This is a genomic window from Halobacillus sp. A1 (genome assembly GCF_024189295.1).
GTDB lineage: Bacteria > Bacillota > Bacilli > Bacillales > Halobacillaceae > Halobacillus_A.
In genome coordinates, this window is the sequence record NZ_JAIZEN010000013.1 from 57672 (window position 1) to 106039 (window position 48368).

At 40.5% G+C, this 48368-nt stretch carries 49 protein-coding genes and 1 pseudogene (1 of these 50 only partly in view); 32 read left to right on the forward strand and 18 right to left on the reverse strand.

All coding sequences use genetic code 11. The features are described 5' to 3' along the window. Positions 1-1022, forward strand: partial view of an ABC transporter ATP-binding protein gene (locus LF817_RS13900; RefSeq protein WP_253936454.1) — the 3' portion only. 1009 nt of this gene lie to the left of the window's left edge; only the last 1022 of its 2031 coding nucleotides appear in the window; the start codon falls outside the window, past its left edge; the stop codon is at positions 1020-1022. 36 nt (positions 1023-1058) lie between these two features. Then, the gene (locus LF817_RS13905) at positions 1059-1883 is read left to right on the forward strand and encodes a S1C family serine protease (protein WP_253936406.1); all 825 of its coding nucleotides are present in this window, start codon (positions 1059-1061) and stop codon (positions 1881-1883) included. Positions 1884-1945: 62 nt separating this feature from the next. Here LF817_RS13905 and LF817_RS13910 read toward each other — a convergent pair whose 3' ends face one another. Beyond that, positions 1946-2542 (reverse strand): flavodoxin family protein, encoded by a 597-nt coding sequence (locus LF817_RS13910; protein WP_253936407.1) that lies wholly within the window; start codon positions 2540-2542, stop codon positions 1946-1948. Positions 2543-2939: 397 nt separating this feature from the next. Here LF817_RS13910 and sigI point away from each other — a divergent pair, with 397 nt between their 5' ends. The 5 genes from sigI to LF817_RS13935 all read left to right on the forward strand — a co-directional run bounded on the left by sigI (position 2940) and on the right by LF817_RS13935 (position 8686). Continuing rightward, positions 2940-3677: an RNA polymerase sigma-I factor gene (sigI, locus tag LF817_RS13915; protein ID WP_253936408.1), complete on the forward strand. Its 738-nt coding sequence runs from the start codon at positions 2940-2942 to the stop codon at positions 3675-3677. Further along, positions 3674-5119, forward strand: coding sequence for an anti-sigma factor domain-containing protein (locus LF817_RS13920; protein ID WP_253936409.1), 1446 nt, complete (start codon positions 3674-3676; stop codon positions 5117-5119). Before sigI ends, LF817_RS13920 begins: the two co-directional genes overlap by 4 nt. A 99-nt stretch (positions 5120-5218) precedes the next feature. After that, positions 5219-5617 (forward strand): DUF1499 domain-containing protein, encoded by a 399-nt coding sequence (locus LF817_RS13925; protein ID WP_253936410.1) that lies wholly within the window; start codon positions 5219-5221, stop codon positions 5615-5617. Continuing rightward, entirely contained in the window at positions 5617-7038 is a 1422-nt protein-coding gene (locus LF817_RS13930; protein ID WP_253936411.1) for a dihydrolipoyl dehydrogenase family protein, read from the forward strand. The genes LF817_RS13925 and LF817_RS13930 overlap by 1 nt, the downstream gene beginning before the upstream one ends. Positions 7039-7123: 85 nt before the next feature. Then, positions 7124-8686: a bifunctional GNAT family N-acetyltransferase/carbon-nitrogen hydrolase family protein gene (locus LF817_RS13935; RefSeq protein WP_253936412.1), complete on the forward strand. Its 1563-nt coding sequence runs from the start codon at positions 7124-7126 to the stop codon at positions 8684-8686. 41 nt (positions 8687-8727) lie between these two features. Here the strand turns inward: LF817_RS13935 and LF817_RS13940 are convergent, their stop codons facing one another. Further along, the gene (locus LF817_RS13940) at positions 8728-8961 is read right to left on the reverse strand and encodes a YhdB family protein (RefSeq protein WP_253936413.1); all 234 of its coding nucleotides are present in this window, start codon (positions 8959-8961) and stop codon (positions 8728-8730) included. A gap of 160 nt (positions 8962-9121) precedes the next feature. On the opposite strand from LF817_RS13940, the gene LF817_RS13945 reads away from it, so the two are divergent. The 5 genes from LF817_RS13945 to LF817_RS13965 all read left to right on the forward strand — a co-directional run bounded on the left by LF817_RS13945 (position 9122) and on the right by LF817_RS13965 (position 13915). Beyond that, positions 9122-9577 (forward strand): hypothetical protein, encoded by a 456-nt coding sequence (locus LF817_RS13945; RefSeq protein ID WP_253936414.1) that lies wholly within the window; start codon positions 9122-9124, stop codon positions 9575-9577. 738 nt (positions 9578-10315) lie between these two features. Beyond that, the gene (locus LF817_RS13950; RefSeq protein ID WP_253936415.1) at positions 10316-10867 is read left to right on the forward strand and encodes a YhcN/YlaJ family sporulation lipoprotein; all 552 of its coding nucleotides are present in this window, start codon (positions 10316-10318) and stop codon (positions 10865-10867) included. A 130-nt stretch (positions 10868-10997) separates the two neighbouring features. Further along, complete coding sequence (locus LF817_RS13955) at positions 10998-12401, forward strand: SpoVR family protein (RefSeq protein ID WP_253936416.1); 1404 nt, start codon at positions 10998-11000, stop codon at positions 12399-12401. Positions 12402-12545: 144 nt separating this feature from the next. Continuing rightward, positions 12546-13421: a D-amino-acid transaminase gene (gene dat / locus LF817_RS13960; RefSeq protein WP_253936417.1), complete on the forward strand. Its 876-nt coding sequence runs from the start codon at positions 12546-12548 to the stop codon at positions 13419-13421. A 59-nt stretch (positions 13422-13480) separates the two neighbouring features. Beyond that, positions 13481-13915 (forward strand): hypothetical protein, encoded by a 435-nt coding sequence (locus LF817_RS13965; protein ID WP_253936418.1) that lies wholly within the window; start codon positions 13481-13483, stop codon positions 13913-13915. Positions 13916-14149: 234 nt separating this feature from the next. Here the strand turns inward: LF817_RS13965 and LF817_RS13970 are convergent. Then, positions 14150-14612: pseudogene (locus LF817_RS13970) on the reverse strand (transposase); the annotation flags it as partial. 313 nt (positions 14613-14925) lie between these two features. On the opposite strand from LF817_RS13970, the gene LF817_RS13975 reads away from it, so the two are divergent. The 3 genes from LF817_RS13975 (at position 14926) to LF817_RS13985 (ending at position 18716) form a co-directional block, all read left to right on the forward strand. Beyond that, a complete protein-coding gene (locus LF817_RS13975; RefSeq protein WP_253936419.1) occupies positions 14926-15939 on the forward strand; it encodes a TAXI family TRAP transporter solute-binding subunit in 1014 nt (337 codons plus the stop codon). 145 nt (positions 15940-16084) lie between these two features. Further along, complete coding sequence (locus LF817_RS13980) at positions 16085-16603, forward strand: DUF1850 domain-containing protein (protein ID WP_253936420.1); 519 nt, start codon at positions 16085-16087, stop codon at positions 16601-16603. Further along, entirely contained in the window at positions 16596-18716 is a 2121-nt protein-coding gene (locus tag LF817_RS13985; RefSeq protein ID WP_371925066.1) for a TRAP transporter permease, read from the forward strand. Before LF817_RS13980 ends, LF817_RS13985 begins: the two co-directional genes overlap by 8 nt. 375 nt (positions 18717-19091) lie before the next feature. On the opposite strand, the gene LF817_RS13990 is transcribed toward LF817_RS13985, so the two are convergent. Continuing rightward, positions 19092-19715, reverse strand: a complete 624-nt coding sequence (locus tag LF817_RS13990) for a YczE/YyaS/YitT family protein (protein ID WP_253936421.1) — start codon at positions 19713-19715, stop codon at positions 19092-19094. A gap of 136 nt (positions 19716-19851) precedes the next feature. On the opposite strand from LF817_RS13990, the gene LF817_RS13995 reads away from it, so the two are divergent. Further along, the gene (locus LF817_RS13995) at positions 19852-20613 is read left to right on the forward strand and encodes a (S)-benzoin forming benzil reductase (protein ID WP_253936422.1); all 762 of its coding nucleotides are present in this window, start codon (positions 19852-19854) and stop codon (positions 20611-20613) included. Positions 20614-21563: 950 nt separating this feature from the next. Next, positions 21564-22622: a dipeptidase gene (locus LF817_RS14000; RefSeq protein ID WP_253936423.1), complete on the forward strand. Its 1059-nt coding sequence runs from the start codon at positions 21564-21566 to the stop codon at positions 22620-22622. 71 nt (positions 22623-22693) lie between these two features. On the opposite strand, the gene LF817_RS14005 is transcribed toward LF817_RS14000, so the two are convergent. Continuing rightward, on the reverse strand, positions 22694-23554 hold the full coding sequence (locus LF817_RS14005; RefSeq protein WP_253936424.1) for a DMT family transporter: 861 nt from the start codon (positions 23552-23554) through the stop codon (positions 22694-22696). A 144-nt stretch (positions 23555-23698) separates the two neighbouring features. Here LF817_RS14005 and LF817_RS14010 point away from each other — a divergent pair, with 144 nt between their 5' ends. Next, positions 23699-23977 carry a hypothetical protein gene (locus LF817_RS14010; protein ID WP_253936425.1) on the forward strand — a complete coding sequence of 93 codons (279 nt, stop codon included), beginning with the start codon at positions 23699-23701 and terminating at the stop codon, positions 23975-23977. Positions 23978-24024: 47 nt separating this feature from the next. Here the strand turns inward: LF817_RS14010 and LF817_RS14015 are convergent, their stop codons facing one another. Genes LF817_RS14015 through LF817_RS14025 form a run of 3 tightly spaced genes read right to left on the reverse strand, consistent with a single transcriptional unit; the run spans position 24025 to position 26965 of the window. Further along, a complete protein-coding gene (locus tag LF817_RS14015) occupies positions 24025-25686 on the reverse strand; it encodes a putative ABC transporter permease subunit (RefSeq protein ID WP_253936426.1) in 1662 nt (553 codons plus the stop codon). Beyond that, positions 25679-26401 carry an ABC transporter ATP-binding protein gene (locus LF817_RS14020; RefSeq protein ID WP_253936427.1) on the reverse strand — a complete coding sequence of 241 codons (723 nt, stop codon included), beginning with the start codon at positions 26399-26401 and terminating at the stop codon, positions 25679-25681. The genes LF817_RS14015 and LF817_RS14020 overlap by 8 nt, the downstream gene beginning before the upstream one ends. 57 nt (positions 26402-26458) lie before the next feature. Beyond that, a complete protein-coding gene (locus LF817_RS14025) occupies positions 26459-26965 on the reverse strand; it encodes a GNAT family N-acetyltransferase (protein ID WP_253936428.1) in 507 nt (168 codons plus the stop codon). 93 nt (positions 26966-27058) lie between these two features. Here LF817_RS14025 and LF817_RS14030 point away from each other — a divergent pair, with 93 nt between their 5' ends. Together LF817_RS14030 and map are read left to right on the forward strand one after the other, a co-directional pair. Further along, a complete protein-coding gene (locus LF817_RS14030; protein ID WP_253936429.1) occupies positions 27059-27610 on the forward strand; it encodes a sugar O-acetyltransferase in 552 nt (183 codons plus the stop codon). An 86-nt stretch (positions 27611-27696) separates the two neighbouring features. After that, the gene (map, locus tag LF817_RS14035; protein ID WP_253936430.1) at positions 27697-28452 is read left to right on the forward strand and encodes a type I methionyl aminopeptidase; all 756 of its coding nucleotides are present in this window, start codon (positions 27697-27699) and stop codon (positions 28450-28452) included. Between the two features lie 40 nt (positions 28453-28492). On the opposite strand, the gene LF817_RS14040 is transcribed toward map, so the two are convergent. The 4 genes from LF817_RS14040 to LF817_RS14055 all read right to left on the reverse strand — a co-directional run bounded on the left by LF817_RS14040 (position 28493) and on the right by LF817_RS14055 (position 31015). Then, on the reverse strand, positions 28493-28693 hold the full coding sequence (locus LF817_RS14040; protein ID WP_079529279.1) for a cold-shock protein: 201 nt from the start codon (positions 28691-28693) through the stop codon (positions 28493-28495). Positions 28694-28940: 247 nt separating this feature from the next. After that, on the reverse strand, positions 28941-29141 hold the full coding sequence (locus LF817_RS14045; RefSeq protein WP_253936431.1) for a cold-shock protein: 201 nt from the start codon (positions 29139-29141) through the stop codon (positions 28941-28943). A 175-nt stretch (positions 29142-29316) separates the two neighbouring features. Then, positions 29317-30174, reverse strand: coding sequence for a hypothetical protein (locus LF817_RS14050; protein WP_253936432.1), 858 nt, complete (start codon positions 30172-30174; stop codon positions 29317-29319). Positions 30175-30190: 16 nt separating this feature from the next. After that, complete coding sequence (locus LF817_RS14055) at positions 30191-31015, reverse strand: alpha/beta fold hydrolase (protein WP_253936433.1); 825 nt, start codon at positions 31013-31015, stop codon at positions 30191-30193. Between the two features lie 95 nt (positions 31016-31110). Here LF817_RS14055 and LF817_RS14060 point away from each other — a divergent pair, with 95 nt between their 5' ends. After that, positions 31111-31884: a cobalamin-binding protein gene (locus LF817_RS14060; RefSeq protein WP_253936456.1), complete on the forward strand. Its 774-nt coding sequence runs from the start codon at positions 31111-31113 to the stop codon at positions 31882-31884. A gap of 21 nt (positions 31885-31905) precedes the next feature. Here LF817_RS14060 and LF817_RS14065 read toward each other — a convergent pair whose 3' ends face one another. Then, positions 31906-32739, reverse strand: coding sequence for an MBL fold metallo-hydrolase (locus LF817_RS14065; protein ID WP_253936434.1), 834 nt, complete (start codon positions 32737-32739; stop codon positions 31906-31908). A gap of 107 nt (positions 32740-32846) precedes the next feature. Here LF817_RS14065 and LF817_RS14070 point away from each other — a divergent pair, with 107 nt between their 5' ends. Beyond that, positions 32847-33371, forward strand: a complete 525-nt coding sequence (locus LF817_RS14070) for a GNAT family N-acetyltransferase (RefSeq protein WP_253936435.1) — start codon at positions 32847-32849, stop codon at positions 33369-33371. 679 nt (positions 33372-34050) lie between these two features. On the opposite strand, the gene nhaC is transcribed toward LF817_RS14070, so the two are convergent. After that, complete coding sequence (nhaC, locus tag LF817_RS14075; RefSeq protein WP_253936436.1) at positions 34051-35430, reverse strand: Na+/H+ antiporter NhaC; 1380 nt, start codon at positions 35428-35430, stop codon at positions 34051-34053. Between the two features lie 404 nt (positions 35431-35834). Between nhaC and LF817_RS14080 the strand changes: the two genes are divergently transcribed. The 4 genes from LF817_RS14080 (at position 35835) to LF817_RS14095 (ending at position 37979) form a co-directional block, all read left to right on the forward strand. After that, positions 35835-36524: an AzlC family ABC transporter permease gene (locus tag LF817_RS14080; protein WP_253936457.1), complete on the forward strand. Its 690-nt coding sequence runs from the start codon at positions 35835-35837 to the stop codon at positions 36522-36524. Beyond that, on the forward strand, positions 36521-36814 hold the full coding sequence (locus LF817_RS14085) for an AzlD domain-containing protein (protein ID WP_253936437.1): 294 nt from the start codon (positions 36521-36523) through the stop codon (positions 36812-36814). The genes LF817_RS14080 and LF817_RS14085 overlap by 4 nt, the downstream gene beginning before the upstream one ends. Before the next feature lie 59 nt (positions 36815-36873). After that, positions 36874-37350 (forward strand): hypothetical protein, encoded by a 477-nt coding sequence (locus LF817_RS14090; protein WP_253936438.1) that lies wholly within the window; start codon positions 36874-36876, stop codon positions 37348-37350. 98 nt (positions 37351-37448) lie between these two features. After that, the gene (locus tag LF817_RS14095) at positions 37449-37979 is read left to right on the forward strand and encodes a GNAT family N-acetyltransferase (RefSeq protein ID WP_253936439.1); all 531 of its coding nucleotides are present in this window, start codon (positions 37449-37451) and stop codon (positions 37977-37979) included. 65 nt (positions 37980-38044) lie between these two features. Here LF817_RS14095 and LF817_RS14100 read toward each other — a convergent pair whose 3' ends face one another. Beyond that, on the reverse strand, positions 38045-38923 hold the full coding sequence (locus LF817_RS14100) for a cation diffusion facilitator family transporter (protein ID WP_253936440.1): 879 nt from the start codon (positions 38921-38923) through the stop codon (positions 38045-38047). A gap of 450 nt (positions 38924-39373) precedes the next feature. On the opposite strand from LF817_RS14100, the gene wrbA reads away from it, so the two are divergent. The 3 genes from wrbA to LF817_RS14115 all read left to right on the forward strand — a co-directional run bounded on the left by wrbA (position 39374) and on the right by LF817_RS14115 (position 41641). Then, the gene (gene wrbA, locus LF817_RS14105; RefSeq protein ID WP_253936441.1) at positions 39374-39982 is read left to right on the forward strand and encodes an NAD(P)H:quinone oxidoreductase; all 609 of its coding nucleotides are present in this window, start codon (positions 39374-39376) and stop codon (positions 39980-39982) included. 334 nt (positions 39983-40316) lie between these two features. Next, positions 40317-40559 carry an IDEAL domain-containing protein gene (locus tag LF817_RS14110; protein ID WP_253936442.1) on the forward strand — a complete coding sequence of 81 codons (243 nt, stop codon included), beginning with the start codon at positions 40317-40319 and terminating at the stop codon, positions 40557-40559. Positions 40560-40807: 248 nt separating this feature from the next. Next, complete coding sequence (locus LF817_RS14115; RefSeq protein ID WP_253936443.1) at positions 40808-41641, forward strand: M15 family metallopeptidase; 834 nt, start codon at positions 40808-40810, stop codon at positions 41639-41641. A gap of 325 nt (positions 41642-41966) precedes the next feature. On the opposite strand, the gene LF817_RS14120 is transcribed toward LF817_RS14115, so the two are convergent. Continuing rightward, complete coding sequence (locus LF817_RS14120; RefSeq protein WP_253936444.1) at positions 41967-42587, reverse strand: NAD(P)-dependent oxidoreductase; 621 nt, start codon at positions 42585-42587, stop codon at positions 41967-41969. A 93-nt stretch (positions 42588-42680) separates the two neighbouring features. On the opposite strand from LF817_RS14120, the gene LF817_RS14125 reads away from it, so the two are divergent. Next, positions 42681-43976, forward strand: coding sequence for an MFS transporter (locus LF817_RS14125; protein WP_253936445.1), 1296 nt, complete (start codon positions 42681-42683; stop codon positions 43974-43976). A gap of 22 nt (positions 43977-43998) precedes the next feature. Here LF817_RS14125 and LF817_RS14130 read toward each other — a convergent pair whose 3' ends face one another. After that, complete coding sequence (locus LF817_RS14130; protein ID WP_253936446.1) at positions 43999-44907, reverse strand: zinc dependent phospholipase C family protein; 909 nt, start codon at positions 44905-44907, stop codon at positions 43999-44001. Positions 44908-45220: 313 nt separating this feature from the next. On the opposite strand from LF817_RS14130, the gene fumC reads away from it, so the two are divergent. Together fumC and LF817_RS14140 are read left to right on the forward strand one after the other, a co-directional pair. Next, the gene (gene fumC, locus LF817_RS14135) at positions 45221-46609 is read left to right on the forward strand and encodes a class II fumarate hydratase (protein ID WP_253936447.1); all 1389 of its coding nucleotides are present in this window, start codon (positions 45221-45223) and stop codon (positions 46607-46609) included. 119 nt (positions 46610-46728) lie between these two features. Next, positions 46729-46929, forward strand: a complete 201-nt coding sequence (locus LF817_RS14140; RefSeq protein ID WP_253936448.1) for an alpha/beta-type small acid-soluble spore protein — start codon at positions 46729-46731, stop codon at positions 46927-46929. Between the two features lie 67 nt (positions 46930-46996). Here the strand turns inward: LF817_RS14140 and LF817_RS14145 are convergent, their stop codons facing one another. Continuing rightward, a complete protein-coding gene (locus LF817_RS14145) occupies positions 46997-48094 on the reverse strand; it encodes an ABC transporter ATP-binding protein (RefSeq protein WP_253936449.1) in 1098 nt (365 codons plus the stop codon). Positions 48095-48368: the final 274 nt, after the last annotated feature.

Here is a 48368-nt window from a genome sequence, read left to right on the forward strand (position 1 = left end):
CTTTAACCTCTTTTAATTTAGTGAATGTCATAAGAAATTTAGCATTTGTATTATTTATTTGGTACTTCGGGTCAGGAGCGCTTGGAGCTGAAGGGCTTGTAACAGTAGGCGTGTTATATGCCTTTGTTGATTATTTAAACCGTTTATTCCAGCCCGTTACTGACCTTGTCAACCAACTGCCGCTATTAGAACAGGCGCGTGTAGCTGCCGGCAGAGTATTTGAATTGATGAGTGAGAATGGAGAAGATGTGAAAACTGAACCTCTTTCACGATATAAGGGCCTCATTAAATTTGAAGGCGTGTCATTCGCTTATAAGAAAGGAGAGTATGTGTTAAAAGATATTAATTTTGAAGTGCAGCCGGGAGAAACTGCTGCATTTGTAGGCCATACAGGTTCAGGTAAAAGCTCCATCATGAACTTGTTATTTCGTTTCTATGATCACGAAAAGGGAACGATCAAGATTGATGAGCGGCCAATCATCGAATGGTCAAGACAGCAGTTGAGAAGTCACATGGGAATTGTATTGCAAGATCCCTTTATCTTTTCTGGCAGCATTCTGTCGAATGTGACAATGAACGATGAAATGATTTCCCGGGAAATGGCGATAAAGGCTTTACAAGCAGTAGGTGCCGACCGCTTTATTGAAAAACTGCCCGATCAATATGACACGGTTTTGAAGGAAAATGGCGCATCCTTATCTATGGGAGAGAGACAGTTGATATCATTTGCCCGTGCTTTGGCTTTTGACCCTGCTATACTTATTTTGGATGAAGCGACGGCAAATATTGATACGGAAACTGAACAATTAATTCAGAATGCTTTAGACGTATTAAAAAAGGGGAGAACCACGCTTATTATTGCTCATAGACTATCAACAATCCAACAAGCCGATCAAATATTTGTACTTGAGCATGGTACAATTATTGAACAAGGAACACATACTTCACTTATCGAATCAGGCGGCAGATATCATCAGATGTATAAAATGCAGCAAGGCGCTATGAAACAGCCAGCGATATAGTGGTTTCTTGATTTACAGAATTTTAGAGGTGTAAACATGAGCAAGTATGATGATGAACGAAAAGATATCATTGATGATGATTTGTATGAAGAAATTGATGAGGAAGAAATGTATGAGCTCGTTCAGGCTGAAAGAAGAGAAGCGTTAGAAAAAGCAAGAAGAGAAAAACAAAGCCCGAAAGAAAAAAGGCCTTTTCCTAAGTGGATATTTTACCTTATCGCCTTTATGATGGTCATGAACATCGTAGCAGTTCTGCCTAACACTTTTTCCATTCCGGCGGTTGATTTTCTCATAACCTCTGCTAAACTTTCGACAGATGACGATATAAAAGAATTTAAGAGATCTATCGTAGTCGTTGATGCGGGAGAGAGTAAAGGAACGGGCTTTTCGATAAGCGATGACGGGACAATACTTACTAATCACCATGTAATTGAAGGAGAAAGAAGAATTTCAGTAGGCTTTCAGGAAGAAGGTTTATATCAAGCTGAAGTTGTAGAATCTTTCCCGGATATTGACCTGGCCATCCTGCAGGTTGAGGGAGGTGGATTTCCTTCACTAGATTTGGCGGATGAAACATCTTTTGAGGAATCCGAACCTTTTTCATTCATAGGGAACCCCTTGAGTTTTACAGGGGTGGCTAACGAGGGGACGATTATAGATTATATTGAATTGAAAAATTGGGAAGAGCCGGTTCTTATGCTTGATGCTCCAGTTTACAGAGGGAACTCAGGCAGTCCGGTAATTAATGAAGAAGGAGAAGTCATCGCTGTTGTGTTCGCAACATTACGTGAGGATGAACATGGAAGAGTGGGCTTAGCTGTCCCGATTGATTACTATTATGAAAAGCTGGAGGCCTCCTGATGTAACCAGGTGGCCTCCAGCTTCTTAATGACTGGTATAAAGGAATGGAGAAGGGTCAGGGTTTAAACTTGTGAGGTATCTTCGATCAAAGGGATGGGGCTGAAGTCAAAAATCTCCGCGAAGTTAATTAAATTTGAACACATGCGAAACACCTTTTGTCCTGTTTGTGCGGTTGAGTCTGTATCATAAGGATCGCTGCATATCGTGCTGGAATGAGGTGGAATGGTAAACCCGAGCATTGATAAACTGTAAATGATTGATTGTACAGCTAACCTGGCTCCGCCTTCACCTTGTTCGACAGCAATGACTCCTCCTACTTTGTTGTAGAATAACTGCTGTCCTTTCTTATTTTTCATGTCATGATAACCTTGTAATCGTTCAATGATTAAAGTTGCTATGCTGCTTTTCTCACCAAGTGTGATCGGTGTCGCGAACAAGATGATATCTGCTTCGCATATTTTTTTGAAAATAAATGGCCAGTCATCATTGCCGTCCAGATTACTGGTAATGCCAAAAGTAATTTGGAAATCACGTAAATGGACCCTTTCGATATCTACTTGTTCTTTTTGGAAGACCAATGCTGATTTATTCAACAGTGTTTCAGTTTCAGTTTCGTTATGACCTTTTTCAAGACTGCAGTTCAACAATAAAGCTTTCATAATTTTCACCTCCTGGAAATTGATTAATCAATGGAGGTTTAACCTAAATAGTCATGAAATAAACTTTATCGCCTTTTATGAGTACAAAGAACTAGTTATAATTGGTTAGTTAAGGATAAAACGCCTATTAGGAAATATGTAGGTTATAAGTCCTGTGTTTTGAAATGATTATTTAACAAAATGTAAATAGAGTGTGGTGGAATTATTGGTGGTTATTAAGTAAAATTGGTTTGCTTGATAAATTACCAATACTCACTCTCCTTATACAATTAGATAAGAGTACTTCAGTTGCATCGGTTGATACACAATTGTAACTAAAATGAAACTTTTTTGAAAAAAACGCCCATAGAATAAAAGAGAAACCCGAAAATATATGAGTGGCCGGAGGTGATAAAGGTTGATTAAACGCCTGTTAAGAAGTGATGATGCCTCCCTTGATGATAGAGTTACTGCGGCTAAAGAGGGAGACGAAGAAGCAAAAAATGAAATTCTGATACAGTATCAACCTTTTATCGCCAAAAGTGTATCTGAAGTATGTAAACGATATATAGACCCTGATAGAGATGATGAATTCAGTATCGGCTTATCCGCCTTTAATGAGGCGATCCATGCATATTCTTGTGAGAAAGGATGTTCTTTTTTATCTTTTGCCAAGTTGGTGATCAAGCGCAAAGTCATCGACTATATCCGTAACGAGCAGAAGAAACCAAAAGTCGTATCCTTGGATGAAGAATATATAGATGATGAACAAATGGAGAATCCATCTGAAATCCAAGCAGCCAAAGATCGCTATGTGCTGGAAACTGAATCGTGGTACAGGAGAGAGGAAATTAAGGAATTTCAGTCTCAGCTTCAAAAGTATAATTTGACGTTTGAAGAATTGACCATATCCTCTCCAAAACATGTGGACGCTAGGGAATCTGCGATTCAAGTCGCCCGCATCGTTTTCAATGATGAAAATTTAAAGGAAACCGTGCTTTTGAAAGGGCGTCTGCCTATGAAGGAATTGATTCAGAAGGTAGAGGTCAGTAAAAAGACGCTGGAACGTAATCGTAAATTCATTATCGCCATGGTACTCATCCTAGACGGGGACTACATTTATCTAAAAGAATATTTGAAGGGGGTGGGTATGTGAGAAAAGGTATTGTCATGGAGCAAAGCAAGAAATACACCATCATTATGACTCACGATGGTTTATTTCATAAAGCAAAACGTTTGAAACGCGCAGAAGTTGGAATGGAAGTTCATTTTCAGCCACTTCATGCGTCTAAAATCAAGCAAACCTTTTTTCTCCATAGAACAAGATTTGCTGCTGTCACTATGGCTTTCCTTCTTACGTTATTCCCTACATTCTATTGGTTTGAGGATAATAAAGCGTTCGCTTATGTCAGCGTTGATATCAACCCAAGCGTGGAACTGGAAGTCAACAGTGACATGGAAGTGTTAGACATTCAGTCGTTAAACGATGATGCAGAAAAATTAGTCTCGAAACTTGATGGATGGAAAAATAAACCAGTAGCTGAAATAGCACTCGAGATGATTTCTATTAGTCAGAATGAGGGATATATGAAGCTTGGCCGAGAAGTATTGATAGGGGTAAGTTACATAAAGGAAGGCGACTTTGATTTATCTAATGAAATTGAAGTTTTCTTGAACAATGAGTTAGAGGGATTGATGCTAGCCTCTTATAATGTGCCTAATACCGTTCATCAAAGGGCTGAACAGGAAAATACTTCAGTTAATAAATTAATGGCAGAATCCCTCGACGGGGAGAACGACAAATTTCACCTCGATTCAGGGGTCATTGAAAATGAGGATCGCGCAATAATTCAAGCTTTTTACAATGATGGTGAGTCACTACATCCTGAAAAAGAAAAAGGCTCAGACGATAGTCAAAAACTAGAATCGGACGAATCATCACAAATTCCAGTTAACGATTCTGAAGGTGCTCCTGATCAACATCCACATTCAGTTCCCCAGCCTTCCGCTCAGGTGAAATACTCTGAAACGAATCCCCCAGATAAGCCAGATAAAGATCAGGTAACTCCAGGGACGGCAGGGAAAGAAAAAACCCCCAATAATGATAAGCAGTCAAAAAAGCGTCCTTTGTCCAATAGTAATAGTGAAGAGAAGGGTAACCACAAACTTGAAAAGAAAGCAAAAAGCCGAACGGATACGGTAGATAAACAATCTGAAAAGAAAAATAATCTCCCTTCAAAGAAGGATGAAAATAAAACAGACAAGTCATATTCAAAGAACAATGAAAAAGGCAAAGCTGATAAAGACCAAGACAAGAAAAAAGATAAAAGCAAAACTGATAAAGATCAAGATAAGGACAAAGATAAAATTAAAGCTGGTAAAGATAAAGACAAGAAAAAAGATAAAAGCAAAGCTGGTAAAGACCAAGACAGGGACAAAGATAAAAATAAAAGCAAAGTTAAGGATAAAGGTAAAACCAAAGAGAAAGACAAAAACGAAGGCAACGACAAAAGAGATAAAAGTCCAACAAATGAAAAGCAGAAGAAAGATAAAAACAACAACAATGGTAATAATAACGGCAACGAAAAAAAGAAATAATGGACTTTATTCAAAGAATGACACTTCCAAACCTATGGAAGTGTTTTTTAATGAAGGAAATAGTGAATATACTAGGGAAGGATGAAGGAGGAACTGATTATGAATAAGAATTACTTAGGAGTAAAAGACGGGGAATTAGCCCCGTGTCCAAAGTCCCCTAATTGTGTATCTACAAATACAGATCAACGGGATAAATTAATGGAACCACTGCCTTTTGTTCAATCAAAAGATACGACCAAGACGGCCATTAAATCAATTATAGCCAAGATGGGAAGATCAACGATAAAAGATGAAACAGATGACTATATTCATGTAGTTTTTACTTCTAAATTGTTGAAATTTAAAGATGATGTGGAGTTCTATTTAGATGATTCCTCCGGCTTGATTCATTTTCGATCGGCTTCAAGAACAGGTTATTCAGACCTCGGTGTTAATCGCAAAAGGATGGAAGAGTTTTCTGAGCACTACTACAATTGGATTGAAGAGGAGAAGAATTAATGAAATATGATTACCAAATAGCCGTTATAGGCGGGGGATCCGGCGGACTTACTGTGGCAGCAGGTGCGGCAAGTTTCGGCGCTTCAGTTGCTCTGATTGAGCGAAAGGATGAGCTCGGCGGGGACTGTCTTCACTATGGCTGTATGCCGTCTAAGGCATTAATACAAGCTGCATCCGAAGTGCAGGTAGCTTCTGAACAGACTGAACTTACTTCAAACCAATACGATCTCCTTTTTAAAAAAGCTATGAATAAAGTTAGCGAGGCTGTTGCCGACGTTCAGTCCCATGATTCAAAACAACGATTTATAGATATGGGAGTCGACATTTATGAAGCGTCCGCACAATTTGCAGACAATCATACCCTGAAAATTGGCGATCGTACAATTACTGCGAAACGTATTGTAATTGCTACTGGTTCTTCACCAGCGGTCCCTTCTATTGAAGGAATTGAAGATGTGGAATATTTGACCAATGAATCCATTTTCTCATTAAAGGAAAGGCCAGGGCATCTTATGGTTATCGGAGGAGGAATTATTGGTTTAGAGTTAGCCAATGCGATGGCACATTTAGGGGTGAAAGTGACGGTCGTCGAGAACTCTGAGTATCTACTTTCAAAAGAAGATATTGAAATTGCACAATCAGCCCAACAGATACTTTCGGAGCATATTGAATTTGTAACTGAAGCGAAGGTAAACAAAGTAGAAAAATCAGGAGGGCAAATTCATGTGCAGTACCAACAAGGTAATCGAATAGAACAAGTGGAAGGTTCTCACTTACTTGTTGCTGTAGGCAGAAAACCGAATGTGGGAACGCTTGAATTGAATAAAGCAGGAGTTCAGGCAAAAAGTGGAGCTATTGAGGTCGATGAAACGTTAAGAACTCATCAATCACATATTTATGCTGTCGGTGACTGCAACGGTTCGATGCCTTTTACACATGTAGCTGGAATGGAAGGGAAAATCGCTGTATCGAATGCTGTGCTAGGGTTATCACGAAAAGTATCATACAATAAAATTCCCTGGGTCGTTTATACATCTCCTGAAATTTATCATCTAGGTCTAACTGAAGAGGAGGCCAATGAAAAGTACGGTGATCAGCTGTTAACCTTTAAAACGAAGCTTAAGGACGCTGACCGTTTTATGGCTGAGAGGAATAAGAATGGACTCGTAAAAGTGATGACTACGGAAAAAGGAAAAATAGTAGGTGCCCATGCCATAGGTGCTGGAGCCGGGGAATGGATGCAGGAAATAGGCACTTTGCAAGCTTTGAACAAGAAGTTTCAGACTTTATCCAATGTCATCCACCCGTATCCTGCCAGAAACAACGTTGTATCTCAGACAGCGGACTTGTATTGGCGGGAAAAGCTGTTCAACAGCAAATGGAACGACGCCATAAAATGGTATGTGAAGAAATTCCGATGAACTCTTATAGAGAGCTAGACAATAGCTAAGTGGATTAAGTAGGATAGAGAAGAGTGAACACTTTGATTTAGAAAGGAAATCCGTGATGTCTAAGATTGATTTATCTCAATTTGAGAAAAAAATGATCGTACGTAATACGCAGGATGGAGATATTGATCAATTATTTGAGTTGCAGAAAAAATGTTTTCCTAATATGGAACCTTGGAAAAGAAAGCATATTGAAAGCCATTTGCGTCTTTTCCCTGAAGGACAGTTTGTCGTGGAGTATGATGGGGATATTATAGGCAGTTGTTCAAGTTTAATCGTCAACTTTGATGAATATGATGATAAGCATACATGGGATGATATTACGGATGAAGGTTATATTACGAATCATGATCCTGACGGGTATAATCTTTATGGGATTGAAGTAATGGTTCATCCTGATTTTCGCGGCATGAAAATTGGGAGAAGATTGTATGAAGCGCGTAAGGATTTAGCTAGAGAATACAATTTGAAAAGTGTAATCATCGGAGGGAGAATTCCCAATTACCACAAGCATGAGAATGAATTATCACCAAGAGAATACGTTGAAGAAGTTCGCAATCAGAATATTTATGACCCTGTCCTGACTTTTCAAATTATGAATGGGTTTACGGTAATGAGAATCAATCCAAATTATTTACCCGATGACAAACTTTCTTCTAAATATGCTACGTTAATGGAATGGAACAATATAGACTATAGGGCACGTACGAAACGTCATTTTAAGACAAGTCATCCTGTCCGCATCATGGTGATTCAATATATGATGAAAAATATTGATACCTTTGAAGAATTCAGCCGTCAGTGTGAATATTATGTGGATGTTGCGGCGGATTATGGCTCTGACTTTGCTGTATTTCCGGAAATTTTTACGACTCAGCTTATGTCCTTTTTAGAAGAGAAAGTTCCTTCGAAATCCGTGAGGAGACTATCTGAATATACAGAAGAGTACATTGAAATGTTTACTCATTTAGCTGTGAAATATAATGTTAATATTATCGGTGGCTCTCATTTCGTCGAAGAGAATGATCAGATTTACAATATATCCTATCTGTTTCGACGGGACGGCACTATTGAAAAACAATATAAAATTCATATCACGCCAAATGAGCGGACTTGGTGGGGGATTCAGCCAGGAGATGCTGTGAAGGTTTTTGATACGGATTGTGGAAAAATAGCCATTCAAATTTGTTATGATATTCAATTTCCGGAACTTGCACGATATGCCGTAGACCAAGGCGCAAATATAATTTTCGTACCTTTCTGTACAGATGACAGGCAGGGATATTTACGGGTGAGATATTGTGCGCAGGCTCGTGCAATAGAAAACCAGGTCTATACAGTAATTGCTGGTACCGTAGGTAATATGACGCAAGTCGAAAACATGGATATTCAGTATGCTCAGTCCGGCATATTTACGCCCTCTGACTTTGAATTCGCAAGAGATGGTATTGTGGGAGAGTGCAATGCTAACGTCGAATCTGTTGTTGTTGGAGACGTTGATTTAGAAATATTAAGGAGACAAAGAAAGTCTGGAACTGTAAGGCAGCTCCATGACCGCCGCAGAGATTTGTTCGACCTTTCATTTAACGTCAACACAGAATTCAAACCAGAAAGAACGTAAGAAAAGCCACCGCGCCAGTTCATTTAGGCGGGGTGGCGTATTTATACATAAAGAGTCGGTTGTGTCGCAGCTTGTGCATGGTCTATATAATGTAATAAATTTTCATGTGTTACATATAGAGACGCTTCAGAGTCGGGGTAATGGTAAGCGTGCAAAAAAGATTCGATCTTTTTGGCTAAAAAATGATCATTGGTCCTTACCATGAGGACGAGTAAGTCGTCCCATTGACCCCAGATCATAAAGTTCAAAGCTTTTTCATAGTCGTCTTGGTACATTAGGTCACTTCCTTAAAGTAAGGAGTGTTTTTATTATCTCCATGGAGGGTACCAAGAAAACAGAGAGTTCCTCACATTAATGGAAATATCGACAATTAGGAAAAAGGAATAAATAACGTCTGATTAGATTCTTCAGGAAAATGGAAGGAGTCGTAGGTTCATGAGTGCAAGGCAGTGGGTTTGGATTAATTTAGGTGGTGTTTTTGCATTTGGGCTATTTTTTGTCTTAAGCTTAATCACTAGAGGTCACACAGCTTTTGTAGTTTTAACGGAAATCATCGGTTTAGCAGCACTTGGCTTTGCAATAGCCGCAATCATTTACAGAAAAAAAGATTTAAGGTGGTTAGCTATATCTATTATCAGCTATATGACGCCTTGGCTTGTTTTCGCGATCGGGCATGAAGCGGGAGTAAATGCATCGAGTACTTTGAAAGGGCTTTGGTTTTTCCCTTTCTATATAACCATTATTGCTGGAATGTTTTTTATAAAACGCAGTTATCATTATTTAGAAGGACTATTTAAGTTACTACCGGCTTTTTTCTTATTTTTTCATTCGATTCTGCTTTTATACATGATTGCTCTACATATATGGTGGGTTCTACCCTTTCAATCGTAAAGCCTTCTTCGGGAGGCTTTTTTATTACTTTGTTTCGTGGCCCTTAAATAAAAATTAATTTGATGTGGATACTATAGTTTGAAAATGGAGAAAGTTTAGTGTTAGTAAAAGATTGTTCTTTAACTAACTGGCAGGATACTTTAAGACTCAGTTTCGAGATAGCCAGGGTTCGTGGCTGTAATGAGAGTCTGGTGTGGTTGGGAAGCTACTCGCTTTCCTGTAGGGTATCTGCTGTTCCGTCAACATGATAAGTGGAAGGTGGTTTTAGGAATGGACTCGCTTTCCGTGGGAGTGCGGTGAGCTTCCTCAGGCTGTCGCCTTCCTTGATCTCACCATTCACTCTCATCCCACAGGAGTCTCGCCCATTCCTAAAACCACCTAACTTATATTAAGAGACGGAACTAAGAAAAGAGAAGCAAAAAAATCTCTTGTACCAACGTTTCCGCCGCCCTTCACTATAGATGTGCTTTCTCGAAATCGCCTGGATAAGAACTTTCATAGGAGCGTTAAACTAAAATGCTCTGGTTATAGCATTTTAGTTTTAAAACTTCCTGAATATCTCGAACCTGAGCCTTCCACTAAAGGGAGCTTTAGATTAACAAGTAACTAAAAACAATCCTATACTTTTATCAGAATTTTTTTACCGATTTTAAAAGAAAGTTACTGCCGTAAATTCCTTTTCGAATAAATCATTTCTCCTTACACATACTACCGTTAAGAACGGAAGGAGGGATGAACATGAAAACGAAAATAAAAGCAGTAATGTTTGGATTACTGGCAGCTTTTACGTTAACAGCTTGTCAAGCTGAACAAGAATCAAGCCCCAATGATGGCAATTATGATGGAGTAGAAAATACAAGATTTGAAAGAACAGCTGACCAGGATAACAGTGAAAGCACTAACAACAATCAATATGATAACGACAGAGGTATGCGACATAACACCAACTATCATGTAGCAGAAAAAGCAGCTGACCGTATTGCAAAAGACGTAGACGGAGTGAAAGACGCATATGTTTTGAAAACTCGTGATAATGCTTATGTTGCGGCAGTTTTGAATAATCAAAATGGAGACTCTGAAGAAGTTTCTGATGAAGCTGAAAAACAAATCACAAAAATTGTTAAAGACTCAGATCAAGATATTGAGAATGTTTATATTACAACCAATCCTGATTTTGTCGACCTCTCTAATCAATATGCAGAGGACGTGGAAGAAGGAGAACCTGTGGAAGGATTTTTCCGTGAATTTGGAGAAATGGTTGATCGGGTATTCCCAAACGAAAATAGCTGAGCAGCAGTCAGGATTCTCTAAATTAGAGGACCCTGACTTTTTGTATACTTATCGAAAATTGCCTCCATGTAGTTCATTTATATAGCATTTCGTCATATAGATAACTATGTATATTAAAGGAGGGGGCACTTTGAGAGCGGAAGAACAACTGAATTTAGAACGGGCTATTCAAGAGATTACGGAAATCGCCATCGGGTTTGGTCTCGATTTCTATCCTATGCATTATGAAATTTGTCCTGATGACATTATCTATACATTTGGTGCTTACGGAATGCCTACGCGTTTTTCCCATTGGAGCTTTGGAAAGCAGTATTACAAGATGAAACTCCAGTACGACTTGGGTTTAAGTAAGATTTATGAGCTCGTGATCAACTCTAATCCTTGTTACGCATTTTTATTGAATTCCAACAGTTTGATCCAGAACAAGCTGATTGTAGCTCATGTGCTGGCTCATTGTGATTTCTTTAAAAATAATGCTCGTTTCCAAAATACGAAGCGTGATATGGTGGAGAGCATGGCAGCTACAGCTGAGAGAATTGCCGCTTATGAAAAGAAGCATGGAAAACAAGAAGTGGAATCATTTTTGGATGCTGTTTTAGCTATTCAGGAGCATATAGACCCGTCTCTCGTCCGTCCTAAGCTTTCGTGGCAGCCTGATCAACCAGAGGAACAAATAAAGAAGAAGCGTACACCATACGATGATATTTGGACAATAGGCGAATCCCCTGATGAGCCTACGTTTAAGAAAAGTAAAAAATTCCCTCCTCAACCTGAAAAAGATATTCTTTTATTCATCGAACAATTCAGTCGAGAGCTCGATGACTGGCAATGCGATATTCTTACGATGATGAGAGAGGAAATGCTTTATTTCTGGCCGCAATTGGAAACGAAAATTATGAACGAAGGCTGGGCCTCATTCTGGCATGCAAGAATCATCAGAGAAATGGATTTGACGAGTGGGGAGTCGATTGATTTTGCTAAGCTGAACGCGAGTGTCGTCCAGCCATCCAAAACCCAATTGAACCCCTATTACCTAGGTTTGAAAATATTTGAGGATATAGAAAAACGCTATGATCATCCAACAGAGGAGATGATACGCCACGGTATAAAACCTGGGTCTGGCCGAGAGAAAATGTTTGAAGTCCGGGAAGTAGAGTCCGATCAGAGCTTCATAAGAAACTATTTGACGAAAGAACTTGTTCGCGAAGAAGATATGTACTTATTCCAAAAACAAGGACAAAAATATAAAATAACAGATAAAGATCACGAAGCTGTTCGTGATCAGCTTGTGACGATGAGAGTGAATGGAGGCTTTCCATATATCACAGTGGAAGACGGAGATTACATGAAGAGTGGTGAGCTTTATTTAAAACACCATTACGAGGATGTAGAACTGGACTTGACTTATTTGGAAAAAACGCTTCCTTATCTATACCAGCTGTGGGGACGTCCAGTACACATGGAAACGAGAGTAGAAGATAGAGATGTAGCGTTTAGTTACGGAGGAAAAAGGGTTCAGAAAAAGTATTTATAAGTATTACAGTAAAGGCTATCCACATAATGGATGGCCTTTTCTAGGTATATGGTATGATATTGATTTGATTTAACTAATTCATCCATTAAAATTAGATTTTTTGGTAAACTAGTCGTTAAACAGAAAAGCTTAGGAGGCCGTGCGATGAGTGTATATGAATATGTGCTGACCCAGAAAGATTTTGTTCATAAGAACGATTTGAATTATCCGTTTGAAGAGAGAGGATTACAATTCGGTGATGGAATTTATGAAGTCATCCGTGTATATAAAGGACGGTATTATTTAATTGAAGAGCATGTGGAAAGGTTATTTCGATCAGCGGAAGCTGTAAAAATCAAAATGCCTTTCACAAAGCAGGATTTTTATCACCAGTTAGATGAACTTCTTCAAAAAAATAAAATTAATACAGACGCCAAAGTATACCTGCAGATTACAAGAGGATCAGCTCCTCGTGATCATGCTTTCCCTATAAGTACAGACGCGAACTTATATGCCTATGTCCAGGACTTACCTAGAAAAGAAGACCTTATGCGAGAGGGTGTATCAACCATTACTCAGCCAGATGTTCGCTGGGACTGGTGCTATATCAAAAGTTTGAACCTGCTGCCCAATGTGATAGCGAAACAGGAAGCCAGTGAAGCCGGCTGTTTTGAAGCGATCTTGCATAAAGATGGGGAAGTGACAGAGTGCAGTTCGTCCAATGCCTATTTTGTAAAAGATGGGAAGGTCTACACCCATCCCGCAAAGAAAAATATACTTCACGGATGTGTAAGGATGAAAGTGGAACAGTTTTGCAAAGAGGAAGGCATTCCATTCATAGAGGAATCTTTCCGGATCGAGGATATTCAATTTGCTGATGAACTTTTCTTATCAAGCAGTACAGCTGAAGTGATGCCGATCATTGAAGTTGATGGGAAAAAAGTGAAAGAAGGCAGACCGGGTCCAGTGACGAGAAAAATCCAGGAAAAATATGAGAAGGACGCAAAGATTGGGGAAGAAGCTTCAATTTTCGCAAAATAGACGTTTTATTCTAAATATGCTATTATGACCCTGCTTACATTATGCGCAGGAGGGTTATCATGAAAAAGATACACCTTGAATTGAACGAAAATCAATATAAGAAGCTGGTCGAATCTGTATTTCTCGGAACTTGGATGGTGAATTCCACTAAAATGGAATTAGATGAAGATTTTGAAGAGGTTCGGGAACTTGTATTATCAAAATATAAGGAAGCTGAATTAGAAGATAAAATTAATTATCAAGAAGCTTTTGGAATACATGATCTCCAAATGGATTATGAGAAAGAGTTATTTACAAAGTATGTAGATGAGTATGAAGAATTTAGTTTCTGGGATATGTTAATCGAAAAATTATCTGAGAAACGATTGAAGGAAGAGTATGGGGAGCTTACTTCTCCGTTAACAGAAGAAATGATAGAGCGTCGTCTTCAGCTTGAGGAAGAGATCGGGGAAAAGTTAGAAGAACAGGGTATAACAAATCTAGACTTTAAATAAATAGCGCCTGGTAGGACGTATGAACTAGTTTATACGTCCTCAGCTTGTAGAGAAACCCCGTGTTTTCCTACAAGCTTTTTTTGTGCGCCTGTGCGGTCAAATACCACTCGCTTTACGCGGACGAACGCCCGAGCCTCCTCGTGAAAACCCCACTGCGGGGTCTCGGATCGCCCGTTTTTCCGCAGGAGTCTCCTGGTATTTGACCGCCCTTCACCTAAAAAGACTCTCCTTCACCTAACTCACCTTGGTTAGGTGAAGGGCAATCTTTTTCATGTTCTGGCAGGCAGCCGTCATCAGCGCCTGTTCCTTCACTTTCTCCGGCAATAGCGCAGCCCATGCAATTCTTTTGAATCTGCGAAGCTACGCTCGACTTTCTCTTTTCTTATGCAGTATATCCACTTTCCTTCATTGGAAAGCCGGTTCAAGCGAACCTGCTCTTTGTCATCCTCCCAAACATGACGCGTGATCGTTTTCTGCTGCTCTTGATTTTGGGTGCACTGAGCGAGAAGAGGACATTCCTTACATCGTGCGGGCTCTGATTTGTAATGGTGATATCCACCACGATCTGTGGTGACATATGTCAGTTCTTCCCTCGTGGGCAGACGTAAGTATTGCGATCTTTATCATATTTGTATTTCCATTTTGCTAGAAATCCTTTCCTGGTTTGAAATCGACGGTAGGCAATCACTCCAAATACTGAAATCAGAAAAAAATCAGGCTGTCGAGAAAGTCTCGACAGCCTGAGGACGTATGAAACTAGTTCATACGTCCTTTTTGGATCCTTGACCATTATCTTGGTATCGCTAATGTTACAATACAGTAAAGAGAGTGGGTTTAAAGTGATATTTGTAAAGCTATTTTAATTTTTGAAAAATTCATGTAAAATAAGAGTGTCGCTAATGTAAACTTTCATTACATTAAAGGGCGCACATCTGATTGTTAAACTGTACATACTCTAGAACGGTTTACTGGTCAGGTGTTGTCATAAAAACTAATAGGGAGGAATTTACATGTTTAGTAAGAAAGGCTTATTAACAGTTGCAATGTTGTTAGCGCTGTCTTTAGTTTTGATCGCATGCGGCGGCGGAACTTCCGACGGCGGCGGTGACGAAGGTGGAGACGGCGGTGACGAAGGTGGCGGCGGAGAAGAGCAGTTCTTGCAAATTCTCACCGGCGGTACTGAAGGCACATACTACCCATTAGGCGGTACATTTGCTCAAGTTATTAACGATAACCTTGATAACGTGGAAGCGAATGCAACTTCAACCGGTGCTTCTGTTGAGAACATGAACGCTATAAGCGGTGGTGATGGAGAGATTGCATTTACTCAAACCGATATTGCCTCTTATGCTGCTGAAGGAGAGGTAATGTTTGAAGAAGCAAATGAAGATTTCGGTGCTATTGGAACTCTTTACCCGGAAACGATTCAAATTGTCACAACTATGGACAGTGGAATAGAAACAGTGGAGGACTTGGAAGGGAAAACCGTTTCTGTTGGAGCTCCTGGTTCAGGCACGAATGCTAATGCGGACAACATTCTAGATGTACATGGGCTGAACATAGATGAAGATATCGAAGCTCGTGACCTTGATTTCGGTGACTCCACCACTGGTATTCAGGATGGGACAATTGATGCAGCATTTATCACCTCAGGTACACCAACTGGTGCAGTCGAAAGCTTAGCAGCTTCAGTAGATGTCAACATCGTGAGTATTTCTGCGGAGAAAGCTCAAGAATTGATGGATGAGTTCAGCTACTATTCTGAAGATGAAGTACCAGACGGCACTTACGGTCTTGAGGAGGCTGTTCCGACAGTAGCTGTACAAGCTATGCTTGTAGCGCACAGTGACCTTAGTGAAGATATGGTATATGAAATGACGAAAGCTATCTTTGAAAATACAGATCAGATTTCTCACGATAAAGGAGAAGAAATCGACGCTGAAAGTGCACTGGAAGGGGTTGGAGTAGACCTTCATCCGGGTGCACAGAAGTATTTTGATGAAGAAGGCATTAGTGAAGAGTAAAAAAGCATATTCATAGGACCAAGGGGCTGTCCCGGGTTTTTCACTTACGTGATGGAAGCCTGGAACAGTCCTTAATCTTGTATGTGAATTATTATAGACAGCATGTCAGTTCTAATTAAACATTTTTGCCTAGGTGTGGATGAACATGAAACGTCGCGGAGTATACACCACTATAGCAAGCTTGATCATAGGGGTATTCATTATAGGTTTGATATTTTATCCTTACCGATCTGTTGTTTCCTTTGAAAAAATGGATCGGCAAGGACCAAATATTTATCTGCCACTCACTGAAGGAAAACATTTTCAAGTGAAGTATACACATTCAGTCCATTTATCGGATGTTATTGAAGAATATGAAGTGAAGAAAGAGCGGTTGTATCCTATTCAACTTATTTATGAAGATACTGGCATAGGCATGCCCTCAGGTGCAGGCGAAGGAGAAACTTTTGAAATGAAAGATGGAAAGTATTACATTTCTAATATTCAAGGGTACCATGATTCCATCAGCTTGTCGGTCGGTGCAGTGCGTGCAGACCACACGATACGCTATGAAAACCGTTCCTATTTGTTAAAAGACTACATTGGGGCAGGCTCAGTGATTACTATCAAGCCGTCCCATGTTTCAAATTGGAATTTGATGAGAGGAGAGACGCTAAGTGAGTGAAGAAAATAATAAAGTATCAGTAGAAAAACAAAAAGAGATCATGGAAAAATACGACCCTGAAGGAGGAGTAAGAGAATTAACCGGGTGGTTAGCGAAAGTAGCATTCATCGGATTGCTTTCCTTCTCCTTATTCCAGCTATATAGTTCTACGATACACCCTTTACCTGCACAGATACTGAGATCTGTACACGTAGGTTTCGGTTTAGTATTAATCTTCTTACTTTATCCAGCTACTAAAAAGAATCGTAAAAAAGGTAAAATAGCCTGGTATGATATTGTACTCGCCCTTTTAAGTATAGTAGTAGGAACTTATTGGCTGTTCTTTTATGAAGAAATTGTTTCAAGTGCCGGTGCATTAACGACGCTCGACTTTTATGTAGGGGTACTCGCAGTGCTTCTTGTTCTTGAGGCTACTCGCCGGGCAGTGGGAATTCCGATTACAGTGATTGCCATCGCCTTTCTTGTCTATGCCTACTGGGGTCGACAGATGCCAGGGTTTCTCGTGCATAGAGGTGTGGACGTAGATAACCTTGTTCAATCGATGTTCTTTACGACCGAAGGGATCCTCGGTACCCCCATAGCCGTATCCTCCACCTTCATTTTCTTATTTCTACTTTTTGGGGCTTTCCTCGTGAAGACAGGAGTCGGACAATATTTTAACGATTTAGCTGTGACACTTGCTGGTAAACGCACAGGAGGGCCAGCTAAAGTAGCTATATTTTCCAGTGCGCTTCAAGGAACGATCAGCGGGAGTTCTGTAGCGAACGTGGTAACCTCGGGTGCTTTTACGATTCCGATGATGAAAAAGCTGGGTTATCGAAAGGAATTTGCCGGCGGCGTAGAAGCGGCCGCTTCTACTGGCGGGCAGCTTATGCCGCCGATTATGGGTGCTGCTGCATTCCTTATGATTGAATTCATAGGCGTGGATTACTGGACGATTGCTAAAGCTGCCTTGATACCTGCTATTTTATATTTTACAGGAATCTGGATCATGACTCACTTTGAAGCTAAACGAACAGGGCTCAGCGGGTTAGGTGAGGAAGAAATGCCTGATCGTAAAGAGGTTTTCAAGAAGCTTTACCTGCTGCTTCCCATAGTAGCGATCATCCTTTTTCTGAGTAGTGGAATGAGTGTGATGCGTGCGGCCTTATATGGAATTTTAACCACTATTCTTGTCGGCCTGCTGCGAAAAGAGAAATTCCGCAAGATTTATATTGCCGCTTTTGGAGCAGGTTTTGCCGGCTACACAATATACAGCTTCACTGCCGGCGGATTTGATTTGGTGACAGCAGTAATAATTGCGATAATGGTGACCATAGTAGTGAGTTATTTATTTGATGGGAATTTAGTGGAATCCATTGAAGCGCTCGTGGATGGTGCGCGCACTGCTCTAGGTGTCGTAGCTGCTACAGCAGCGGCTGGAATCATCGTAGGTGTCGTAACTAAGACGGGTCTTGGCCTTAAATTAGCCAATAGTCTAGTAACACTGGCTAATGGAGAGGTTCTGCTTACTCTATTCTTTACGATGCTTGCTGCAATAATATTAGGTATGGGTTCGCCAACAACAGCAAATTATGTTATAACTTCTACCATTGCTGCACCCGCTGTAATATTATTAGGGGTAGCTGATTTGCCTGCCCATTTGTTCGTATTTTATTTTGGAATTATCGCCGATATTACACCTCCAGTAGCGCTTGCCGCGTTTGCTGCTTCCGGGGTGGCATCATCGGAACCGATTCGGACTGGGCTGATTGCCGCCAAGCTCGCAATAGCTGCTTTTATCATTCCGTACATGTTTGTGCTTGAGAACCAGCTGCTGCTGATCGGGGTGGATAGTCCTGTTGAGTTAATTTGGATATTGTTCACTGCGATTTCCGGAATGATTGCCATAGGGGCTGGACTCGTAGGCTATTGGTTCCGTAAAATGGAATGGTATGAAAGAATTCCAGCTGTTATTGGGGGATTATCACTCATTTACCCAAGTACTATGAGTGATGTGATCGGACTTTCAATATTTGTCGTTCTGCTCGGTCTGCAATTCTTAGTGAAAAAAGATATGATCGGTGTTCCTGTTTACAAAGTAAAACCTGCTAAATCTTCTCATCAATCATAATGGTAATCTCTTAGTAAACTAAGTTTGATCATAACACCTAATAAAGTTCAGAGTCGCTATACGACTCTGAACTTTACTTTTGTGAAATTCAGTAAAAAATGAGGGGGGATCTAGATCAATGGATTCTTGGGTACTCTTACAATATAACGGAATGGAGCCCTCTGGATAACTGTTAGTTAACTGAGAAGCTTTGGAACCTGCCAAGGTATTGTTCATAAGTGGGTATTGATCAATAGTAGGCTGCTGATGAGAATGATACTGCTATTAAACTTAATGAAAGCTAGGATGTTAAAAAATCGAGTATGGATACCTTTATGGCACCATACTCGATTTTTTAACATTGTCTTTAACAATTTCTAAACAAGAGACCTCTTTTTAACTTCTGCTCGTTGACTCACTCCACATTTCCCCTACAGGCCTGGATAACTGATAAGACCATTGGATGAATGGGCCGAGTACGAGCGCGACAATTAAGGTACCTATTCCGACAGGTGCTCCCAGTAAAAAGCCGATAAGAGCCATGCCGGATTCGGTGAATATCCTTATAGTACTTTTTGATTTCTGTGTTCTTTGATTCATTACCATCATAAAATGGTCAAGAGGTATACGAGGGAACGGAGTGCGCAGATAAACTGCTATTCCTGCTGCTGTAGCAAGCAGCCCTAATGTGAAGACCCCCCACTGAGAATACCAAGCTGAGTAACTCGCGTCATTCAGCATTCCATATAGAAAAAAATCAAGGGTCCTCCCGCGGATTATGATCGGAAGTAAGGATTCATATTGAGGTCTTTTATGCTCTAGCTTTGCATTGACCAATAATAAAATGATGAATGCAATGATCATAACTGTACCTACTGTAATTGGAGAGTGCATGGAGATACCGACAGCCACACTGTCTCCGGGCCCCACCCCTAAACCTGAACGTATAATCAAAGCAAGGCCAAGACTGGATACTACTAATCCCACTGTGTAAATAATGAACAAATATAAATATTTCATAGATGACTCCTTCATTCTTGAAGAATCTTTCATTATCATATATGCTGAAATCTTTATTGTAAAGGTATAGTACCCGACTAATGTTTTATAGGCAAAAGGATAGGGAATTTTAATAAAAGTTAAAGGAGGAAGAAGTATGCAATATGCAATCGTTACAGGTGATTCAAAAGGTTTAGGTCAAGCTATCGCGACAGAGTTTATTGAAAAAGGAATCCATGTGATTGGGGTATCGCGGACTTATAATCATTCTCTTGAACAATTAGCAAAAGAGAAAGAGGCTGACTACTCCCATATTCGATGCGATTTTAGCGATACTGATGATCTGGCGCAAGGTATTGATAAGGTCATGTACTTAGCTTTTCAAAGGGACTCTGAAATGGTTTATTTGGTGAACAATGCTGGAGTCATCGACCCGATAGAGACGGTAGGAAATCTCGAGGCAGATACACTGTATAGACATATGCAGATAAACGTTAATACTCCGATATTGATGATGAACAGGTTTTTGAAGGAAGCGGATGAACAAGGAGTGAAAGGCAGGATTATCAACATTACATCGGGAGCAGCCGAAAAATCTGTTCACGGTTGGAGTGTTTATAGTACTGGTAAAGCAGCAATCAATCGTTTTACAGAAACCACCGCTTTGGAGCAGAAGGAAGCTGGTAAGGAGCACCTTGTGATAGCATTCAGTCCAGGGGTAGTTGATACAGATATGCAAGGTGAAATTCGGTCAGCTGACTCTTCTTCTTTTGCGGATGTCGATAAGTTCAAACAGATGAAGGAAAAGGGACAGCTTCGATCGCCTGATGCTGTAGCCCAAGTGCTAATGCAATTACTTGACCGGCAGGATATAGAAAACGGGAAAGTCTATAAGTTATATGATTTAATTGAAGAGTAAAAAGGAAAAAGGAAGGATTTTTTCCGACCTTATCTGAATCGCCCCCTCCTCAAATGGGGGTTTTTTTATAAGGCTAGGGTAAAGGTGGTTGTTGATATTGTTAAGTGATGTATTCAACAATATGACCAGGATAGTGGAAGAATTCAATTCGAGATGATCTGGGTTCGTTGCCCTATTAAGAGTCAGGGGTGGTTGGGAAGCTGCTCGCTTTCCTGTCGGATCTTTGCTGTTCCATCATCGTGATGAGAGGAAGGTGGTTTTAGGAATGGATTCGCTTTCCGTGGAAGTGCAGTGAGCTTCCTCAGGCTTCGCCTTCCGGGATCTCACCAATCACTCTCTTCCGACGGGAGTCTCGTCCATTCCTAAAACCACCTTGTTTAAAAGTGAGAGATGGAACTTAGAAATTAGTTCTCATGGACCAATATTCGGAGAAATTAAATAAGTAAGCTACCTGAACAATTGGCATAGACCACTGGAGTGCTATCAAGCTTCAGCGCTTTTTTACTTAAGAATTCAAGCAGCTTCTTAACCACCCCATGCAAAGTAAATGAAAAAACTTTTACCAAGAAGCAGCGTCTTCTATAGGAATGTCCGGTTAGAATATAGCGCTCTACAGCAAAGTTTTCAACATGGCAGCATATTAGACATCCACCATACGAACATCAATGTTCATCTTTTCTTGAAGCGGTTTCGAGAAACTTATATGGCAAAGGGGCGGAGGGAAACGGTAAGACTCCTGGGGGAGGAGCGGGACAGGTGAGACCCCGGAGAGCGAAGCTCGAGGAGGCTCAGCGCCCGCCCCCCCGGAAAGCGATCCGTTTCCCGGAGCCCCCAAATTCTCATGATGTCTCGAAACTGAGTCTTCCACTATAGGGAGCTTATATGAATATCAACACGGAACTTTGAAAAAGCCTTTGTATAATCATGTCCACATGAGAGGAGTGCAATAGTTGAATTATAAAGTATTCGACGGTCATAATGATACGTTATTGAATATTTATCAACAACAACTTGGCAAAGAACGGTCTTTTTTTGAGGAATCTATTTACGGTCACTTGGATTTTCCAAGAGCTGGAAGGTCGTTGTTCAGTGGAGGTTTCTTTGCCATCTTTCCGCCACCGACAGCGGAATTGATGGTGCCTGATCCTGAGGATCACTTGACAGAGGATGGGTATGATGTTCCTCTTCCTTCAGAAGCTGACCCTGAAGCCTGCCGCAAAGTGACGCAAGATATGATAGACCTTTTATATGAGTGGGAAAAGGAATCAAATGGGCAGTTTAATGTAGTAAAGGATGCCTCATCCTTAGAAGAGTCTCTGCTGCAAGGGAAAATAGCGGCTGTTTTACACTTTGAGGGGGCAGAGGCTGTAGATCGAGATTTAAAAAACCTCGAAACATTTTATCAACAAGGTTTGAGGTCCTTAGGTCTTGTGTGGAGCCGACCTAATGCATTTGCAACTGGTGTGCCTTATCGTTTCCCTTCTACCCCTGATATTGGGGAGGGTTTGACAGAAGCAGGGAGACACCTCGTGAGAAAATGCAATGAATTAGGAATCATGATAGATACATCCCATCTGAACGAAAAAGGGTTTTGGGACGTAGTGAATGAATCGAATGCACCTATTATAGCTACCCATTCCAATGCACATGCTCTATCCCCTATTTCAAGGAATTTGACTGATGATCAAATCACAGCTATCGCAAAGTCAAAGGGGGTAGTCGGTGTTACGTATAGTGTAAATTTGCTGCGTTCTGACGGAAAGATGTCCACGGATACTTCTTTACAGAAAATCATCGATCATATTAAATACATGGCGGACCTGGTTGGTGTGGATCATGTGGCACTAGGCTCGGATTTTGACGGTACTACGATACCCGATGCAATGAAAGGTGTAATTGGAATACCTGAGCTAGTGCAGCTCCTTGAGGATAACGGCTTTTCTTCATCCGATGTGAATAAAATTACTCACGGAAACTGGCTTCGCGTACTTAAGGAGACATGGATTTAATAACTGAGCAGGCTTTTGATCATATTTTGTGTGAAGATAGGAAAAGCGATTATCCATAAAAGGACAATCGCTTATGCGGCAGCCGCCTCTTTGTTGTTCCTCAAGAACATATAGAACGAAGCACTGAAGATAATGATGTACCCTAAAATACTCAGCCAGTCTGGCACTTGTCCAAATAAGAGGATACTGATCAAAGCCGAATAAACTACGGTGGAATAAAAGAAAATAGAGATTTCTCTTGCTGGAGCAAACTTATAGGCGATCGTTAGCCCGAACTGGCCGATTGTTGCGAATCCACCGGCGGATAGCAAATATATCCATTGCTTACCTGTCATAGGCTCATAAAAAGCGATCGTAAATGGAGTTAGAGAAACTGTCGTAAAGAAAGAGAAATAGAAAACGATCGTATAAAATTTCTCTTTATCTCCTAACACGCGTAAAAGCGTATAAGCTCCTGCAGCGAAAACAGCCGAAAAGAAACCGGCCAAGTATGGAACGAGTTCTACTGAAAATTGAGGTTTGATAATAAAAAGAGTCCCTAAAAATGCGATAATTATTGAAATGACCTGATATGGCTGTGCTTTTTCCTTAAGAAATATGGCAGAAAAAATAATCAATAAAAACGGACTTAATTTATTCAGCATATCGGCATCAGAAAGAACGAGGTTATCAATGGCATAAAAAAATAAGACCATACCTATTGTTCCTAGAGCCGAACGTGATAATAACAGTTTTTGGTTTTCTTTTTTTCCAAATATACGTTCTTTATGATAGATGACGAGTCCAAAGGCAATAATAGCAGAAACAAGATTACGGAATAATGTTTTTTGTACTGTCGGAACGTCGCCGGACAATTTAACTAAAGCGGCCATCATTGAAAATCCAAAAGCTGAAATAAGCAGTAAAATGATGCCTTTGTTTCGATTACTCATTCTTATGTCCTCCATCAATCTATAGCTTTTACAAAAACACCTTTACTATCCTAATACAAATCGTTTTAGATGAAAAGTATAAAACGGATAGATTGACGAATAAGCTTTGCGCCGTTAAGATTTTAAACAAAGAGGAGGGATGTTTTGATATATTCCCAGCCCATCGTCTGGACAACACGTAAAATTAAGCATAACCAACAGCATTACATTGAGAAAGAAGCTTCGGTGGATTTATATAAAGATGAGGTCGTAACCCCATTCGATCGGTTCCCCATAAAAGAAATCCATGATGTATCCTACCGTCCTTTACCTGGTAAGTTGAGCTTTTTTTATTTACACACCGTGCGAGGCGTTTATACCTATAGAGTGAAAAGCTCTCCGGAGGACTGGATCGCTGAGTATAAAAAAATTCAAATTAAATGAATCCTCTCTCCGAAAAAGGAGAGAGGGTTCATTTTTTGTGGTAAATATTATTGGTGTATAGAATAATAATGGGTGCGAATAACTTTTTTTAGTATCAAATGGCAGACAAAAGAAAGAAGGATAAAAGCAGCTGTGAGAATAGATGAGGTCATCCACAACCCTTCGAGCCAGTCAACATTCCATAAAAATAGAATGATGCTTCCGAATACGACAACCTCAATTATGAGAGCCAGTATGCCGATCAATCTTCCTTTGAATACTTCCCGTTCATCGGTCCATTGTAAATTCGGGGTGTAAAGATCAAGTGTCGTTCCGGCGACCGAAGTGATCCAGTTTATTATAAGAGACATCCCGAACCAAATAACTCCAATGCCGATCGGGATATTTGCGAAAATAAATGCTACGGCACCAATGACAAGTAATGTGAGTAAATTGATGCAAAAAGCTGCCCATACTTTGCTCATAATAACGGTCTCGGCTTTAATCGGCATGTATAAATGGTTGAACCAGCTTTTCCCGTCACGAGAAATAGAAGAAATCGAGGCGGGATTAATACCTAAAGCAAAGACGGTAAATCCAGTCATCGCAAGTATAAAGCGCTTTGGTTCAATTTCTTCGACCATACTCCCCAAACTGCTTATAGAAAAATCACCCCCGTTTGAATCAAACAGGATAACAACGATGAATAAAACAGGAAAAACTAAAGACTGCACAATAATTTGAGTGAAGAATGTCGGTGTACGAAAGATGGTACGCATCTCCCTGACCCAACTAATAAAAAGAACATTGCTTTGTTTTATTTTTTTAGTAATTTTTTCTTCATCGAATTTCTTTTTTGATCCTCCGGAGAGCCCTAGAACTCCTTTGAAATAGAGTTTCTGGCCAGCAGTTAAATAGAGGACAAATGCACAAGCAATGATTATTAAACTCAGTACTAAAAATAGAAAGCCCCGTGCTGACACAGGATCTGTCAAAGTGATCGAATGTAAATAAGCAGTAGGAAAAAACGTAGTGATGGTGTTCAACAAACCATTTTGCTCTTCGATCAAGCAAGCGAGATCTTCTCCCGCATCCGTAGAGGAATTATTCATTCTCAGCACTATGTTGATACCGATTATAAATATGAAAGTGAATAGTCCAGCAAAAATTTTCATCCGGTCTTTATTTTTCGAGAGGTTAAGAAAACGCATTCCATACATAACGATGATAGCAGTCAGGACAAAAGGAAGGACAGGCGTGACAGTCCATAAGATGAGTGCGTATATATAATAGAGAACCCCCGATCCACTATGCATCCCGAATACGATTAACCCTGGAGCGAGAACTGCCGCATTTGTCACATAAAGGGTAATGAATGGTACGGCCGATTTACCAAGCATGATTTGAAAAGGGTGATAGGGAAGGGAAAGAAATGATTCAATATCCTCCGCAAAATAGAATGAACTTAATATGGATCCTACACTTACGAGAATAAGTACGACAAACATAGAAATAAATAGAAGCCCCAGAATAAAGCTTTCATTCCCTGCAGGCTCCAGTATATTATAAAGTCCACCCACAATGCCATCAATCGCATAAAAGATAAAAATAGAGAAAGGTATGGCAAATATGAATAAAAAAGCATAGCCTATTTGTTCACTTGTACTTTTACCTGCTAAAGAGAACTGCATTTTGACGATCGTACGAACCAGCTTCCAAGTTTTATTCATTTTGAGTCAGCTCCAGAAATACTTTTTCCAGGTTGTCATCTTCTTGAAACTGTTGTTTCATTTCACTCATGTTCCCAAGAAATTCAATGTGCCCATTATTGATAATGGCAACCTCGTCACAGAGCTGTTCGACCACTTCCAAGACGTGGGTTGAGAAAAAAACTATATTTCCTTTGTTCGCGTGTTCTCTCATCATTTCTTTTAACGTATAGGATGATTTAGGATCCAAACCAGTTAGGGGCTCGTCTAAAATCCACACTTCAGGCTCGTGCAGCAAAACTCCTGAGATTACTATTTTTTGTCTCATACCATGAGAGTAGGTTAATATATGATCGTTCAATGACTCGTATATGCCGAAGCTTTTCGCGTAATACTCAATTCTTTTTTTTCTGATGTCTGTCGGTACGTCATACACATCAGCAATGAAGTTCAAGTATTCTATTCCTTTTAACCTTAAAAAGACATCAGATCGATCCGGAACATATCCTATGCGTTTCTTTGCTTCAAGCGGGTGCTCAGTGATATCAAATCCGTTGATTGTGATCTTTCCTTGCTCGATAGGTAAAATGCCGGTAATCATTTTAATGGTTGTCGATTTTCCAGCTCCATTTGGACCTAGAAACCCAAAGATTTTTCCATCTTCAACGGTTAGAGAAAGATTTTTAACTGCTGTTTTACCAGAGAATTCTTTTGTAACTTGTTGAATGTCTATCAAATGAAGGCCTCCTTTCTACTTGCACGTATTATTTACGGTTGAATTGGACGTTTAGTTTCATGGGGATAGGAATAATGTCATCCAATGTTCATCTAAGTAGCCATTCTGAACCTTGATTGCGCGATGTTCAGTGCCATACACCGTGAAATCCAAACTCTCATACAATCTAATGGCGGGTTTATTTTCAGTGACTACGGCAAGCTGAAGCACTTCGATAGAGGAAGTCAGGGCGTGCTCGATGATTGTTTGGATGAGCTGTTTAGCTATCCCTTCTCTTCTATGTGAAGATGTAACATACAATCCTACTATGGATCCTTTATGTAAAAACTTCGGATGGCTTTGCTGAACAAGTGTAACGATTCCTATTAGTTGATCTCCATCAAACGCCCCAAAAGTCGCCGATTCACTTGAGTCGAGTCGTTCAGCTGTGGAATTCAGCGGGTCTGGGCGCTGCTTTTCCTGCTCATATGTTGTAATAAAGGCCTCCGGATTAGTAAGTAGAGCCTCTAGCCTAAGCTCACGGTAAGCTTTTGCATACTCACCTGTTAATTGTATAATCTCCATCACAATTCCTCCTTCTGATTGTACTAAGGTTAGCGAATCAGTATGATAAAGTAAAGGAAGATGGCAAATTCAGAGAAAATAGGTGACTTTCATATGACTGAAAAAGAAAAAATGTTAGCAGGCCAACTGTATAAAGCGTGGGATGAAGAATTAGTGCATGAGCGGATGAGGGCGAGCCAGCTTTTGTACAATTTTAACCAATCCAAAGTTACCGAAGAACATTACCGCGCGCAAATTTTGCAAGAGCTGCTGGGATATTCAGGAGAGGGAACTTACATTGAGCCTTCTTTTCAATGTGATTATGGATATAATATCAAAGTGGGCGATGGCTTTTTTGCAAATTACAATTGTGTTCTTTTGGATGTTTGTCCGATAACAATAGGTGATCGTGTGCTGTTCGGTCCTAATGTACAAGTCTATACAGCTACACATCCTTTGAATAAAAAAGAACGGGCAAATGGTTTAGAATCGGGCAGGCCGATTACAATAGGTGATGATGTGTGGGTGGGAGGAAGTGCGGTCATAAACCCCGGTGTCTCTATTGGGGAGGGCGCGGTGATTGGTGCTGGAGCTGTTGTGACAAGAGATGTTCCGCCTGATGTATTTGTTGGAGGAAACCCAGCTAAAATAATTAAAGAAATATAAGGTGGCAGGGTGGTCGCAAGCGTGTTTTTTCGATATGATACTAGGTGGCTTAAACTTATTTGTAAGGAACAAGGGGGTTCGGCATTATGATCAAAAGAAAAAGTAAAAGGGAAATTGAACTCATGCATGAAGCAGGTAAACTGCTGGCTAATGTTCATAAAGAATTAAGAAAAATGATAAAACCAGGGGTAACCACTATGGAAGTTGAAAGGTTTGTTGAAAACTATTTAGCTGAACATGGGGCGACAGGAGAACAAAAAGGTTATCAAGGCTACGAATTCACTACATGTGCTTCAATAAATGATGAGATTTGTCATGGTTTTCCTAGAGATGAAAAGTTGAAGCAAGGGGATATCGTCACGATCGACATGGTTGTCAATCTAAACGGAGCGCTTGCTGATTCAGCTTGGACTCACCCGGTTGGTGAGATAAGCGAGGAAGCTGAACAATTATTAGAGGTAACTAAAACGTCCCTTTATAAGGCGATTGAACAAGCAAAGGTCGGTAATCGTATTGGAGATCTTGGGCATGCCATCCAATCCTACGCAGAGGGTAAAGGATATTCTGTAGTTCGTGACTTTACAGGACATGGCATAGGAGAAAGCATTCACGAAGATCCATATATTCCTCATTTTGGAGCGGCTGGCAAAGGAGCTCGTTTAAAAGAAGGTATGGTTATAACTATAGAACCTATGATCAATATTGGTACGTATGCCAATAAAATGGATGAAAACAACTGGACAGCACGAACACTTGACGGCACCTTATCTGCTCAATATGAGCATACGGTCGCTATAACTAAAGACGGACCATTGATATTAACAGAGCAGGATACAGAATAAAACAAAGAAAAAAGCTCCCATTAAGGGAGCTTTTTTTATATTATGCTTTTTGAACGTTAGCAGCTTGAGGTCCGCGTTGACCTTCTTGGATTTCGAAGTTAACAACTTGTCCTTCTTCAAGAGATTTGAAACCTTCTTCTTGAATTGCAGAGAAGTGAACGAATACGTCGTCTTGACCTTCAACTTCGATGAATCCGAAACCTTTTTCTGCGTTAAACCATTTAACTGTACCTTCTACCATGTAGAATACCTCCTGCGTGGATCTAAATCCACATTGTATTACTATTCTTGCTCTTCACAATCAAGACGAAAATTACTTTGAAGCAACTTCTTTCTTTGATTCGTATCCGAACAACAATAACTAAGTTTAGTATAACAAATTCCCAAAACAAATGAAACCGTTTAGCGAAAAATTCTTATAAATATTCAAGTATATTCAATACTTAAAATCAAAAAGACTCCCATAGAGGGAGTCTGATAAAGCATACTTACGCTTTTGTAACGTTAGCAGCTTGTGGTCCACGTTGACCTTCTTGAATTTCGAAGTTAACAACTTGTCCTTCTTCAAGAGATTTGAAACCTTCTTCTTGGATAGCAGAGAAGTGAACGAATACGTCGTCTTGACCTTCTACCTCGATGAAACCGAAACCTTTTTCTGCATTAAACCATTTAACTGTACCTTCAATCATGTACAATACCTCCTGCGTGGATCTAAATCCACATTGTATTACTATTCTTGCTCATCATATTCAATCAAGACGGAATCACTATTACGCTATCTTCTCTGTTATGAATCTTATCGAACAACAATAATTAATTCAATTATAGCAGATAATATGAGAATTGCAAATGCCTATAGAAAATTTATTCGTTCGATCGAATATATTTCGCTTCCTCCATCACCTGATAAAGAGTTTGTTCAACTATTTTTAGGATCTGCTCTTCCGGAATGGTTAGAAGACTAGCTAAACTGTGTCCTTTTTCCAACAAATGTTTGATGGTTCTCCACCCTACAAAGCTGGCTTCATTTGTGTACCCTGAAGCCCCCGTCCCTTTGGTAAATGAATAAACCGCTTTATAGTCGGACCGTCGCAGGTGGGGCAGAAGGTTCATCATGATCCTTGTAGGTTCGCGGCTGCATTTACTTAACCATGGGTAAATATTCAAGCTAAGATAGTCTTTCGGTGTAACCCAATCTGCAGTGTGAAGAGCTAACCCTTCTAAGTAAACAACGTGAGCGACATCATTAAGTGATCGAGGATTAAGCTTAGTTTGATTCAGGTAAACGGTTTTAGCCAATTCGTTAACTAAAAGGATAGGCTTCCACTCGATTTCTATAGGAAAATATAATGTGTAAGCATCGTTGGATTCTTTTTCTATGAAAGGATCTGTTTCAAAATCTCCAATGAAGAAGACTATAGAAAGCTGCATAGGTTCAAAAGCATTTAGACTTTCACGTATCAAAGAAATGTATTGAAAGATTTCTTCCTCATCCACCAGGAAACTTTCTATGGTTGGCAAGGCCCGCTCATACTTAGGGAATGCCTGTTCAAGCATTTCTCTGGCTAATTGTTCTTTCGGGTCTTCTTTCATGTAAGGGTTGAAACCATAGTGCTTTTTCCAGGCAGAGAAGCGATCATTTTCATTAAAAGAGTGCTGGGAAGCATGGTGATAAAAAGATAGGAACTCGTCTTTATAATGGGTTATCTTGATGGCGTCCACTTTTATCCTCCTTCATTCATTGACTAATGAATTCTAGTCGTTTATTCCAAACTTGGGCAGCGTTTTCGCCTATCCATATGAGATGGCTGTCTGATTTCACCTCATAAATTTCACATGTAGGTACAGTGGATTGAAGCAGGATTGCGTTCGAGTAATCCACGCTTTTATCCTTTTGCGTATACATGCCGAGAACCGGAACAGTAATTTTACTTAGGTCGGAAACAGTGTGATCGATATCCATAACGAATCCTTTACCGGAGCGTGAAGTTTGCAGCATATCATAAATAAAACGACGGTCATTAGGTGATAGTTTGTTCAAGTATTCATCTACAGGATCAGTAGTAAGTGAACTCATAATTTGCTTCATCGCCAGGTTAGGGGAGACTTTTAAAAGGGTGCGTACACCTTTCCATACAGCTTTTTCGCCTTTCCCGAACAACAGTCTTGCTTGTTTTTTTGTCTTCGCATTCCAAGGAGTCGTAAGTGCGGCTTCCATTATGAGCTTCTCAACGCGATGAGGGTGGTTTACGGCTAATGAAATGCCTGTCGGTCCGGCTGCTGAAATGGCTATGACCGTCACTCGATCTATTTGAAGGTGATCTAAGATTTCAATAATAGTCTCAGCAAAAGCCCCTGGTGTCCGGCCTGTGGAAGTCTCCGTAAGATCGTATCCAGGGCGTGAAATCGTTAGAAGTGAATATCCTTCATAGATCAAACTGTTGTGTGACAAGTCAGTATCCCTGCTGGAATGTCCACCTTTTAATAAAAGGATAGCAGGTCCTATTCCTGCGTAGGAATACTCCACCAAACCTTTAGAAGTATCGTACAAAGTTGCTGTCACACTGTTCACCCTTTCTATCTTTTTCCTTATTCTAAATATAAGCTATAATGGTTGAAAATGAAACATCAGAGGATTCTGAAAAATGAGGTGTTCCTATTCGAATTGTGTCGATTTGCCCAAGCAATACTGAAATTGTAGCGTATCTGGAACAAACAGAGTTGTTGATTGGTGTCGACAATTATTCTGATTTTCCTGAAGAGGTGAAAAAGCTCCCTAAGCTGGGGCCTGATTTATCCATTGATATAGAGAGGATTGTCTCGTTACAGCCTGATCTTGTGCTGGCGTCATTGAGTGTCCCAGGGATGGAAAAGAATATAGAAGGTTTAGAGGCTCATAACCTTCCCTACATCATACTCAACCCTAATTCCCTAGGAGAAATTGCTGAAGATATAGCCAGAGTAGGGGAAGCCATAGGAGAAAAGAAACTGGGGATAGAAAAATCTGAACAATTCAGGCGTGCAATTGAGGCGTATCGTGAGAAAGCTTTAGATAAAGAAGAAAGACCTTCCCTTTACTGGGAATGGTGGCCGAAGCCTATATTTACTCCGGGACGGGCAAACTGGCTTTCAGAAATAAGTGAGCTGGCTGGTGCATACAACATTTTTCGAACAGAAAAAGAAGCAAATGTGAAAACAGATTGGGATGAAGTTAAGAAGAGGAACCCAGAACATATTTGCATGGTTTGGGTAGGAGTGAAGGAAGAGAAGATGAATCCTGAACTCATAAAAAAACGTCCGGGCTGGAGCAATATGACTGCTGTTAAGAATGAACATATTCACGTATTAGAAGAGTCTTTATATTGCCGGCCAAGCCCTCGCTTATTAGAAGGCTTAAGCAAACTAACTGAAATTCTTGATGAGCTCCAATAAAAAAAGGCCGTGCGTCGGCCTTTAGTGTAATTTACTTTGGTGTTTGGGGATAGCTAGCTCTTTAAAATTCAATGCAAGTTCTAAGAGTTGCTCTTGAAATAATTCCCCTTCCATAGGAAGTCCGTGCCCGGTTAAAGCCGTCCTGGGGTTAAGAGCGGCTAGCTTCTTGACAGATTTTTCTGCCTCAATCCAATTAGGTGTGAAATAAGCAGGAGGACCGTGAACATGCTGGTGTTGAATAAATACGGCCATACTTGATTCTTGTTTTACGGTAATAAAAGCGTCTCCAGATAATAAGGTCCCATCCATATTTCGGAAGAAGGAAACATGTCCTGGAGTGTGTCCTGGAGTATGGATTGCCCTCCAGTGTTTTAGGTGGGGGACGGTTCCATCGTCAGGCAGAGGATGTACCCAATTGGACAGATCTACAGGTTTTGTAGGGTAAAAAGGGGAAAGAATAGACATCAATCCGCCGCCTACTGTCGAATCTCCAACTGGATATGACCTTTTACCTGTGAGGTAATCCATTTCAAAGGGGTGGGCATAAATACGTACATCGTAATGCTGAGCAAGTTTTTTAGCTGACCCGACATGATCGAAGTGGCCATGCGTAAGTAAAATAGCTTTCGGGGCAATGTTTCCAAACCTTTTTTCTGCCGCTTCAATAATTCTTTTTGCGTAATGACCTATCCCACAATCCACCAGCACCCAGTCCTCTGTTCCTGGTTCACCGATGAAGGCCACGTTCACCATCAAAGTTCGGTAATAAGCTACATCAGCTAAAATTTCTTCAGCGACCGCGTGTTCCATATCGACCATTTCATCTTTTACCTCTTCAAATGGTTCTTGATTCATAGATCCGCACACTCCTTTATGTGGTAATAAATATATAAATAGTGTGAGTGCAGGAGGAGTGTTCTATTCGTGATCGTCAAAATAAAGTCCGGAAAAGAGTGTTTGAAATGAAGGTTAGAGAAGCAGTAGCAGGGGATGCCGAAGCCATAGCAAAAGTAAGTGTAGATTGCTGGAAAACAACGTATAAAGGTATTGTACCAACGACCTACCTGAAAAATATGTCATATGCAAAAAGATATAAAAAATGGAAAAAGCAAATTTTAATAGAAGATGTGCAAACTTATGTGGGACAAAAAGAGAATGGAGAGGTAGTAGGTTTTTGTGATGGAGGTCCTGTAAGGAAGGAAAACTTGCACGAGACTTTTGAATTGTATGCCATTTACATTTTAGAAAAGGCACAAGGTCAAGGTATAGGGAAATCCTTACTCTATCAGTTGGTATCGGATATGACCGACAGGGGTTATAAACATATGATTGTATGGGTTCTTGAGAAAAATGACTACCGCAGGTTTTATGAAAAGCTGAAAGGACGGTTATATGGCAAGGATGAAATCACTTTAGAGGGAGAAAGGCTTCCTATGGTCGCTTACACGTTCTCGGATTTATCTGCTTTGAGAAAGAATTTATTATAGGGCAGGGATAGCCACCTGCCTTCATTGTTGTGTTTTTTCATAATAGAATGATTGGATACTACATTAAAAGACCTATGTTTAAGGTGGTTGTCGATATTGATATAAGTGAGTTATTCAACAATATGGCAGGGTAGTGGAAGACTTGATTTCGAGACATTGGGTGAGCGGATCAGGGCGGCGGGGAATGGCTCGCTTTCCGTGGGAGCGCGGTGAGCTTCCTCGGACGTTTCGTCCTGCGGGATCTCACCAAGCACTCTCTTCCCACAGGAGTCTTCACCATTCCCCGCCGCCCTTACTAAAGATGTGCTTCTCGAAATCTTAAACTTCAGTTTAGTTATAAAACCTGCCCGTTAAGGTAGTTCAAAACATCTTTACATACCACAGTCTCGCAAGTTTTCACTCAAAAGCAGTTATTTTTTAAGTGAACCACTGCATTAGATGTTTCTGTTACCCTCACAAAAGCAAGAAGGTCCTGGAAATTGCGAGACTCCTATGGGAGAACAGTACATGGTGAGATCCCGGAGGGCGTTAGCCCGAGGAAGCTCACCGTACGCCCATGGAAAGCGAGTCATTTCCAGGACCTTCAAGCACTATTATTAGTCACGGAAACCGTACCGAAACTGAGTCTTCAACATAAGGGAGTCTAATGAATATCAACTTGGAAATTTATCAGTTCCTTTTATTTAGAAGATGGAGTCAGCGTTTTTCCGGTGATGCCATATAAAATGGTCAGCAATGGAGAAAGCAGACAGAAAAAGGCGAATGGAAGGTAGACTAATACAGGGACACTCAATACGTCTGAGAGGAAAACACCGCATACACTCCATGGAACAAGCGGGTTGATTACTGTACCAGCATCTTCTAATGTTCGGGACAGGTTTTTCCTCGCTAATTTCACTTTTTCATAAAGCTCCTGATAAGCTTCTCCTGTTAACAAAATAGAGAGGTACTGCTCCCCGATTGCAATATTAATTCCAATCGCAGTCAAAGCTGTCGATAGTGTAACGGACTTTGCTGAATTCAGGGAATGCTGAACTTTTTCTAAGATGGAGGGAATGACTCCTGTTACAAAAAATAGCCCGCCTAAAGATAATGCTAAGAGAACGAGAGCGATCGTAAATAACATATTGTTCATTCCGCCTTGCGTCAGTAACTCGTTTACTACTTCATTACCCGTTTCGTGAATGTAACCCCCAAACCAAGTATTCCATAACTCACTCCAAGGCATCGTCCCTCTTACTCCTGCAATCAGAGTAGCTGTAACACTGGTAACCGCTAATGAGAGGAAAGCAGATTGTTTACTTATCGTCAACAATACTAGTAGTGCAAAAGGAATCCATGAACTCCAATGCAAAAGGCCGGTAGTTTGCAGGCCATCTTGCACGGAGGACAATTCACCACCGCCCATTCGTGCTGCAGGTGAAAGAATAGCAAATAATACGAAACTAATGATAAAAGCGGGGACTGTGGTCCATGCCATGTTCTTAATGTGATCGAATAAATCAACGTGTACAACTGTTGAGGCTAAATTGGTTGTGTCCGATAATGGGGACATCTTATCTCCAAAGAATGCACCTGAAACAACAGCTCCTGCGGTTATTGCAAGCGAAAAGTCAGTAGATTGTGCCGCTCCAATTATAGCCACACCTACGGTTGCTGCAGTAGTAAACGAACTGCCGAGAGCTACACCTATAATAGCTGTTATTGCGAAGGCAATGGCATAAAACCAGGGCCCGCCTGTTAGTGCGAAAGCAGTATTCATAAGAACCGGGATCGTTCCACTAGCCATCCAGCTCGATATTAAAATACCAATCAAAAAGAATAGCAGTACAGCCCCTAACCCAGTTTGAGCTCCCTGAACCATTCCATTCTGCAAATTAGGAAATGACATTTTTTTGAACAAGCCATAGGTGATCATAATAAATATACTGAGCAGAAGAGGAATGTGAGGTACACTTTCCAAATCTATGATGAAATATCCGATGATCGTCATGATAAGAATTATGATAGCTGTGGATTCAAGAAACCCTGGCAGCTGCTTTGGTTTAAGATGAAACATATGAGTACCCCTTTTACATATATTGAATTTCGCCAATTGTAAAACCATAGACGAAGCAAAACGGTGTGCCTTGATGTGGCCCATGTTATAATTTACGAGCATGAAACTTCCGATTAGCAGGAATTCCAATTTTTCACTTGAACGCTTTTATGTGGTGAAGAGACAGGTGTAATATTAAAACACGGTATGATGAATGTCAATTTATTATCAACCTTAATTGAATGTTAAATATTAGTATGAAAACTCCCTTATCTTGAAGTCTTTGTTATCATTATTAACTCTATAACTCGTTTAACATAGCTTACTTTTACAAGTGAAATTAATCTAGATTTGAAAGAGAGGAGTAACGTCTTTTGAACAATACTCAATCCATACATATTTTGAAATCTGAAAGTAGATTACACATGGCCAGACGTGGCGCCGCTGCTGGTGTCCCGATTGTACTTGGCTATTTGCCTGTGGCTTTGACATATGGTGTCTTAGCCGGACAATCAGGGATGTCGATTTCAGAGCTTACTCTAATGAGTGTTTTAGTGTTTGCTGGTGCTGCTCAATTTTTAGCAGTCAGTATGATCGCAGCAGGGACTGGAGCCATTGAAATCATAATTGCTGCGTTTGTACTGAATTTCAGGCACTTTGTCATGAGCTTGTCATTCATGAATCGTTTAAGGGAAATCACACTTCGGGCTAAGCTGCCTATGTCACTAGGGTTAACAGACGAGACATTCACGATGTCTTCTTTACATAAAAAAGAAGCAAAACAAAAGTACGGCGCCTATTTCTACGCTTCTTTAATACTAACTGCTTATCTTTCGTGGGTCGGAGGTTCGTTCGTTGGAGGGGCATTAGGGGACGTTATCCCTTCCAGACTGAGCGAAAGCATGGGCGTTGCACTTTATGCTATGTTTATTGGACTTCTTATCCCTTCTGTAAAAAAGCATCATCGAATTGTCTTTATTGCCCTTATTGCGATGACAGTCAATTTTATCTGTCAAGCTTGGGGGATGAGCGAAGGGTGGTCAATAGTAGCCGGTACTCTTTTAGGCGGCCTTAGTGGTGTTTGGATTTTAGACGATGAGGGGGAAGATATATGATTATTTGGGCAATTATCGGTATGGCGGTTGTGACTGCGGTACCAAGAATACTGCCGGCTTTCATTGTGGACTATGTTCATTTCCCTAAATGGGTGGATCGTTGGTTGAATGCCATTCCTTATGCAGCACTCGGAGCATTGATCTTTCCGGGGATCTTGACCGTTAAGCCTGAAGCTCCCCAAATCGGTGTCATTGCAGGTATGGTCGGCATTTTGCTTGCATGGCTGAACTTGAACATCATAATAGTCATCATGGGTGCGATAGCCTCCGTATTTTTAATGACTTTTTAGCACGCCCGCCCAGTCCTGGCATAACGTATATTGAGACTTCACGAAGGGGATGGATCGTTATGCACAGACAAAATGGATTTCCTGGGTTCGGCCCAGGCGGACCGGGTGGATTGCCCGGATTTGGACCTGGTCAGGGTGGCCCTGGCGGCTTCCCAGGGTATGGTCCCGGTCAAGGGGGCCCGCCGGGCGGCTTTCCGGGGTATGGTCCCGGTCAAGGGGGGCCAGGCGGCTTCCCAGGTCAGCCTGGCGGTGGATCACCTCAAGCCCCGCCTTTTTCAGCGGATCAGCTGCCTCCGCCACCTAGTTCTCCTCCTGCTTCAGCTCAGGGAGCGGAACTTTTCGCAGTAGACCCTGGATCTCTTTATGGCTGCCTGTACCGTTATACGTGGATTCGTTTGAACAATGGTCAACGCTTTTGGTTCTTCCCTGTTTTCATAGGTAGGACTTCAGTCGCAGGCTATCGATGGCGACCTAATCGCCGTCGCTGGGATTACTTTGGAATCGATACGAATCGTATTGCCAGCTTCAGTTGTTAACCTTATTAAAGTGCTTTTATCAAAGGGTATCACAAGCGCGATACCCTTTTTTCTGATAAAATATAATCATGACCTAGGGGAAAAAGGGGAAGATAATAATGGCACACGTGAGAGCCGCTCAGCTGGAGGATGCTGAACAAATTGCAAATATCCACATTAAAAGCTGGAAATCTACATATAAAGATTTAATAGACGAGCAAGATATGAGTAATATCACGTTAGAGAATAGAATGGCTTTGTGGGAAACTGTGTTAAAATCTCCTATTAACGGGCAAGTTGCCTTTGTGATTGAGAATAATAAAGGGGAAGTAGTGGGATTTGTTTCCGGTGGGAAGGAACGGACGAAGAATTATACCTATGATGGGGAAATTTATGCCATTTATTTATTGGATGAGTACCAGAGAATCGGATACGGAAGCTGGCTTCTCAATTCATTTGCACAGGCCATGAAAGCCGCTGGTTATCAGTCTTTGCTTGTATGGGTGTTGACTAGGAACCCGTCTGCTAATTTTTATAAAGTATTAGGAGCCAAACCGGTAGAAGCAGAGGAAGTTACAATCGGGTCGGGTACTTATGAAGAAACGGCATACGGGTGGAATGATATTAATGATTTGTTAGACAGATTATGATCCCTTCATTGTAAAAAAAGCTGTCAACCTTTCCTGGTTGACGGCTTTTTTAGTGAGCAGAAATTTTATTCATTTTTATTATCATAAGGTTCTATATGGATATGAGCATGATAAATGTGCAGCTCTTCTTCTAATATCTTTTCTACTTCATCAGTAATCACATGGCCTTGTTCGATAGTAAGACTTGGGTTTATGTGTATTGTCGCATCTACAAGGGTCTGGTTTCCTTGCAGTCTGCCTTTTACATCTTTTACAGCCCATACGTCTGGGTGGGCTTCGATTAATTTACGGATCGATTCAATTTCTTGTTCATCGAACCCATCAGTCAACCTGTGACTCGCGTCATAAAAAATATCCCATGCTGTTTTACAAATTATAATTCCCACAATCAAACCGGCTAAAGGATCGAGCCAGTAAATACCGAGCTGAGCCCCAAAGATTCCTATCGCCGCACCGACACTTACAAGCGCGTCAGATTTATTATCTTGAGCGGCTGCATAGAGGGCGTTGCTATTTACTTTACTGGAGAGGTTAATATTATATTTATAAACCCCGAACATAATTGCAGCTCCAGTCAGGGCGGTCCATGCTGTTAAAAGTGAAGGCTCAGAAACTTCTTGATTAATAATGTCCTGGAACGTACCGAAGATTACTTCTAATCCTATGGTGACCATAATAAAAGCAGCGATTAATGAGGCGATCGTCTCAGCCTTGAAGTGCCCGTAATGATGATCTTCATCTGGAGGCTTTCTGGAAATTTTCAAGCCGATGAGAACAGCCACAGAGGCGACAATATCTGTCGTATTATTTAAACCGTCCGCACGTAAAGCTTCAGAATTACCGATTGAAGCAACGAACAATTTTGTCACTGCAAGAATCAGGTATGCAATAATACTGACCCATGCTCCGCGCTCTCCTCTTTTTAAATTTTCATATTCTCCCATACTTCTTTCCTCCGCTCTCTAACTTTAAAGCATGGTTAAGCTTACCAAACCCTATGTATTTGGGTCTAGAGAAAAAAAACTACCCTGATTCACATCCCTTGGAGATGGTAAGGTTATTTGCGTTGGCTCAACTCCTTACGTATTCCAGGGAAGGGCTTCATAATTATATATTTACCCTCCGTAAGATGAAATATAAGGGGGAGGATTATTTAAAAGAATATCCCTAAGGAGAAAGTGCACAATAATAAATTATTTCCTAGTGTCGCTTCTTAACAGTAAGTCCTCCCCTTGACATTAATAATGGAGTTCACAGCACAACATAATCTCAATCTCGAGATTCTTAGTTTTGAATAAAAAAAGAATGGGTATATGTATCGTGTATTATGAATAAAGACGAGGTTACAATAAGCCGGAACGATTCATAACACCAACTAAAGGAGAGATTTATGCATGGCTGATGTAAAATTAGCGATCATTTATTACAGTTCTACCGGAACGAACTACAAGATGGCTCAATGGGCAGAAGATGCTGCAAAGAACGCAGGTGCTGAAGTTAAATTAGTACGCGTTCCTGAATTGGCACCAATGGAAGCGATTGAACAGAATCCGGCATGGAAAGAACACTACTTGGCAACGAAAGATAAAGTGGCTTTAGCTACAGTGGAAGACCTCGACTGGGCAGATGCATTTATTTTCAGTTCGCCTACCAGGTTTGGAACGCTTCCGGCTCAAACTAAACAATTTCTTGATCAAGCAGGCGGTCTTTGGGCGCAAGGCAAACTTGTGAATAAGGTTGTCAGCGGCATGACTTCAGCACAAAACCCGCATGGTGGCCAAGAAGCCACACTTCTGAATTTGTACACGACAATGTTTCACTGGGGTGCAATTGTCGCTTCTCCTGGATACTCAGATAATTCAATTTTTTCTGCAGGCGGGAACCCATACGGCACTAGTGTGACGGTGGATGGGGAAGGAAACATGAAAGAGGACGTTGAAGGAGCTGTACGTCATCAGGTGAACAGAACATTGGAAGTGGCCCAAAAAATCGTAAATGGCTAATACTTAAATCTAAGATCCCGTATCCAGGGATCTTTTTTGTCTCTTTTCAATCATTATGAGTTTTTTATAGATGTTCCTTATAGGAAAGAATGGTTTCGGTGATTGTCAGCAGGTAAGATGGATGAGAAAAACGTTAACTTTACATAGATTGCAAACAAAAAATTGAGCGGGGTATGCAAAACAATATGTTCTAAAAAAAATAAATGAGCGTAAATGGCTCTACAGAGGTTTATATTCGACCTTTCCTGGGAATTATATAACTAAATATTCAGAATATTATTGCGTTATGCTTCAAAATGCTTCATAATGAAAAAAAGCAATAGGGGGTATTCTCATGAGAAAGCAAAAGCTAATATATGTGCTACGTCGTGATCCTGGATTCAGAAATCGTGAAATCACTGCCAAAAGAGAATTGTCCTTTGGAATTAAGCTAGCCTCGAAACTGCTTCTAGACCAACTATGTTTTCAGTTCAATAAAGAAAGATTGGACGAAAAGATAAATTTAGCGATTGATAACAACGATCGTGAAGAGTTTGAAAGATTAAGTCAAAATTATAAATACTACACTTTGAAATAGATGTACAAAATGCCGCTCATTGTGAGCGGCATTTTTTTTATGAACCGGTTAAAACTCCTTCTTGATTTGCCGTTTCTCATAAGATGCGTAGTATGGAAGAATGATTTTGCTCTCTATTTTTAGAGGCGTGTGTGTAGATGGAAAAGCATGTCATTCCCACGTTTAACATAACTGTTTATTTTGTACAGAAAGATTTATATAATGTTATAGTTATAAGGACTATTTTACAATTAGGAAGGTACTTAATCATGCGAAGAAAATTAACAGTTATTTTAATATCTTTAAGCTTTTTATTGACTGCTTGTTCAGTAATGGACACTACAAATGAACCAGAAGCTCCACAGGAAGAGCAAACTCCTGAAACAAATGACGAGGCAGAAGAAAATGGGGAGGATGAAGCGTCGTCAAATGAGGAAGGAGAATTGAAGAATGAAAGTGAATATGCGAATGCTTTCGCAGAGAATTTGGATGAACGAGAAGATGAAGATGGACTTACTGTTATCCAGGAACCGGATATTAAAGAGGTGGTAGTCAATAAAAACCGCAAACTTCCAGAAGGCTATGAACCGGATGAATTAGTTGTGCCAGACGTTCGTTTTCCATTTGATGATGATCATCCGAAAAAGTATATGCAGCCAGAGGCTGCTGATGCCCTGGAACAGCTTTTTAATGCGGCGGATGACCAGGGATTAGATTTATACGCCACCTCTGGATACCGTTCTTATGAAAGACAAAAAACGATCTATGAAAACAATGTGGCGGACAGAGGTCAAGAGGAAGCCGACAAGTTTTCTGCCAGACCTGGTACGAGTGAACATCAGACGGGGCTTGCAATGGATGTAACGTCCCCTGAGATGGAATTTAGATTGGACCAGAGTTTTATTGATACTGAAGAAGGACAATGGCTGGCAGACCACGCCCACGAATACGGTTTTGTTATTCGGTACCTTGAAGGCACTTCTGATATAACAGGTTATGAATATGAACCATGGCATTTAAGGTACATCGGTAAAGATTTATCAGCAGAAGTACACGAGAGTGGGGGAACTTTAGAAGAATTTTTTGGTTTCTACCCCGAATAATACATGTGGCCGGCTATAAAAGTCTAAGAAGCGGACTTTTATAGCCGGCCTTTTTTCTCTCCTAGTCTTAATTAAATAGCAGGGTTCACATTCGCTTATTTTACTTGAAGACGGATTTCGTCGTTTCAGGAACGAAACTGCTTTTCCATGGTTACAAGCAAACTATGATGATACTCCTCTGTCATTGGGCACTTTTTTCAATTTGCTCGATCGGATTGAATATGAGTGATTTCCAAACACCTATTCTCCCGCCAAATCTCTAGGGATAGCTCTATAACATTCGTGTCATAAAAATGAATAACTCTAATGCTTTGTTTTTAGTTGGTCAATAACTTAAACCTACTCTTGTATAATGGAATTCATTTTCCTTAATTTCTTTAAAAGCAAAAAGGGCGGTATCTTTCACCGTTATACGGGTTCCCCCTTCCGGCAGGAAATTTTCCTCGTAACGCACCTCTCCTTCGTTCTCACCATCTGGTAAGTAGGTAGGGCATAGGATCACCCAGTCCAGGTTACTTTTAGCCAGACTTTGATAAACCTTCTGATGTTCCTCAGCAGCGAAAGTAGATCGTCGTTTCGACTCCTTGGATTGATATCTATATTTCCCTTTTTCAAGCCTGCTGTTCAAAATACCTGCGGTCCCCACGGTAATGATTCTGTCGATTCTATGGCTGATCGTATGTTCTATAATAAGGGGAATGGCCCTGGATAATGTATCCGTTTTGTCCGTACTCAACGCACTGAAGACGAGATCACACCCTTGAATTGTTTTTTCTACATCTTCGCTGATAGTTGCGTCACCCTCAATTAAATGAGCACCGGGAATCAAGGATTCAGCTTTTGGTAGATCTCTAACGAGTGCCTTTATTTCCCAGCCTGCTTGTAAAGCAAGCTGAACTACGTTAGAACCAACACGCCCGGTTGCACCGAATACTGCAATCTTCATAAAAAAAACTCCTTATAATATAAATATTTTCTCTATTTACACGTATCTTTTGCTAAGCTGATTATAAAACAATTAGGAGATGGGGAGAGCCTTATGAAAAAGAAACCTGTGTTGAGCTGGGTCTTGTATGATGTCGGAAATTCAGCTTTTGCAACGACCATCATGGCGGCAGTTCTGCCTATATTTTATTATGATGTAGCAGCCAAAGGATTAGATGAATCTTTAGCGGCGAGCTACTGGGGATATTCCCAATCTATTGCCGTTTTAATCGTCGCTCTTCTAGCACCAATCCTTGGGGCGATCAGTGATTATTCTGCAGCTAAAAAGAAATTCCTGATGTTCTTTGCTTTTATGGGGATGATCGCAAGTGTAATGCTCGCGTTTGTGGGTGAAGGCGGGTATCTTCTAGCTTCCATTTTATTGATTGTCGGAACGATAGGTTTTTCTGGAGGCAATGCTTTCTACGATGCTTTTTTGCCTGAAGTGTCGGAAGAAAACAATATGGATAAGGTTTCTTCGTGGGGGTTTGCGTTCGGTTACTTGGGTGGAGGCATTTTGTTAGCGATCAACTTACTTATGATCATGAAATACGAATGGTTCGGACTTCCTGACACCTTTGCTGGCACCCGGCTGGCTTTTATTTCCGTAGGGGTATGGTGGTTTATTTTTTCCATTCCGCTTTTTAAAAATATCGTGGAAGAAAAAAAACATACTTCCAAAAGAACGAAGTCCTTTGTCAACATAGGGTTCAGCCGGGTAACTCATACATTTAAGGAGATAAAGAAATTTAAGCAGCTATTATTATTCTTAATCGCCTTTTGGCTTTATAATGACGGCATTTCCACCATTATAAAAATGGCTACCATTTATGGCAGGGATATAGGGATAGACAGTAACTCCCTCATCATTGCCCTATTGATTACTCAATTTGTAGGTATACCCTGTACTTTCTTTTTTGGATTTTTGGCTGGCAAAATTTCAGCCAAAAAGGCTCTGACTTTCTCTCTGTATATATACTTAGCAATTGTAGGACTTGGTTACTTTATGACGTCCGCTCTTCATTTTTATATACTTGCTATATGTGTCGGTCTCGTGCAGGGAGGGGCACAATCCTTAAGCCGTTCGATTTTTGGAAAAATGGTGCCTGGAGACCGGCATGGTGAATTTTTTGGGTTTTACGGCATTTCTGCTAAGTTTTCAGCTATTTTCGGACCATTTGCTTTTGCATTAGTCGGCCAGTTGACTGGCTCTAGCCGCTTAGGAATATTATCTCTTATCGTATTTTTTATTGCCGGCATCGTTTTATTGAGATTTGTAGACATAGATAAAGGAAAAGAAGAAGCGGAAGCGCAGACGAACCCGGAACTCGAACCTGTCATAAAAACATAAAACAAGCAGGAAGGCCTGCTTGTTACACTATCGGAGAAGCATATTTATTAACTGCTTTTAAAGATAAAGGCAAACCTGTATCGTAGGATATATTTTGAACCATGCTCTTAATTGTTTCTAGACGAGCGTGTGAATCTTCACTCCAATAAAGAAGGATTTCTTTATAAAGGGCGTAAGCTTCTTCTAATGCCTGGGCATACAGCTGCTCAAATGAAGCTCTTCTCACTTCATTGGTTGCGGAATGTCTCCACATAAGCTGTTCCATGTTCAAGTAATCCTTGTCATCAATTATAGGACGGTGAGAAAAAGAAGAAACTGCAGAGCCAAGCAGTTTATTTTTATAGCCATATGGATCGAATAAGACTCGTTGGGCCTTTACTATATCTTTGAAAGATTTTTTGATGAAAGAAGAAGGCACATCAAGGTCGTAATGGTTCTCGATACAGGGTTTCAGCCATGATTCTATTTCCTCAACTGTTTGATCCGACAAGTTGATATGGGGGTGAACCGGTGTCAGCCAAGTGATGAGCCGGCGGTGCTTTTCCATCATAATTGTATCAATAGCAACCTCCAATGCTTGATGTTTATTCCCTTCATACCCTGATTTATAATGGATATAAGGGTGAGTGATCCTATCTAACATATGATGACTGACGAAACCAAGGATATAAGCTTGAGAATTATGTTTTCGAGACTTTCCCCGCTCAATCATTTCAATTAAGAAATCACCGCAATTCATTGTATGTAATTGCATACCTGCCTCGGGGACACCGTGATCGCTTGCTTTCGGCCAAAAATTATAATAGAAGAATGGATCTGGACCTTGAGCTCCTAAATATAGAGAACGTTCTGAAGTAGCCAAAAGATCCTCTCTTTCTAATTTTAAACAAAGATCTTCTGCAAATAAAATGTGTGTCCAAATATTTGGCATAATGATTTCACCTCCATCTATAGTTTACTACACAAAAAAGAGCCTACCCAGGCTCTTTTTCTAAACCATTACCCATTTGAAAAGATCAAGCAAAAACAGCTTAAGCTCTCCAACCCTCCTTAGTGGAAAATATGTAGGACTTTCTGTTTCTGCCTCCTTTCTTATTGTTAAATTTATAATACACTAAAGTTAGAATAATGTAAATACTCTGATTATTTAAATTTCGACATAATCGAATGGGTTGTTAATGATTGTTTGTTAGAAAATTGATACAATTATAGTTGGAATCTTAGTTCAAAAAGGGAGGATCTTCATGGATTATCGAATTGAAAAAGACACATTAGGTGAAATTAAAGTCCCAAACGATAAATATTGGGCAGCCCAAACACAGCGCAGTAAAGAGAATTTCCCGATTGGCCAAGAGAAAATGCCGACAGAAGTTATTGAAGGCTTTGCGATTTTGAAAAAAAGTGCGGCCATAGCTAATTTTGAATTAGGATTATTAGAAGAGAAAAAAGCAGAGGCTATTGGTTATGCGGCTGATCTTATCATAAGCGGGGACCTGGAAGAACATTTCCCATTAGTGGTATGGCAGACCGGCAGCGGCACCCAGTCAAATATGAATGTTAACGAAGTCATCGCTTATGTAGGTAATAAGTGGCTGGCTGAGGAGAACAGCGATTTGAAGCTGCATCCCAATGATGACGTCAATAAATCCCAAAGCTCGAATGATACGTACCCTACAGCTATGCATGTTGCTGCAGTCCGTAAAGTGGAAGAAGTATTGCTTCCGGCCGTTTCTCAATTCAAACAAACACTAAAAGAAAAAATGGAAGCGTTTCAAGACATTGTGAAAATCGGTAGGACCCACCTTCAGGACGCGACTCCGTTGACATTAGGGCAGGAAATCAGCGGCTGGCACCGTATGCTAGAGAAAACAGAAAATATGCTCATTGAAAGTACAAAGTATGTAAAAGAATTGGCCATTGGCGGTACAGCTGTAGGCACAGGCTTAAACGCTCATGTCGATTTTTCCAATAAAGTCGTCGACCATATCAATAAAGAAACGTCCAATACGTTCGTTTCAGCACCTAACAAGTTTCACGCTTTAACGTCCCATGATGAACTTGTTCACACTCATGGAGCGGTCAAAGCTTTAGCTGCTGATGTTATGAAAATTGCCAATGATGTGCGCTGGTTGGCTAGTGGCCCTAGATGCGGAATTGGCGAAATCACTATTCCGGCAAACGAACCAGGCAGTTCCATCATGCCGGGAAAAGTAAATCCGACACAAAGCGAAGCTATCACTATGGTAGCTGCCCAAGTTATGGGGAATGATGCCACCATTGGATTTGCCGCTAGTCAAGGAAATTTCGAATTGAACGTTTTCAAACCGGTCATCGCTTACAATTTCCTTCAGTCCTCCCAGCTTCTCGCTGACAGCATTGTTTCATTCGATGAAAGATGTGTAACTGGATTGGAACCTGATCATGAACAAATTGAAAAATACTTACGGGATTCATTAATGCTTGTGACGGCGTTGAATCCACACATCGGTTATGAAAATGCAGCAAAAATCGCTAAGACTGCTTTTGAAAAAAATCAAACACTTAAAGAGACTGCTGTTGAATTAGACTTGCTGTCAGAAGAACAATTTGAACAGTACGTAGACCCTAAAGCTATGACAAAACCGAATTCTTGATTGATTTTATTTAGCCATGTTCTCAAGCCTTAAAAAATACCGTTTATTACCAATTAAAATTTGTGATAAAAATTAAAGGCAGTGCTCATACTACTATCACACACAGGAGGTGAGACAACATGGCTAACAACAGTTCAAACAATCTAGTTGTACCTGGAGTACAACAAGCTTTAGATCAAATGAAATACGAAATCGCTCAAGAATTCGGAGTACAGCTTGGTGCTGATTCTACTTCCCGTGCTAACGGTTCTGTAGGTGGAGAAATCACTAAACGTCTAGTACAAATGGCTGAACAACAGTTCGGTGGACAACAAAAATAAATAAATTGAAAGAAGAGAAAGGGTGCGCCCTTTCTCTTTTTATATTTCTCGAAGTTATAAGTGATTTTTATTCTAACTTGATTCTTTGTTCGGTTATGGCATCAAAAAAGTGAGCCTTCCCCAAATCTAAACCTAAGGAAAGCCGGCCTCCTGCATGAATGTCATCTCTAGACTTTACGCGAGCTACGAATTCCTGACCGCCCATACTTGCATTTACATATGTTTCGGATCCCATCAACTCCGCTACTTCAACGTTCACGCTTATTTTGTTGTGCGGCTGATTATTTAGAACTGTATCCTGGAAATCTTCAGGTCTAATACCCAGGATGATATTTTTTCCGATTAAATTTTGTTTTTCCAATGCTTGGAGCTTATCTTTCGGAATAGATAGTTTGGTTTTTTCCATTTTAAAATAACCTTCTTCAATCCGTCCATGAAAAAAATTCATAGCAGGAGAGCCTATAAAGCCGCCGACGAATACGTTCTCCGGCATATCATATACTTCTTTAGGTGCTCCGACTTGCTGAATGAAACCATCTTTCATTACGACTAGTCGGGTAGCCATTGTCATTGCTTCAGTTTGGTCATGTGTTACATAGATAGTTGTTGTTTTAAGACGTTGGTGCAGCTTTTGTATTTCTGTTCTCATCTGAGCTCTTAATTTTGCTACAAGGTTAGACAAAGGTTCATCCATTAAAAATACTTTAGCATCACGTACGATGGCTCTACCTAACGCTACACGCTGTTTTTGACCACCGGATAGAGCTTTTGGTTTACGGTCAAGCAGGGCCTCTAAACCAAGGATTTTAGCAGCTTCCTGGATTCGTCGGTCAATTTCTTTTTTATCCATTTTCTTTACTTTTAAACTGAATTCTAAATTTTTATATACGTTGATATGAGGATAGAGGGCATAATTTTGAAAAACCATAGCGATGTCGCGATCCTTAGGTGGAATGTCATTCATACGGATGTCGTCAATTAAGAAGTTCCCTCCTGAAATAACTTCAAGGCCTGCAATCATGCGTAGTGTTGTAGATTTCCCGCATCCAGAAGGACCGACAAACACTACAAATTCTTCATCTCCAATATGTAAATTGAAATCTTTTACAGCTTTGAATTTTTTGTCATAAATCTTTTCTACTCGATCCAGGACTAATTGAGCCAAAAGAACCACCTCCAGATAATATTCAGTATTTTCTGTATATTAGCAGTTTAGCTTAGAAGGTGAGGGAGGTAAATGTAAGGTATGCACAAACCCTTTAGTGTTAATTTGTACATATTGTCGGTGCATAAAAAAGCAGCCTCATTTTGAGAGGCCACTGAAAAAGTCCATGATAAAACTAAACACGCATCCTTTCTTTGAAAATCAAAGAAAGGATGCGTGTTTTCTTGTATAATGAAAGAACTACATAAAAGTGAGGGATTCGATGTTAGACCGA

Bases quoted from the DNA above. Each gene is read 5' to 3' on its own strand.
- LF817_RS13905 (WP_253936406.1), top strand. From the start codon at position 1,059: ATGAGCAAGTATGATGATGAACGAAAAGATATCATTGATGATGATTTG.
- LF817_RS13910 (WP_253936407.1), bottom strand. From the start codon at position 2,542: ATGAAAGCTTTATTGTTGAACTGCAGTCTTGAAAAAGGTCATAACGAA.
- LF817_RS13925 (WP_253936410.1), top strand. From the start codon at position 5,219: ATGAATAAGAATTACTTAGGAGTAAAAGACGGGGAATTAGCCCCGTGT.
- LF817_RS13930 (WP_253936411.1), top strand. From the start codon at position 5,617: ATGAAATATGATTACCAAATAGCCGTTATAGGCGGGGGATCCGGCGGA.
- LF817_RS13935 (WP_253936412.1), top strand. From the start codon at position 7,124: ATGTCTAAGATTGATTTATCTCAATTTGAGAAAAAAATGATCGTACGT.
- LF817_RS13940 (WP_253936413.1), bottom strand. From the start codon at position 8,961: ATGTACCAAGACGACTATGAAAAAGCTTTGAACTTTATGATCTGGGGT.
- LF817_RS13945 (WP_253936414.1), top strand. From the start codon at position 9,122: ATGAGTGCAAGGCAGTGGGTTTGGATTAATTTAGGTGGTGTTTTTGCA.
- LF817_RS13950 (WP_253936415.1), top strand. From the start codon at position 10,316: ATGAAAACGAAAATAAAAGCAGTAATGTTTGGATTACTGGCAGCTTTT.
- dat (WP_253936417.1), top strand. From the start codon at position 12,546: ATGAGTGTATATGAATATGTGCTGACCCAGAAAGATTTTGTTCATAAG.
- LF817_RS13965 (WP_253936418.1), top strand. From the start codon at position 13,481: ATGAAAAAGATACACCTTGAATTGAACGAAAATCAATATAAGAAGCTG.
- LF817_RS13975 (WP_253936419.1), top strand. From the start codon at position 14,926: ATGTTTAGTAAGAAAGGCTTATTAACAGTTGCAATGTTGTTAGCGCTG.
- LF817_RS13980 (WP_253936420.1), top strand. From the start codon at position 16,085: ATGAAACGTCGCGGAGTATACACCACTATAGCAAGCTTGATCATAGGG.
- LF817_RS13990 (WP_253936421.1), bottom strand. From the start codon at position 19,715: ATGAAATATTTATATTTGTTCATTATTTACACAGTGGGATTAGTAGTA.
- LF817_RS13995 (WP_253936422.1), top strand. From the start codon at position 19,852: ATGCAATATGCAATCGTTACAGGTGATTCAAAAGGTTTAGGTCAAGCT.
- LF817_RS14005 (WP_253936424.1), bottom strand. From the start codon at position 23,554: ATGAGTAATCGAAACAAAGGCATCATTTTACTGCTTATTTCAGCTTTT.
- LF817_RS14015 (WP_253936426.1), bottom strand. From the start codon at position 25,686: ATGAATAAAACTTGGAAGCTGGTTCGTACGATCGTCAAAATGCAGTTC.
- LF817_RS14025 (WP_253936428.1), bottom strand. From the start codon at position 26,965: ATGGAGATTATACAATTAACAGGTGAGTATGCAAAAGCTTACCGTGAG.
- LF817_RS14030 (WP_253936429.1), top strand. From the start codon at position 27,059: ATGACTGAAAAAGAAAAAATGTTAGCAGGCCAACTGTATAAAGCGTGG.
- map (WP_253936430.1), top strand. From the start codon at position 27,697: ATGATCAAAAGAAAAAGTAAAAGGGAAATTGAACTCATGCATGAAGCA.
- LF817_RS14040 (WP_079529279.1), bottom strand. From the start codon at position 28,693: ATGGTAGAAGGTACAGTTAAATGGTTTAACGCAGAAAAAGGTTTCGGA.
- LF817_RS14045 (WP_253936431.1), bottom strand. From the start codon at position 29,141: ATGATTGAAGGTACAGTTAAATGGTTTAATGCAGAAAAAGGTTTCGGT.
- LF817_RS14065 (WP_253936434.1), bottom strand. From the start codon at position 32,739: ATGAATCAAGAACCATTTGAAGAGGTAAAAGATGAAATGGTCGATATG.
- LF817_RS14070 (WP_253936435.1), top strand. From the start codon at position 32,847: ATGAAGGTTAGAGAAGCAGTAGCAGGGGATGCCGAAGCCATAGCAAAA.
- nhaC (WP_253936436.1), bottom strand. From the start codon at position 35,430: ATGTTTCATCTTAAACCAAAGCAGCTGCCAGGGTTTCTTGAATCCACA.
- LF817_RS14080 (WP_253936457.1), top strand. From the start codon at position 35,835: ATGGCCAGACGTGGCGCCGCTGCTGGTGTCCCGATTGTACTTGGCTAT.
- LF817_RS14085 (WP_253936437.1), top strand. From the start codon at position 36,521: ATGATTATTTGGGCAATTATCGGTATGGCGGTTGTGACTGCGGTACCA.
- LF817_RS14090 (WP_253936438.1), top strand. From the start codon at position 36,874: ATGCACAGACAAAATGGATTTCCTGGGTTCGGCCCAGGCGGACCGGGT.
- LF817_RS14095 (WP_253936439.1), top strand. From the start codon at position 37,449: ATGGCACACGTGAGAGCCGCTCAGCTGGAGGATGCTGAACAAATTGCA.
- LF817_RS14100 (WP_253936440.1), bottom strand. From the start codon at position 38,923: ATGGGAGAATATGAAAATTTAAAAAGAGGAGAGCGCGGAGCATGGGTC.
- wrbA (WP_253936441.1), top strand. From the start codon at position 39,374: ATGGCTGATGTAAAATTAGCGATCATTTATTACAGTTCTACCGGAACG.
- LF817_RS14110 (WP_253936442.1), top strand. From the start codon at position 40,317: ATGAGAAAGCAAAAGCTAATATATGTGCTACGTCGTGATCCTGGATTC.
- LF817_RS14115 (WP_253936443.1), top strand. From the start codon at position 40,808: ATGCGAAGAAAATTAACAGTTATTTTAATATCTTTAAGCTTTTTATTG.
- LF817_RS14120 (WP_253936444.1), bottom strand. From the start codon at position 42,587: ATGAAGATTGCAGTATTCGGTGCAACCGGGCGTGTTGGTTCTAACGTA.
- LF817_RS14125 (WP_253936445.1), top strand. From the start codon at position 42,681: ATGAAAAAGAAACCTGTGTTGAGCTGGGTCTTGTATGATGTCGGAAAT.
- LF817_RS14130 (WP_253936446.1), bottom strand. From the start codon at position 44,907: ATGCCAAATATTTGGACACACATTTTATTTGCAGAAGATCTTTGTTTA.
- fumC (WP_253936447.1), top strand. From the start codon at position 45,221: ATGGATTATCGAATTGAAAAAGACACATTAGGTGAAATTAAAGTCCCA.
- LF817_RS14140 (WP_253936448.1), top strand. From the start codon at position 46,729: ATGGCTAACAACAGTTCAAACAATCTAGTTGTACCTGGAGTACAACAA.